Source organism: Planococcus sp. NCCP-2050 (genome assembly GCF_023708025.1).
Taxonomy (GTDB): Bacteria; Bacillota; Bacilli; order Bacillales_A; family Planococcaceae; genus Planococcus.
This window is the reverse complement of sequence record NZ_BRCX01000001.1, coordinates 284,941-341,447: the sequence shown is the minus strand read 5'-3', so window position 1 is coordinate 341,447 and position 56,507 is coordinate 284,941. Positions and strand designations below refer to the sequence as shown.

Genomic DNA, 56,507 nt, shown 5'->3' with positions numbered 1-56,507 from the left:
GATTTGGGCATTCCTTTTGTGCTCCGGCGGAAACGCTCGATTGAACGGATTCAGTCTGATGAACAAGCCGATGTATTGGTTGCTGCAAAAGAACGGCTCGAGTTTTACCCATTGGGTAAAGCGGAGCCGTTCTTTTTTCATCCAAATTCGGCAGCATTCCGGACAAAGCGGCCGCTTGAGCAGGATCCGTTAATTGAGGTTTCAGGATTGGCCGATGGAGATTGTTTGATCGATTGTACGCTTGGAATGGCATCTGACGCCATCGTCGCTTCACAAAAGGTGGGAGCGTACGGCCAAGTAATCGGCTGTGAAGCCCATCCGACTTTAGCGTATGTCGTAGCGAAAGGGCTGCAAGAATATGAGTCAATGCCACATTTAACCGAAGCGATGAAAAGGATTCAAGTCGTAGGAATGGATGCGGTTGAATTTCTGAAGACGCGTGAAGATAATTCAGTTGATGTCGTCTATATGGATCCCATGTTCACGGAAGAAATTTCAGAGTCCTCAAATTTCCTTCCGCTCAGAGGGACAGCAAAGGCGGGACAATTGACGGAAGAATGGGTGGTGCAAGCGGTACGGGTTGCGAGGAAGTCGGTTGTCTTAAAAGCTCATTTCCGTTCAACAGATTTCGAGCAGTACGGATTTATTAGACGCATTCGGCCGAATACGAAATTCCATTACGGGGTCATCGATTGCCGTTAGAAATTTTATCTTGCAAAAGCTTTAGACAGAAAAAAACTTCCTAAGCGATTAGGAAGTTTTTTTCTTAGTCTGTAAAGTTTAATGAAGTCAAATATCCAAGCATGAATAATAGTCCTAGACCGATAAGCAATGATGCATCCATGAAAAGTTCCTCCTTTTTCGAAAAAACAGAGCTATATGATTAATTTTATTGTACAATGAATTTCAAGAAGATGAAACCTTTACGCAAGAAATTCGTTTAAATAAACAATAGAGTTACTAAAATGTTCAAAATTGTGGGTGATATGGATGAAAAGCTGGTGGCAAAAGTCTTTAATGATTGCAGTTGCTGTGTTGACTTTAGGGGCAATTTCCCCAAACCATATGATTTGGGAAAACTTGCTCGAGGATAAAGCACCAAGCAATTCGCAAGCTGCAGAAGGCAACGAAAAACTATATACATATGATTTTCTGGATCCAAGCGAACTTTATTACAGCAGCCAGTCGGTTTTGGAAACTGTACATAAAGCCGCAGAAGAACAGGCTTATCTCAAATTCGGTTCACGCATCGGCCCGGTAATCCAAGACGAATTCCAGACATCGATCTTGCCGAATATCCAACAGGCGATCAATGACCATTTGTCTGGACTTGATCCCGATAAACAAAGGCTGTTGGCAATTTCTGAGCGGCCATCCGGAGACCATGCGGAAAAAATTTTCCACGTTTACAACAGCGAAACCAGTAAAGACCTGATTCGTTTTCATGTAAGAACAGAGAAAAAACCGTTGGAAGGCTATTTCTTCAATTTCCATTACCATGTAGCAGAAGATAATTTCCAACAGCATATTGCCCTCGGCGATATTTATTGGTCCAAAAATACGCCGCCTAAATGGCTTTCTTAAAACCGTTACATTTGTAACGGTTTTTTTTGTGGGATTTTGTTATGATAACTATAACAATGGAGGCGAAATAAAATGAAACAATATTTGGATTTATGCAAGCATATTTTAGACAAGGGCACGAAAAAAGAAGACCGGACAGGAACCGGCACTTTGAGTGTTTTCGGCTATCAAATGAGATACGACCTAAACGAAGGCTTCCCATTGATGACTACAAAAAAAACGGCGTTCCGCCTGATTGTCTCAGAGCTCTTATGGTTCATTAAAGGCGATACAAATGTAAAGACTTTACTTGCGGAAAACAATCATATTTGGGATGAATGGGCTTTTGCAAAATGGGTTAATAGCGATGAATATAAGGGGCCGGACATGGCTGACTTTGGCCGCCGCGCCCAGAAAGATCCGGAGTTTTCAGCTGAATACGAAGAGCAGATGGCAATTTTCCAGCAGAAGATTTTAGAAGATCCAGGCTTTGCTGAAAAATACGGCGATCTTGGACCGGTTTATGGCCAACAATGGCGTTCTTGGGCTAAAACAGACGGCGGTTCCATTGATCAGCTAAAAAATGTGATCAATGCGATAAAAAACAATCCTGATTCACGCCGCCATTTGGTGACGGCCTGGAACCCGGAATTCGTTGATGATATGGCGCTTCCGCCTTGCCACACGATGTTCCAGTTCTATGTCGCAGACGGGAAGCTATCCTGCCAGCTGTACCAGCGCAGTGCCGATGTTTTCTTAGGGGTTCCTTTTAACATTGCTTCTTATGCATTGCTTACGCACCTCATTGCGCGGGAATGCGGACTCGGAGTGGGGGATTTCGTTCATACTACTGGAGATACCCACCTTTATGTAAACCATCTGGAACAAGTGAAGGAGCAATTGTCACGCGATCCAAAAAAATTGCCGGTCTTGAAAATAAACGAAGAAGTCGGTTCGATATTCGATTTGAAAGTTGAGGACATTCAAGTTGAAGGTTACGATCCACATCCGCGCATTAAAGCACCTGTAGCGGTATAAACAGCTGCAGACGAATAATGGAGGGGTTTTATTGATCTCGTTAATGGTTGCACATGACCCGAATCGGGTAATCGGAATAAATAATGAATTGCCTTGGCATATTCCAGAAGATCTGGCGTATTTCAAGAAACATACAGTCGGCAAAAGCATAATTATGGGGCGCAATACGTTCGAATCGATTGGACGTCCTTTGCCGAAGCGAAAAAACATTGTCGTGACGCGAAACAAAGACTATCATGCAGACGGCATCGAAATCGTCCATGATCTGGATGAAGCGATGGAACGGGGCAAGGGGCTGCACGATGAAATCATGGTGATCGGCGGCGAGCAGATTTTCAGATCAATCTTGCCAAAAGCCGATCGTTTATACATCACATTGGTGCAAAAGGAATTTGAAGGCGACACGTTCTTCCCGGAATATGGCGATGAATGGGAATTGGTTTCCAAAGCCGATCATCTCTCTTCCACAGGAATACCATTTTCCTATCTTGTTTTTGAGAGAAAGGGCTGAGTAAGCTAAGATGTATAATTCAGTTAAGACGTTTTCTTTTTTATTCGGCTATTTGCCGATTGCAGCCATGAACCTCAAAAAGTTTAAAGCGCAAAAAGCGAGTATGGGAAAAGCGGAGTATGATGCTTTAATCCATTCTGAACCTCAAAAATGGGCAGCTGGCATTATGAAGCGAACAAAAAGCAAAATTGAAATTGACGGCTTGGAAAATCTTCCCGAAGGCCCTGTATTGCTTATCAGCAACCACGAAGGGAATTTTGATATCCCTGTGCTGCTGTCATCCATTCCGAAGCCTTTCGGGTTTATTTCTAAAAAAGAAGTGAAGAAGTTGCCGATCATTCCGCATTATATGGAAGAAATGAATTGTGTGTTTCTTGATCGAACGGACCGGAGAAGTTCTTTTAAGTCGATTGCGGATAGTGCGGAAAAGCTGAAAGCTGGCCATTCCATCTTGATTTTTCCGGAAGGGACAAGGAGCAAAGGCGGAGGAGTCGGCGACTTCAAATCGGGTTTTATGCGCATCGCCAAAGATTCAGGTGTACCGATTGTGCCGATTGCCATCCATGGAACATCCGCGGTCATGGAAAAAAACAATAATAAAATCCGTCCCACCGATATCAAGGTGAGGGTATTAAAGCCGATCGAAGCCGACTTTATAAAAGACACGGATGCGAAAATCCTGATTCCTTTGATTCGTTCAAAAGTGGAAGAAGCGGTGGCGTTGATAGGAAGTGGAAAAACAGGTCTGCTATAGATCTGTTTTTTTACACAAATTCACCGGAAGTTTTAGATGGACCAACTAAAGGAATATATTATGTAGGAGTGATTTTATGCCAAAGATACACATTGTTACGGATTCAACAGCAGATTTAAAACCCGATATGATTGAAAAATACAACCTCCATGTCGTGCCTTTGAATATTCAAATCGATGGCAAGAGCTATTTAGACCGAGTGGATTTGGAACCGAAATCGTTTTTGGAAATGATGGCCACTTCAAAAGAATTGCCGAAAAGTTCACAGCCTGCCCCTGGGATCTTCAAAGAACTCTATGATCGGCTCGGAGCAAACGGCGACCAAGTTCTTTCTATTCATATGACCGGCGGCATGAGCGGAACAGTTGAATCGGCCCAGACAGCCGCAGAACTCACTGATTCGGACGTCACTGTCATCGATTCCCGCTACATTTCCCACGCCCTCGCATTCCAGGTTTTCGAAGCTGCAGATATGGCGGCTGAAGGGAAAACGATGGAAGAAATTGTTCAACGAGTGGAGACCATCAGAGAAAATACAAAGCTATTTGTGGTAGTTGATACATTGGAAAACCTAGTGAAAGGCGGGCGTATCGGGAAAGGAAGAGCCATGATCGGCTCATTCTTGAAGATTAAACCGATTGCATCTCTTGATGGCGGTGAATACACGCCAGTGGCGAAAGCCCGCAGCTATAAGCAAGTCGTTCAATATTTGATGAATGATTTCAAAGAGCGGACTGCTGGGAAAACGGTAAAAGGCATCGGAATTGCCCACGCGGAAGGATTGGCAATGGGGGCCCCGTTAAAAGAACAGCTTGAGCAAGAAGGGCATACCAATATTAAATTCGACTACACAACCCCGGTAATCTCGACGCATACAGGAGTTGGAGCTATTGGTTTCATGTTCTATACAGACTGACCAGACTGTCAAATGGATACTGTTAAAGGGGCGACTAAATTGAAACGCATCCTGTTTATTTTAATTCTAGCAGCGGGAATCTTAGCGGGATGCAGCTCATCGTTCATATTCGGGAAAGACGAAGCTGAACCTAGGGTCCCCATCGCTTTTTCTGAATATCGGGTGCCGCCGAATTTCGTACCGCAAGCACTGATTATTACAGCTCTCGGCGACTCGCTTTCGCAAGGAGTCGGCGATACTGAAAATTTGGGCGGTTATACCGGCAGGCTAGCGGATGAAATCAGTGATTGGCCGGGGGTGCGGGGGACAATAGTCGAAAATACCGCCAAACGTGGGCGCAGAAGCGATCAGCTGCTGGCCATGTTCCCAAAGGGGGTATTGACCGGCCCCATCACTGAAGCGGATTACGTCACGATGACGATTGGCGGAAACGATATCATGAAAATTGTAAAAAGGGACCTCTTTTCTTTGAATATCGAAGCTTTTAAAGATGAACTGGTTTTATATGAAAATCGCTACCGCACTATTTTCAAATCCATCCGCGCAATCAACCCTTCTGTTCCCATCATTGCGATCGGCATATACAACCCTTTTTCTTTAATCACCGATGAAGTGGAGGAGTTTGAAGAAATCATCACCAACTACAACGGAGCCATGAAGGAAATTACAGAAGAAGATCCGCTGGCCTGTTTTGTTCCTGTTGAGGATTTGTTTGTCGGCAACGACAATCTTGTTTACCATACTGATTTTTTCCATCCGAACAGCAAAGGCTATGAGCTGATGACTGAACGGATTGTTGAAAGAATGGGCGAATGCGGACTTAGTTATCAAGAATAGGAGGGGTTTAATTGAAGATATGGCGCTCCGCTTTTTTAGTGCTGCTGACAGTGAATATTCTCGCCATCTTTGCATTGTTCCTATTGATCACTACACCAGCAGAAAAGCATTCATTAGCGGATTCAAATGCAGCAGAGAATAATTTAGCCGGAAACTCGGTCATTATAAATGTAACTAAAGACGATTTCGAAGGCATCGCTAATACTTACATCCAACAGGCAATGGCTGACCAGCCGATTCCGCTCGCTTTGTCTGTCGATGATGATGTGAGCTTATCGACAGAGTTGGAAGTTTTTTCAATTACTTTGCCGATCCTGTTAAGTTTTGAACCATTTGTCCAAGAAGACGGCAATTTGCTTCTTCAGCAAAAGTCGGTCGAGGTCGGTATGCTGGATATTCCGCCTGAATCTGCGTTAAAATTGCTAAGAGACTCAGTAGAGCTTCCGGATTTCATGGAAGTTGAGCCTTCCGAGGAATCAGTGTTGCTGAAATTGACAGACATTCCGCTGGATGGCGGAATAGCAGTTAGAGCAACCTCTTTCAATCTCGAAGAAGATGATATACGTTTGCGTGTAACGATTCAGAGATAAGGATGGTGGAATTGGATGAAGACAGAAAAAGCAACATTTGCAGGCGGCTGTTTTTGGTGTATGGTCAAGCCTTTTGATTCCTATGACGGAATCGAGTCGGTGGTAAGCGGTTATACAGGCGGCGATTTGCCTAATCCGACTTATGAACAAGTGTGTTCAGAAACGACCGGCCATTATGAAGCGGTCCAAATTACATTTCAGCCTGAAGTTTTTTCTTATGAAAGACTCTTAGAAATTTTTTGGAGCCAAATTGACCCGACAGATGCAGGCGGCCAGTTTTTCGACCGCGGCCAATCGTATCAAACGGCGATTTTCTATCATTCGGAAGAACAGCGAATGGCTGCTGAACAATCTAAAAAAGACCTGGAAAACTCAGGGAAGTTTTCAAAACCAATAGCTACTAAAATTCTCGAAGCCAAGCCTTTTTATTTGGCAGAAGATTACCATCAGGATTATTATAAGAAAAACCCTGCCCATTACAACCGTTATTCAGTTGGATCGGGAAGAGCAGGGTTCATTGAAAAAAATTGGGGTGGACAATCATGAAAGAAGATTTAAAAGCAAAATTGACGCCGATGCAATATCATGTCACGCAGGAAAACGGAACGGAACCGCCGTTCCAAGGCGAATATGATCAATTGTTTGAAGACGGCATTTATGTAGATATCGTTTCAGGAAAACCGCTTTTCAGCAGCAAAGATAAATACGATGCCCATTGCGGGTGGCCAAGCTTTGCAAAACCACTGGAAGGTTCAGAAATCAAAGAGAGCTTTGACACGAGCCATGGCATGAGAAGAACGGAAGTCAGAAGTGCTACAGCAGATTCACATCTCGGACATTTGTTCCCGGATGGACCCTCTTCGCTTGGCGGCTTGCGTTATTGCATCAATTCAGCGGCATTGCGGTTTGTGCCTAAAGACCAATTGGATGCAGAAGGCTTATCTGAATACAAACAATTATTTGAATGAATGGATGCCCGGACAAATGTCCGGGCTTTTCCTTGCAAAAATAGAGGAGGGGAATAGGTGAGACGTTCTTTTTATCAATTTGCGTTGAAATATCGCGGCAAGCTAAAGGCGGATGATTTCTCGGAATTTGCAGAGTCCATGTTCTTAGACCACAGCTTTCCGAAGGCATCGGAAGACTTCGAAGAATTGTCCAGGTATATTGAAGAACGAGCGCATCCTGTATTGAAAGCTTCGACTTTTGATGCGATTTGGGATGAATATATGAGGCTTTAAGGTAATCGATTGCACAAGCAACGAAAAAACAGTATGATAAGAACGACTAAAATAAAGTGAGGTTTTATAAATGAGTGTTCACATCAATGCAAAAAAAGGCGATATCGCCGATACAATCCTACTTCCGGGAGATCCGCTTCGCGCGAAATATATTGCTGAGACTTTCTTGGAAGACGCAGTATTATATAACGATGTCCGCAACATGTTCGGCTACACAGGTACATATAAAGGCAAACGCATTTCCGTTCAAGGAACTGGAATGGGCGTACCTTCAATCTCAATTTACATTACAGAATTGATGAACGAATACGACGTACAAAAGTTGATCCGTGTAGGTACTTGCGGTTCGATCCATGAAGATGTAAAAGTGCGCGACGTCATCTTGGCGCAAGGTGCATCTACAGATTCAAAAATGAACGAAATCATTTTCAATGGCATCGATTATGCTCCGCTTGCAGATTTTGATTTGCTTTTGAAAGCTTATAATGCTGGCCTTGAAAAAGGATTGAACTTGCGTGTAGGGAATGTCTTTACTGAAGATGTATTCTACAACGAATTCGCAGAACATGAAAAATGGGCGAAATACGGCGTTCTAGGTCTGGAAATGGAATCTGCTGCACTTTACACATTGGCTGCTAAATTTGGCCGCAAGGCATTGTCTATCCTGACTGTCAGCGACCACTTGATCACTGGAGAAGTGACAACTTCTGAAGAGCGCCAGACAACTTTCAATGATATGATCGTTGTAGCGCTTGATGCAGCAATCCAGGAATAGGAACAAAAAAAGAGACTGTCTTGACAGTCTTTTTCTTTTAATTTTTAGCCAAGCCTGATAAAATCTATAACAGTTTGATTGGCATATATGAAAGTGGTGAAAATGATGGATGAAAAGCGCCCAGGTGAGGAGCAACAACAGATCCCGCCGGCAGAAGAAGCTCCGTCCCATTTTATCCGGATGAAAACATTCTATTTTATCATGCTTGTTGTTCTTCTGATATTATGTACAGCGGGGTTAACCGTTTTTGCGTTGACGTTCGGAGATGAAAAAGCGGTGGAAGTGACTTCTCCGCAAAGAAGTGAGTTCCAGAAATTATATGCAGCTTATGATCAACTGCATGCTGAATATTATGAAGACCTTGATGACCAGGAATTGATCAACGGCGCAATCAACGGCATGATCGACTCGCTGGATGATCCATATAGCGATTATATGAATAAAGATGAGGCTTCCCAGTTCCTTGAAGGCATTTCTTCAAGCTTCCAAGGAATCGGTGCAGAAGTGCAGGAGCGGAACGGCTACATCAGTGTCGTATCTCCGATCAAAAATTCTCCTGCTGAAAAAGCGGGAATTATGCCTGGCGATATCATCACTCAAGTGGATGGCGAAAGCATTCAAGGAATGAGTGCTTCTGAAGCGGTAATTTTAATCCGCGGCGAAAAAGGTTCTGAAGTGACGTTGACCGTGAAGCGCGGGGAATCAGCAGAGCCGATGGAATTCAAAATCATCCGCGATGAAATTCCGATTGAAACGGTCTATGCTGAAATGATCGGCGATAATGTTGCCCATATTCAAATTACTAGTTTCTCTGAAAACACATATGATGAGTTGTTGGGTGCTATAACAGATATGGAAGAAGAAGGCATGGAAGCCATGGTCATGGATGTTCGCCAGAATCCAGGCGGTTTATTGACGACAGCTTTGGATATTTCGAATTTGTTCATTGATGAAGGCAAAGAGATGTTTGAAGTTCAGGCTAAAGGTGCTGAACCTGAAGTCTATATGTCTTCTCCAGGAACAAAAGTCAAAGTTCCAGTAACTTTGTTGATCGATGGCGGATCCGCTTCTGCTTCTGAAATTCTCGCAGGCGCAATGAGTGAATCGGCTGAAATCCAATTAATTGGAGAAAAGACTTTCGGTAAAGGGACCGTTCAAACAGCGAGTGACCTGGATGACGGTTCGAACTTGAAATTTACAACAGCCAAATGGTTAACGCCGGAAGGCAATTGGATTCATGAAAAAGGCATTAAGCCGGATAAAGAAGTGGCTTATCCGGAATATGCATCATTGCCGATTTTAGACCCTTCAGCTGAGCTGAAAGACGGCGCAATTTCTGAAAATGTACGGACTGCAGAAAAAATGCTGGAAGCGCTTGGATTTGAAGTTGGAGAAGTCGACGGCGTTTTTGAAGAGAAACTTCAAGAAGCAGTCGAAACTTTCCAGGAAGAAAATGAGTTGGAAGTAACAGGTGTCATAACGGGTGATACAAGTTTTGCCATTATGGATGCACTGCGCTTGAAAATTGAAAAAGACGACCCGCAACTTCTTGAAGCGAAGAAAATCGTGATGGAAGAAGCCGGAATTTCTGCTGGATCTGAGAAAGAAACAGAAGAAGCAGCGAAAGAAGATACAGAAGAGTAAACTCGAGGTCCGCAAATAGCGGGCCTTTTTTATCTAGATTCCATTTGAGGGGGAAAAACAATGAAAGACGTTTATTTATTCAGCGGATTTTTAGGCAGTGGAAAAACGACATTATTAAAAAATATCATTCAGCAAGCGAAAGAAGCGGGGCTAAAACCTGCAGTCTTCATGAATGAGCTTGGCCAGATGAACTTTGACTCAGATGAAGTGGAAGATGGCGTGCCCTTAAAAGAACTTTTGGACGGCTGCATCTGCTGTACCGGCTCTGAAAAGTCGGAAGCTCAAATTCAGACTTTATTGGCTGAAGAGGAATTTGATCTGCTATTGATTGAAACAACGGGAGCTGCTCATCCGGTCGAAGCATTGGATGCCATTTTCTCGCCATTATTTGCAGAGCGTTTGAATTTCAAAGGCATTATCACGGTTGCTGACAGCAAGCGCTGGCTTGACCGGGACCAACTGACTCCGCAGATCCGTTCGCTATTTATCGAACAGATTCGCCATGCGGATTTGATCTTGGCGAATAAGATGGATTTATTGAGCTACGAAGAGCAGGGGAAGGTGACTTTCGAACTTCAAGGCTTGAATTCGTCAGCTGCGATTCTTCAGACGACGCACTCGAAAGTTCCTTTTTCAATGCTTGAGAAATTGACCGCTTCGAAGAAAGGGGCAGTCGAATCCGCTCCAGTTTCCAAATTGAACTTAAATACACGCGTCTTTCCATTTACTAAACCGGTCAAACGGGAAGACTTTGAAGAGTGGCTTCGTGAATTGCCAGAAACGGTTTACCGCATTAAAGGGTATGTGCCGCTTGAAGGGGATAAATACCCTCATGCCTTCCAATACGCTTACGGAATGGCCCAATGGCTACCGGAATATATGAAGATGAACACACAGATTGTCGTAATCGGAGAAGGGATCGAAGGGGTGAAATTGCCTTGATCGAGGCTTACCGGAAACTATGGAAAAATCGGGCCGATGCTGAAGAAATTAAGACAGAAAAGCAGCTGGAACAAAAAATACGCATTGAATTGAAAGATGAACTGACCCATCCGCGCATTCGGAAGCCGGTCAAAGAAAAGCTCGCTTTCGCAGCCGAGCGAATCGAACAATCCGATTTGGCAGAATTACAAAAAGTCCAATTACTCGAGTTATATAAAAAGATTGCCGCTCAACTTGACTGAGCGGCAATCTTTTTTTGTTTGATCAATAAACGGATCGATAAAGTGATAGCGCCTGCAGAAAGGCCAGCAATCAACCCGATCCAATAGCCGAAAGCGTCGAAACCGGTATAAGTGGCAAGCAGATAGCCGACTGGCAGACCGATGATCCAGTAGGAAACGACAGCCATGACAAACGTGATATTCACGTCTTTATAGCCTCTGAGTGCCCCTTGCACCGGAGCTTGGATGGCATCCGACACTTGGAACAACGCAGCAAACACAAGGAATTGAATGGCGAGTTCGATAACTGCCGGGTCAGAAGAATACAAGGCAGCGATTTGTTCGCGCATGAAAAACAAGATGCAAGCGGAAGCAAAACTGAATACAACTGCACTTCCGACGCTGAGCCAGCTGTATTCTCGCGCATCGTTGAAACGTCTCGCTCCGACTTCAAATCCGACGAGTATGGTTGCCCCCATCGAAATGCTGAGCGGCAGCATGTACAGAAGCGACGTGAAATTGATGGCAATTTGATGCGCTGCAATGGTAATCGTTCCGTATGTACTCATCATCAGCGTGACGGCAGAGAAAATGCTCGTCTCCGCAAAAATCGAAATGCCGATGGGGACACCGATTCGGCTGATTTCTTTTATTCGAGCAAACGATAGTTTCGTCCAAGCTTTAAATATGGTGAATTCAGCAAACGGTTTTCTGCTGTGGATGATCCATACAGCAATAGCGAGTACGAGCCAGTACGTAATGGCGGATGCATAGCCGGCACCTGGACCGCCGAGTTCCGGAAATCCGAAACTGCCGAAAATCAATAAATAGTTGAAAAGTACATTGATCGGCGCGGACATCAGTGAGATGAACATGGAAACGCGAGTCGCACCGAGTGCGTCAATATAGGAGCGAAGGGCATTGTAAACGAATAGTGGAATGAGCCCTAAACTCATGGCGAAGATATATTCAGCTGCCACAGCTTCGACTGCGGGTTCTAAATCCATTAAGCCAAGGAGCGGATCGATTCCGAATAGGAAAAAAAGAAAAACGGCGATGGCCAATATAATCGCCAAATAAATCCCGTGCTGCACGGCATCTTTTACTTCTTCTCTTTTCTTAGCCCCCATTAATTGTGCTACAATTGGGGTGATGGACATAAGTATTCCAGCTAGTCCGATGTAGACTGGGACCCAAAAAGAAGAGCCGATGGAAACGCCGGCAAGATCTTCGGTTCCATAACGTGCAGTCATGTAAATATCAAAAAAAGTGACCAAATACATCGCTACTTGTGTAATGAGTATCGGAAAAACGATTTTGAAAAGCAATTTCAGTTTTTCAGATTTTGTTTTTGTTTCGACCATAATCCATCCTCCAGTAAGACCATCCGTCCGAATGTTAAACGGACGTCAAAAATTCAAATTAGCCTAAGTATAGCATAGAACCCTCGTGCATTTTGATGAGCGTAAGGGAGAAAAAAGAGATATTTTGAGAGAGTAGGATATTAGATGAAGAAAAGAACGATTTTATTGACAGGCGGCGGCACTGCAGGGCATGTTTCCCTGAACCAGGCCATTCTTCCGGAATTGCAAAAGCTCGATTTCAACGTCGAGTATATCGGATCAAAAGACGGCATTGAAAGTGAACTGATTCCGGAGGCATTTCCGGCGGTGCCTTATCATGCCATTTCCAGCGGCAAATTGAGACGCTATTTCTCCATGAAAAACTTTTCGGATCCTTTCCGGGTAGGTGCAGGTTTAGTTCAGGCGTTGCGAATTATCCAAAAGACAAAGCCGGAAGCGATTTTCTCAAAAGGCGGCTTTGTATCTGTACCGGTTGCCATGGCGGGGAAAATGCTCGGCATTCCTGTCATTATCCATGAGTCCGATGTTACACCGGGGCTTGCGAACAAAATTGCAATGCCGTTCGCTAACCATATCTTCACGGTATTTAAAGAAACGCTGAAACATGTGCCAGCGGAAAAATCAACTTGCACCGGCTCCGTTATCCGCAGTGAACTGATGGAAGGATCAGCCGAAATTGGGAAAGAATTATGCCATTTTACAGCTGACTTGCCTGTGCTGATGATTATGGGCGGCAGCCAAGGGTCGGCAGTGGTTAATGAAGCCATCCGCAGCAACTTGCCGGCTTTAATGGAAGCTTATAATGTCATCCATTTATGCGGAAAAGGCAATCTGGATGCTTCCTTGGAAAATTTGCCAAATTATTGCCAATTCGAATACGTTACTACTGAACTTCCGCATTTGCTTCATATGACTGATTTTGTTGTGTCACGAGCAGGGTCGAATTCGATTTTTGAATTTTTGGCATTGAAAAAACCGATGCTCCTCATTCCGCTGTCTCGGCAGAAAAGCCGTGGGGACCAAATTTTAAATGCGCAATTATTTAAGCAGCAAGGCTTTGCGCATGTGATTGAAGAAGAGGAATTGACGCCAGAAAATTTCCTTTCAGAGATGCAAAAGCTTCATATGGACGAAGATTTGCTTGTAGAAAACATGACCTTGGCCGAACCGCCGAAAACAGCCAGCGAAATGGCCAAACTAGTAATTGCTCATTCAAAAGTCCGTTATATCAAGAAATAAAAGCGTTTTTGGATGGGATATTCAAATCCACTAGAGAGTTCTTTTATAGAGAAAATTTCAGCCAGGAGTGAAGAAATGGAAATTACCTTATTGAAAGTCCATGGTTCTATGAATACATTTTATTTATTGGAAGGTACAGAAAATGAACATTACGATCAATTGACTCTTCAATTATCTCAGATGGATTCTTCTGTCGACGGGTTGCTGGTTGTTCTGCCTTCAGAAAAAGACCATGCGAAAATGCGGGTCTTTAATCGGGACGGATCGGAAGCATCGATGTGCGGCAACGGTTTGCGCTGTGTTGCACGCTATGTATGCGAACGGGATGGACTGGATGAAGCGGTGATTGAAACGATGAAAGCTTCATTAACCGTGAAAAAAGAGCAGCCGCTTGCAGATGGAAATGCCATGTATGCAGTGGAGATCTCACCGGTTTCATTTGAATTGGCTGATTTGCCGATGGCTTATCAAGGAAACAGCGAATGGCTGATGAAGCCGCTGAATTTTATTTCAGAGGAAATCGCTTTTTCAGCAGTGGCGGTGCCGAATCCGCATTTGATCGGTATTGTGCCAAAAGCTTATCAAGAGGACGATAGCCACCAAAGAAAATGGGCTGAAACGTTTAACGGCCCGAATGAATACTTTTCTGACGGCGTTAACGTCAGCTATGTGACGAAAGTGGAAACCGGAATTTTCGTCAAGACGTTTGAACGCGGCGTCGGCTTTACGAATGCATGCGGAACTGCCATGACCGCTTCAGCTTTAATTAGCTGTTTATCGGGTATTGTCCCTTACGGAGAAGTGACCGTCTACAATCCGGGAGGCATGGTGAAATGTACAGTGGAAAAAGATGGCGAAGACTTCAAGCTTGCTTTGTCCGGCAATGCCACATACCTTTCAAGCCATCGCTTCGAGTGGGCAGAAGAATTGAAGGGCAGCAAATTCCTTTCGGCAGAGACTTTTGATGAGCAGGAAGATTACGAGCGATTCATTGAGCAAGTTGCAGTGAAAGCTAAACAATTCGTTTAACAGAAAAGAGTGCTGCGTATGCGTAAACCTTTTACTATAGAACAATTGGACTTGTTGTATGGAAGCTCGGAAGAATTGGCTTTTTTCATGCGGCAAGAAGGGGATACTTTTATTTATGAGTATGTGAATCCGGCTTGCACGGCCGTTTTCAGGCAGGACCTTACAGGAGCTTCTGTTGACGACAGCATGCCAGCAGAATTAGCAGAGGAGATAAAGCGTTCTTATCAAACTGCCATTAAAATGAAGAAATCGTATACCTATCAGGATTATAATCTTTTCAGCGAGAACCATGCGGCTAATGAGACAAGAGTGACTCCGATTTTTGCTGCTGGTACTTGTTATATTCTGGCCATTACTAAAAATGTCACTCAGCAAAAAAAGGTGGAGGAGGGGTACTTGTTTTACCAATCTCTCATTCGCGACTCGTTAGACCCGATGATCACATTATCTTCGGACTTTACCATCTTCGGGATGAATGACATGTATGCTGAAACGTTCAATATCCAAAAAGAGCAATGGACCGGCAAACATTATAGCGAACTTCCATTTGTGGACGATTATACGTTTCAGAATATTACAGAAGAGCTGAAAAATTTTAAAGCGGGCGAAAGCCCACAGCATACCGTAATCAGCAGAAAGAAAAATAACGGCGAGACAGCTTTTTTTTCAGTTAATTACTCGCCGGTATACGAGGGCAAAGCCATCCGTGCATTCCACATCGTTTTGCGTGAATTGAATAATGCAGTGGAATTGATAGAAGAACTGAAGAAGACCGAAAATGTTTTGGAAAGTTACAAGGCCGCTTTGAATTATGCAGCTCTTGTTGGCATGTGGAAGCCGAACGGCAATATCGTCTATGTGAATGATAACTTCAAGAACCTGACAGGTTTTGAACGGTCAGAATTGATCGACTCAAACATAAAGGGAATCGGAAAGGCGTTCATGACAGACCTTGAATTCGATGAAATCACTAAAACGGTGCTATCCGGCGAGATTTGGCGCGGCGAGCTGAAAAGCTTAACGAAAAACGGCGGCCATTTCTGGGTGGACACGACCATCGTGCCATTAACCAGATACAACGGGAACGTATATCAACTGTTATCCATAATGTTTGATATCACCGAACGTAAAGCGTTAGAGCAGAAACTGCATTTCATGGCTTATCATGATGGGCTGACGAAATTGCCGAACCGGCTTTTGATAGTCCAAGAGTTTATGGAAATGAAAAAACGTGCAGATGAAACCGGGGATTGGATAGCCATACTTTATATGGACGGCGATGGATTCAAAGGCGTGAATGATAAATATGGCCACGATGTAGGCGATGAATTCATTTACCGCTTTGGCCAGTCTATCCAAAATAGTTTGCGCAAACAAGATATGGTGGCGCGGATAGGCGGCGATGAATTTTTAGTTGCGTTGGCAGGACTTGCTCCGGAAGATGCCGCCAACCAAATCGACCGGATCATCGATCGGATTAAGAAGGAATTGCAAATTGGCTGGGAAATCGAAGGCATCCATTTTTCGCCGACAGCGACAATAGGTGTTTCAATCTACCCTGAAAATGCAGTCGAGCTGGAAACATTAGTGAATCAGGCGGACCACGCCTTATACGAAGCGAAAAGAAATGGCAGAAATCTTGTTTTTTATTATCAAGGAACAGAAGAAAAATCCTAGGAAATCCCATTAAAATCGAGTGTTGAAGGCATGAAAGCGCTTTAAAAAGCTTTATGTGAATATTTTCACTAAAAACCATTGTTTTTTTTACTGGAAGTAGTAAGATTGATATGGAAATTTGTTCTTCAAGCCATGAGCGCCTTCGCTTTATGTATCTACGTTGGCGTGATAAAATATTGAAGGTACACATATAATAATAGCGACTGCCATAAGGCAAAATAGTTGGAGGTTTTTTAATGTCTAGCAATTATTCAGATGCAAAATCCCCATGGAGTTCCATTACAGGCCCGAACCTTGGCTATGTCATGGAGATGTATGACATTTACCAAGAATCGCCGGAATTGCTCGACCCGGAATTTGCAGAGATGTTCAAACAATATGGACCACCCGTTGAAAACAGCCAACCATCAGCAACTCAGGAAATTTCTGAGGCAGCAGGGACTGTTGAACCGAACAAATTCGGAAAAGTATTGGCTGCTGTGCAATTAGCAGAAGCGATTCGTGCACACGGCCATTTGGCGTCTGATATTTATCCGTTAAATGACCAGCCAAAAGATACTTCCCGTTTAGAACCGTCAGCGTATGGCTTAACAGAACAAGATTTAAGAGAAGTGCCGGTTTCATTGCTTCTTTCAGAAGCGCCTGGCAATGTATCAAATGGTTTAGAAGCCATTGCTTATTTGAAATCGCTTTATACGGACAAAGTCGCTTTCGAGTTTTCCCATATTGTTCAACCGCAGGAACGCAGTTGGATTCAAGCGAAAATCGAAGCTGGTGAATTTAAACCATCATTAGACCAAGAGAAGAAAAAAGAAGTTTTGGATCTCTTGACTCGTGTTGAAGGTTTCGAGAAATTCGTCCACCGTACTTTTGTCGGCCAGAAACGTTTCTCGATTGAAGGCGTAGACACATTAGTCTTGCTGATCGATGAACTGGTTCGTTTGTCAGAAGAAAAAGGAACAGAAAAAATCATGATCGGGATGGCGCATCGCGGTCGTTTAAATGTGCTTACACACATTTTGCATAAGCCATACGAAATGATGTTTGCCGGCTTTGCTCATGTCGGAGACGAAGCTTTCCTGCCTGAAGACGGATCTGTCCAAATTACAAAAGGCTGGTTCGGCGATGTGAAATACCATATGGGTGCGGCTTATACTTCACCTAAAGGAACGAACATCAAACTTGCTTATAACCCGTCGCATTTGGAAATCGTCAGCCCGGTAGTAGCAGGGCAAACACGTGCTGCACAGGAAACGACAAATCAGCAGGGCATTGCTGCAATCGACTCTAAAAAAGCTTATGCAATTTTGGTTCACGGGGATGCTGCATTCCCAGGACAAGGCGTTGTAACGGAAACGTTAAACTACAGCCGCATCCGCGGATTCCAGACCGGTGGTTCAATCCACGTAATCGCCAACAATCTAATCGGCTTTACGACGGAGCAATACGATTCCAGATCGACTCATTATTCTTCAGATCCTGCAAAAGGCTTTGAAGTTCCTGTAATCCATGTGAATGCAGACGATCCGGAAGCAGTTATCGCAGTTGCACGTTTTGCGTTTGAATACCGCGAAAAATTCGGCAAAGACATTTTGGTTGATCTGATCGGCTACCGCCGTTATGGTCATAACGAAATGGATGAGCCGTTAGTGACGAATCCGATGATGTACCATGAAGTCCATAAGCATGACACTGTCCGCGCATTATATGGACAGCAGTTGGCTGCAGAAAAAGTTCTTTCAGAAGACGATGTGAAAGCATTAGATGCTGATACACAGAAAGAAATGCAGGAAGCTTATGACCGTGTGAAGGAAAACAAAACAGACGACGCACCGAAATTGACGATGCCGGAAGCAGTCTTAAACGGCTATCCGGAAGTTCCGACTGGCGTCGATAAAGATGTACTTGTAAAAATGAACGAAGAATTGCTGACTTGGCCAAGTGATTTCTCCGTATTCAGCAAATTAGCCCGAATTCTGAAACGCCGTGAAGATCCGTTTAATGGAAAAGGCAAAATCGATTGGGCACATGCGGAAACATTGGCATTTGGTGCAATTCTGCAAGATGGCCATCCAATCCGTTTAACAGGGCAAGATGCGCAGCGCGGAACTTTCGCTCATCGCCACCTTGTGCTACATGACGATAAAACAGGGAAAGAACTTGTTCCGCTTCACCATATCTCTGGAGCAAATGCTTCTTTTGTCGTTTACAACAGTCCATTAACGGAATCGGCTGTTCTAGGGTTCGAATATGGCTATAATGTTGAAAATGAAAATGCATTGGTCATTTGGGAAGCTCAGTATGGAGATTTCGCCAATATGGCGCAAATGATGTTCGACCAGTTCATCTCTGCTGGACGTTCTAAATGGGGGCAAAAGTCTGGGCTTGTTATGCTTCTTCCACACGGCTACGAAGGCCAAGGGCCGGAGCACTCAAGCGCTCGACTTGAACGCCATCTTCAAATGGCAGCTGAAAACAACTGGACGGTAGCCAACTTGTCCAGTGCAGCGAACTATTTCCACATTCTTCGCCGCCAAGCAAAAATGCTGAGCGAAGAGGCAATCCGCCCGTTGATTATTGTTTCGCCTAAATCCCTGCTGCGCCACCCATTAGTAGGGGCGGAAGTGGATGATTTGACTGAGGGCCATTTCCAGACGGTTATTGAACAGCCAGGAATGGGAACAAAAGACAAGAAAGTGGAGCGCATTCTTTTCGCCAGCGGCAAAATGGCAATCGACTTGGCTGAACGTGTGAAAGATGGTAAAGGCTACGACTGGGCACATATTGTCCGTGTTGAACAGCTTTATCCATTCCCAGCAGAGAAAATCCAGGCAATTGTTGACCGCTACCCGAATGTCAAAGAGCTTGGCTGGGTACAGGAAGAACCGCAAAACATGGGTTCATGGACTTTTGCAGAGCCATATCTTCGTGAAATCGCTGCAGGCAAAGACGTATCGTATTACGGACGCATCAAACGCCAAAGCCCAGCTGAAGGCGACGGAGAAGCTCATAAAGCGGAACAAACTCGGATCATCGATGCGGCATTGGCAAAAGCGTAATCCTTTCACTAAGGGGAAGCTTTTCCTGTGCAGTGTCTGATACAATGAGATGAACGGTTAAGAACGGGATATTCTAAGGAGGAATTTTTTGTGGCAGAGATCAAAGTACCAGAATTAGCAGAATCGATTACAGAAGGAACGATTGCGCAGTGGCTTAAACAACCAGGCGAAACAGTTGAAAAAGGAGAATTCATCGTTGAACTTGAAACAGACAAAGTAAACGTTGAAGTGATTTCCGAAGAAGCCGGAGTTGTCCAAGAGCATTTGGCGCAAGAAGGCGATACTGTGGAAGTTGGACAAGTTATCGCGATCGTTGGCGAAGGTTCAGGGGAAAGCGCAGCAGCTGCACCGAAAGCCGAAGCTCCTGCAAAATCAGAAGAACCAGCTAAATCAGAAGCTCCTGCAACAATGGAAGCGAACGAAAAAGCACCGGCAATCGAAGAGCAATCTTCAACGGACCGTACAATTGCAAGCCCGGCTGCACGCAAATTAGCTCGTGAAAAAGGCATCGATCTTGCTGCCATTTCACCAGTTGACCCAATGGGCCGTGTTCGCGTTCAAGACGTGGAAGCTCACGGTTCTAAACCGGCTGCAGCGAGTGCGCCAGCAGCAAAAGCGGAAGCGCCAAAAGCTTCCGCTCCTTCTTCAGATGAAGAAAGCGGCCGCATTGTTCGCGAGAAAATGTCTCGCCGCCGTCAAACAATTGCAAAACGCTTGCTTGAAGTACGCCAGTCTACAGCGATGTTGACAACATTCAACGAAATCGATATGACAAACGTTATGGCACTTAGAAGCCGCAAAAAAGACAAGTTCCAGCAAGACCATGACGGAACTCGCTTAGGCTTCATGTCATTCTTTACAAAAGCGGTAACTGCAGCGCTTAAAAAGTATCCATACGTAAATGCTGAATTAGATGGCACTGATCTTCTATTGAAGCAATTCTATGATGTGGGTATCGCAGTTTCTACTGAAGAAGGCCTAGTAGTGCCAATCGTCCGCGATACTGACAAGAAAAACTTTGCTGAAATTGAAGAAAGCATTGCAGATCTTGCTAAAAAAGCACGCGATAAAAAACTTTCAATTGCCGATATGACAGGTGGATCATTCACAATCACTAACGGTGGTGTATTTGGTTCATTAATGTCAACGCCAATCTTGAACGGTACGCAAGTAGGGATTCTTGGAATGCACACAATCCAGAAACGTCCGGTAGCAATCGGCGATTCAATCGAAATCCGTCCGATGATGTACGTGGCTCTTTCTTATGACCACCGTGTAATCGATGGAAGCGATTCTGTTGGATTCCTGAAAATGGTAAAAGAATTAATCGAAAACCCGGAAGATCTTCTACTAGAATCTTAAGAAGTATTTCCTTTACAAAGGGAGCTCTGCATTTGCAGGGCTCCCTTTTCTTATGCGATGATAGATGAGAGAGCGGTTGAAGGCGGTGGGAACCATGGATATTAGTTTTTTTGTGGAATTAGTGAAGGAATATGGCTATGTCAGCATGTTCATTTTTAATTGGCTCTTGCTGTTCGGCTTGCCGATTCCAAATGAAGTGGCTGCCGCTTTTTCAGGGGTTTTGACGGAAGTCAGCTATTTTAAGCCGGTTTATGCGTTTATTTCCGCGTATCTGGGTCTGATCACGAGCAATAGCTTCGCTTATTTCATTGGGCGGCTGCTTGGCAACCGTTTAATACACCGGTTAAATCGCACGCGGCTAGCAGGCGTAATTTCCCGTTTTTCAGAGTTCCTTGAAAAGCATGGACCATTAGCGATTTCGTTTAGTTTCTTTTTGCCAGGAATCCGGTGGGCTATGCCGTATGTTGTAGGCGCGAACCGTTATCCTTTTGCATCCTACATGCTTTATGCCTATACCGCTGGCTTTGTCTGGATGCATGTTTATTTCAATATCGGACGGACGTTTCCATACGCTTACCAATCCATCCTTGAAAATCTTCAAATGTTTTTGATTGCGCTGTCAGTAATCATCGTTTTGCTGGTGTCGGTCCGTTTGCTTTGGAGCAAGAAAACCGGCAGCAATAAGCGCAATTGAATTTTTATCGTTTTTTCCTTATACTGAAGGTAGACATATAGAAAAGGATGAGGCATGTGATTCATAACGAATGGCTGACAAAAGAGACAATCCGTACAGTAACCTGTACCCATACAAATGCAGCGAAATTTTTGGTTTCCAATGTTTTGACTGAAGGCAAAACATACGAAGTGAAAAATGAAACGGAAGAATTCATCTTTGTCGTGGACAATACGGGCAAAGTTGGCGGATTTTACAAAACTTATTTTGAATAATGAATGAAAGCCGGTGCCAGCTCATCGGTTTTTTTCTTTGAAAAGAGGGAGAATACATGGCTTTAATGGATCAGGAAATTGATAAAAGAAATCGCACGGGCAAAGATTATGGCGATGACACAAAATTGATTGCGGCTGGAGGGTATATCGCTCCAGACGAAAATCTTTGGCAGGATATATTGGCAGCTGTCGTTTTGCAGAAGCCGGTGTTGCTAAAAGGGCCGACGGGCGCAGGAAAAACAAAGCTTGCTGAAAGCATATCAGCCCAATTTGGCCAGCCGATGCAAAGCATTAACTGTTCGGTTGATTTGGATGCAGAAGCGCTCTTAGGCTTTAAAACTTTAACTCAGCGAAATGGGGAAAGCCAGATTGAATTCGTAGAAGGCCCGGTCGTAAAAGCGATGAAAAATGGCCATTTTCTTTATATTGACGAAATCAATATGGCAAAACCGGAAACCTTGCCGATCCTCCACAGCGTATTGGATTATCGCCGCATGATGACCAATCCTTTTACAGGAGAAGTGATAGAAGCACATCCTGATTTTGGGGTGATTGCCGCTATAAACGAGGGCTATATCGGAACAGCTCCGATGAATGAAGCATTAAAAAACCGCTTTATCGCGTATCCGATCCCGTATTTGACAGGGGATCAATTGCAGCAATTATGGGACCGTGAATTTCCGGATGCGGATTCCGGCTTGAAAACTTTTATGCTCGATTTGGCATCGGACTTGATGAAACAAGTTCAAAATGGGCTATTGTCAGAAGAAGCAGCTTCTATTAGAAGCTTGCTCGACGCCACAGCGCTGGCAGAGCATATGGATACGCTGCGGGCGGTCCGTTATGCGATAGCCGAGAAGCTCGAAGATGAAAGCGAACGCGACTTGTTTATGGATCTCGCAAATACGTGGAAAAAGTAGGTGTGAAGTATGGCATCTGTCAATCGATTTATTCAGTTTAACAATGAAACCATCGATACGAAATTGCTGCATCAGATGGAAATGCTGGCAGGGGCGCTTGCAGATGCCCCTTTCCTGAAAGTGACTACACGCAAACTGCTGGAGTTCCGACCGTCCGAATCAGCGCTTTCCATTAGCGTGTTTTGGCGGCACCGGCCAAGGCAAATTGAGCGAAACGGCTATTTATCCGATATTTACTTGCTCGCGGCAGGTTATTGGCGCCATTTCAATTTGGGCAGTTGGCGGCGATTTCTGCAGGAAGAAAGCGATTTGCCCCATTTGCGGCAGCAATTGCTCCTCTGTGCTGAGGAGTTCCGGTTGATTGAACAGGTTATCGGAGAACGTCCGGGAACCCGTGAAGCTTTTGCGATTCGGGAAAACGTCTATGTCGAATACCATAAAGACCAGTACCGCCAAAATATGCAAAAAGGCTTTAAAGCCGAGGCATTTTTAAATGCTGCTTTTTTGGCGCTTCGCGGCCAATCTGTGGAAATGCACGAATCTTATAGTGAACTGTTCTTCTTCTGGTCAAGAATGTTCGATGCGAAGTCGACTGCCGACTCAGGGGCAGTTGTAGATAGCCTCATGGGACGCCTTGAATATTTACTTAATGAAGACATGGTGCTCAGCTATTATACATTTGGCGACTCGATCGATGAAGTTCCGCCGTTCCGCTATTACGACGGGATGGAAACAGAAGCATCAAAAGAAGAGGAAAGCATTGATACCATTGAAGAGTGGTTCCAGATGTGGCACCGGGAAACCGAAATCGATGCCTCTCCTGCCATGGAATTTGAACTGGATAAAGGTGACTCGCAGCTAGCGGATGGCGGCAGGGAAGACGACGGCAGCGGGGAACCGGAGCAAACTGCCCAAGGAAACTCTGCAGGAGAACATGTTGCAGATAACGATGAAAACGACCGGAAGATGGAAGATAAACCGAAAAAAGCCGCAGGGAAATTCGGTTCCGCCAACGCGGCGGTCGAATATACGGAAAAACGGATTGAATTGTCTGGTGATCACCGGCATGACATTGAAGGATGGAGAAGAAAGCAAGCGCCATATGTACGGGCTCTTTTAAAAGAGTTAAAAAAGAGAATGACGCAGCGCAGGCAAGAGCCGAGAGGGAATTTGAATGCAGGAAGGCTGTCGAGAAATTTACTGCCTTTGCTTATTGAAGAACGGCCCAAACCTTTTTACCGCAAAACGGCGCCTTCGAAAGAATTAGATGCGGTGTTCTGCTTGTTGATCGACGGTTCTGCTTCGATGGTGGACAAATTAGAGGAAACAAAGCAAGCGGTCTTGTTATTCCATGATGTTTTGCGGAATCTCAATGTTCCGCATGAAATTGTGTTGTTTTATGAAGACGCCTACGAAGCAAGTGAAGCTAGCCAGCCCAATTATTTCGAATGGATGCATAAATTTGAAGATGGCAGCCGCGACCATGCGCAGGAAATTTTTTCGCTGGAAGCCCATGAAGACAACCGGGATGGCTTTGCGATCCGATGGATGACGGAACGCCTTCAGCAGCGAACCGAAAAACACCGCTTTTTACTGGTCTTTTCAGATGGTGAGCCTTCTGCCTATGATTATGCTGAGAACGGTGTAGTGGATACGGCAAACGCTGTTTTGGAGGCGAAAAAAAGCGCCATTGAAGTGCTTCATCTGTTTTTGAGCAGCGAGGCAATTTCTGAAGAGCAAGCTTCGTTTTATCAGATGATGTACGGCAATAAATCAGTCAGTGCAGATTCTTTGGAGCAATTTGTAGAGCAGACTTTGCGCTTGCTGAAACGGACATTGCATTTAGTGATCCAGTCCGGCTGATCTGTGGCAGAGATAAAAAATCCTCGGAAGCGATGTGCTTCCGGGGATTTTTTAAAGTTTATGGGCGGTTGCCTTCACGATCGTCTTGGATGGACAATAACCGTTGCTTTAGGTCTTCTTCCATGCGGCCAATTTCAATTTCTGCCGCTTTGCGGTTTTTGCGTCCTTCCGCTTGGATGCGCAATGTTTCTTCAATCGTCGTTAATAGATTTTCCTGCGTCTGTTTCAGCGTTTCGATTTCTACCAAACCGCGTTCATTTTCTTTTGCAGTTTCAATCGAATTGAGTTTCAGCATCTCTGAGTTCTTCAATAGCAATTCGTTGGTCGTGGAAGTCACTTGCTTTTGTGCTTCGACCGCTTTCATCTGGCGGTTCAGCGTCAAAGCGATGGCGATCTGATTTTTCCATAACGGGATCGAAGTCATGATGGAAGACTGGATTTTCTCAGCCAAGGTTTGGTTTGTTTGCTGGATCATCCGGATTTGCGGTGCACTTTGGATGGTGATCTGGCGGGATAACTGCAGATCATACAACCGTTTTTCCAAGCGATCCAAGAATTGCGCCATATCGTTTACTTCCTGGTAAGCCATTTGGTCATTCGACTGTTCCGCTTTTTTTCGCAGGGCAGGGATGGTCTCGTTGAGAATTTCATCGCGTTTTAGTTCAGCTGCTGCGATGTAGACATTCAATGCCTGGAAATAGGTTTTGTTTTGGTCGTATAATTGCTCAAGCATTTGAACGTCTTCCAATAGCCCGCGTTTCGAGTGGTCCAATTGGACGCTGATGCGGTCTACTTGTGTGCTGAGCTTTTGGTATTTTGTCATCATTTCCTGTACGGAATATTTTGCCTTAGCGAATAATTTGCGGAGGCCAGAGCGTTTTTCCTGGGAAAGTTCTTCCGGATTCAATTCCTGCAATTTTTTCATCAGGTCATGGAGAACATCGCCAACTGGCCCGATGTCTTTTTGCTGCACATGGTCGAGCATCTTATGCGAAAACTGCCCCAATTGATTTTGGGCATTGGCCCCATAAGTTAAAATGGCCTCGTAATTGCCTGCAGGAATCTGCTTGGCCAGTTCACGCGCTTTTTCCTGTTCGTCTTTAGTCAGACGTTCCATTAAAGCGACGGGGCGGCCGTCTTCGCGTTTTGTCAAATTCACTTCTTCTTTCATAGGTTCCATGCCGAATGGGTTGCCTAGCAAATCATCCAATTCACTTTGATTCGATCGATTTTGTGTCATGTTCCACGTCTCCTTCATTGTCTGATGGCGCTTCTTGCACGAGCAATTTCTGATTATTGTGCTGGTCTACCGTCAACCGGGCAAAATCAAGTTCCATCCGAAGTTTCTCCACATCCGTAGACAGCACTTTCTGCAAATCCCGTTCCATTACACTGGTCATCGACCGAAGTGTTTCGCGCGTATCCTGCAGTGCAATTTTCAAGTCCCGATCTTTTACCGGCTGGCCGACAAGAAGCGTATACTTCTCGGTCAATTCCAATGCCGTATCCAAATGGGAATAAAAGAATGATTCCACTAGATAAAATTTCCGGGGATTCAATTGGACTTGCTGCACGATTTTATTCGAGAACCGGGTCAATTCCATCAATTGCTTGAATGATGCAATGGAGCGCACACGGTAATAATTTCCTTGGAGCTGTTTGATTTTGTTTTTTGCTTCTTTTACTTGATGGCGGATATGCTTATATTCGCTCCGGGTCATTCCGAGTTTCTTGGAATCGGAGGAGAATTGTATTTGTTTGACCGTCGTATTGCTGGCGATATAGGTTCCGGCTGCTACTGCCCCTGAAGCGATCAGGCCGATTTCAGCACCCATATACAGCACCGGGAACATCACTGTCATAAGCGGCAGGCTGATAGTTTGCCGTTTTATGAAGTTTTCAAAAGCCTTCATCGGAATTCCTCCTTTACTGCTACTCAATAATACGTTTCAATATGCAAAAAGTTTCACTTATTTGCTTGTCTACCTTATATTTTACAGCGAAGGGAAAGGCAATACAAACTTTGCGGGCTGAGCGCCAAAAGATTCGAAATACTGGACAAGCGCCTAAAAATTTGGCAAAATGCATAGTAGAGAAATGGAGTTGCCTGTCCATGCATGAAGTGATTTATATGAAAGCGGAGTTTGAACCTTGGTGGATGTTTGAAGAATGGGAAGAAAAAGTTGTTTCCAGAAAAACCTTCGTCCGAAAAACGGAAGCCGAAGCATATCGTCATCAATTAATGGAACAGTTAAAAAGGAAGTATCCGCAAAGTGAAATCCGTGAAGAAGCGTTCGCTGCATTTTGGCGCGAAGGCGAAATTGAGTATTGTGAATCATGTGATGATGACATGCAGATGTATCATGGCATACTTTGGCTCAAAAATGGCAGTCCAATAAAAAGTTTTTAGATTTATTTGACTTTTCTAATTTGCTTGCTATAATGAATATATAGAACTAAGGTTTCAACGAAGTTAAAATTTAGATTTCACCAGCAACAGCTATTCACCTATTCAAAAAAGTGATCAGCACGTTATGGTACTTTTTTGAATATGTGAATTTTTTTTATGGAAATTCCATATTGCAAATTTTTTATCTACAGGAGGTAGTACACATGCAACAAGGTACAGTAAAATGGTTCAACTCAGAAAAAGGTTTCGGTTTTATCGAAGTTGAAGGCGGAGATGACGTATTCGTTCACTTCTCAGCGATCCAAGGCGAAGGCTTTAAAACGCTTGACGAAGGACAAAAAGTTGAGTTTGAAGTAGAGGAAGGCAACCGCGGACCTCAAGCTACAAATGTTACTAAACTATAATCTCCAAGAACCGCTCATCTGATGGGCGGTTCTTTTTTGTCTATATATAATTTCTTTTTATTCATAATTATAAGTTTTATTAAAATGGATTAGAAAATCAGCCGTTGTTTAAATAATGAGGGGTTATGGGTATAAATGAGATAGGGATAGATGAACTTAAATAGGAGGGAATAGAATGGCAGGATCAAACGATATGCAGAGAACCGAAGACTTAAGAGGCGTTGTCGTCTCTTTTGACACAGCAAAAGGCTTTGGCTATATAAAAGGCGATAATGGGGAGATGTTCTTCACCCATGCCAAGCATACGGATACAGACGACGTTTCGAATTTCAAAGAAGGCATGATCGTCAATTTCATCGCGGTGGATGGCGCACCGGGAAAAGAAAGAATCGCAACAAATATCACGATGGATTTCTAAATACACTCGTGTCAAAAATTCAGTTACAAAAAGGAGATTAGTCTATGACGGATGCATATTTAAAGAAACCACTGCCATCAGCTGATGAGCAGAAGGACTTTTATCAAAATTTGCGCAGCAAAATCGAGCATTGGCTAGAAAATAAGTCTGGGCCGCTGAGCCGCTTCAGCAAATATATCCTATTTGCGCCGGATCTTTTCCATTTGCTGACGAAATTGATGCTCGACAGGCGGATCGATTCCAAAAACAAGGGCATGGTAGGTGCCGGTATTCTTTACTTTATCGCACCGATTGACTTCTTGCCGGAGTTCATCGTTGGACCAGGCGGTTTCCTAGATGATGTGGTTGTAGCTGTTTTCGTCATCAATACACTGCTCAACAAATTCCCGATCGAAGTCATTGAAGAGCATTGGGCTGGCGATGACGAGCTCTTGTCCGTTGTCCGCGGCATATCCAACTCAGGCAATAAATTCGTTTCCAAATTGCCGGCAGGCCGTTTGGTGAAACGTTTCATGAAATAAAATAGGCTAGTAAGTTTAAACTGCAGGCAAATCCATGAATCCGGATTTGTCTGCAGTTTTTATTTTGGCGCAGCGGAGGGTGAAGGGAAGAGGCGTAATATACTGGAGCGCGCATATTCTTTTGAGCGAGCGCATTTCGCTTCGAACGCACGCAAACTCGCACGAACGCACGTATTTCTTTTTAACCGCGCGCAAATTCGTCTGAACGCGCACAACTCATTCATTTGAGTATCGCAGCATAAGAAAACCGCCTCTCCGTGAAGAGAGGCGGTTAAATCATGGATTAATTTGTGATGCCTTGAGCTTCTTTCCACTCAAGGAATTCATCGTAGCCTAATTGCTTATCAAGGATGGTTCCGTCTTCACGGATTTCGATGACGCGGTTCGCAACGGTTTGGATAAACTGATGGTCATGGGATGTGAAGACCATCGCGCCTTTAAAGGCGATCATCCCGTTATTGAGCGCTTGGATGGATTCTAGGTCCAAGTGGTTCGTCGGCTCATCAAGCAGTAAGACGTTCGCATGAGAAAGCATCATTTTTGAAAGCATGCAGCGCACTTTTTCGCCACCGGAAAGGACAGAAGGTTTCTTTTTCACTTCTTCGCCGGAGAACAGCATTCTGCCGAGGAAGCCGCGAAGGAAGGTTTCGCTTTCGTCTTCTGGTGAATATTGGCGTAGCCAATCCACTAGGGATTGTTCACTGCCTTCGAAATAAGCCGTATTGTCGATTGGCAGATACGCACGGGAAGTGGTTACACCCCATGAAATCGAACCGGTTGCCGGCTCGTCTTCTTCAGCTAAAATGCGAAGAAGCGCTGATTTTGCAAGCGGATCGCCGATCAAAACGATTTTATCTTCTTTGTTCATATTGAAACTGATGTTATTGAGCAATTGATTGCCGTCCACTTTTTGGCTAACATCTCGAACCGTCAAGACATCGTTTCCGATTTCGCGGCCGATTGTAAAGTTGACGAACGGATATTTGCGGGAAGAAGGGCGGATATCATCAAGTTCGATTTTATCGAGCATTTTCTTACGCGATGTTGCCTGCTTCGATTTAGAAGCATTCGCAGAGAAACGCGCGATAAACGCTTGAAGCTCTTTGATTTTCTCTTCTTTTTTCGCATTTTGGTCACTCGCAAGGCGTGTTGCCAATTGGCTGGATTCATACCAGAAGTCGTAGTTTCCTACGTACAATTGAATTTTGCCGAAATCAAGGTCAGCGATATGCGTGCAGACTTTGTTCAAGAAGTGGCGGTCATGCGAAACGACAATAACGGTGTTTTCAAAGTTGATCAAAAACTCTTCCAGCCATTTGATGGCATCCAAGTCCAAATGGTTCGTCGGCTCATCCAGAAGAAGGACGTCCGGCTTGCCGAATAAAGCTTGGGCAAGCAATACTTTTACTTTGTCCGAACCGGAAAGTTCAGCCATTTTTTTATCGTGAAGGTCCTCGGAAATGCCAAGGCCTTGAAGCAAAATCGCCGCTTCAGATTCCGCTTCCCACCCGTTCAATTCAGCGAATTCGCCTTCAAGTTCGGCAGCGCGCATTCCATCTTCATCGGAGAAATCTTCTTTCATATAAATCGCATTTTTTTCAGCCATGATTTCATAGAGTTTTTTATGGCCCATGATGACCGTTTCAAGAACTGCGTGTTCTTCGTATTCGAAGTGATCCTGCTTGAGTACAGCAAGGCGTTCGCCTGAACCCATGGACACATTTCCGCTTTGCGCTTCCAAATCACCCGAAAGGATTTTGATGAACGTGGATTTGCCCGCACCGTTTGCACCGATTAATCCGTAGCAGTTGCCAGGGTTGAATTGAATATTTACATCTTCGAAAAGTTTACGGTCGCCAAAGCGAAGACTTACATCATTTACAGCTATCATTTAAACGTACCTCCTAAATTTCACAATAAGAAGAGTATACCATGAATCGCATTAAAATCGATAGCAATCACTTGCGGTCTGGGATAAACTTAAAGCAGTCTGCATGATTTATTTGTATTTGCGTAATTTATAGGCATCAAGCAATCCGAGATCTTTGTTCAGCAAATACTCCATCTTCACATAATCTTTGCGTTCTGGAATATGTTCTTTTGTCAGGCCTTTCATCGAAAAGATGAAATAATAGCCGCCAATTTGCCGGAATAGCACAACTACGTGTGGAAATTCATCGAATATCGCTTTGATATTATATCTTTTTGCGTAACTCCAGTTTACGAGTTTCATTGGTTGACCCGCCTTTCAACCTTCATTTTAATAAATTCTTGCGGGGAACACAAGTTTGTATATACCCTAAAAGAAAGGGGAATAATATTATGACCGCTATACAGAAGAAATCGGCGCTTGGCTTGATGGTGATGGCCATCTTTTTTGTGTCATTGAATTTGAGGCCGGCCATTTCATCTGTCGGACCGCTGCTTGAAATCATCCGTGTGGACTTAGGGCTTAACAATACCCAAGTCAGTTTACTGACATCCATTCCGGTATTTTGCATGGGCTTGTTCGCACCCCTCGCAGTTGTCTTTAACCGGAAATTCGGCATGAAGCGCTCAGTGGCATTTTTGATCGTGGTCATCGGCGCTTTGACGTTTGTGCGCGGACTTGCTCCGACATTTGCAGTGCTTTTAATGAGTTCCTTTTTCATCGGATTGTCGATCGCGATCATCAGCCCGCTGATTTCAGCAATGATCAAGCGGAATTTCCCGACGAAAACAACGGCTCTGATCGGCGTCTACTCTTTCGGATTAGGGCTTGGTGCTACATTATCGACCGGTTTTACGGGCGTATTCTACACGTGGGTCAATTGGCCATTTGCGCTTGCAAGCTGGGGAGCTCTGGCAGTAATCGCTTTAATACTTTGGTTCCGGGTCAATGAACCGAAAAATGAAGGATTGGAAGACGATTTAACGGTGGGGCCAGGAAATTCTCCGTGGAAAAATCGGCGGGCCTGGTATATGCTGGTCTTTTTCGGGCTTCAATCGGCTTTGTTTTTCTCGATGATCACCTGGCTTGCACCGATACTCATTGAAAAAGGGATGACGGTATTGGCCGCGAGTGCCGTTCTCACTGTCATGACTTCAGTTCAATTGGTTGGGAATTTATCGATTCCGGCTCTTTTGGCAAAATTTCCGAGCCGTTTATTTTGGACCATTGTCAGCTTGCTTTTTGGGGCGGCAGGCATTGGCTTGTTGATGATGGATAATCTGGCGCTTGTTTGGCTTGCGGCCATCTGCCTCGGTTTCACTTTGGGCGGCTTGTTCCCAATCGCTTTGCTGATGCCCCTTGATGAAAACGAGCGGGCTGATGATGTAAACAGCTGGACCTCGATGATCCAAGGGGGAGGGTATGTTATTTCCAGCATCATGCCGTTCTCTGTAGGCTTCTTTTATGACCGGTTCGGCAGCCATGACCTTACATTGATCCTCTTTATGAGCTATATTGTGCTGCTCGCTGTATTGGCCATTCTTTTAAGCAACAGAAAAAAAGAACAAACAATTTGAAACCGCATAAAGGAGATATAGATAATGAAATATGAATTAGTTTTATTTGATATTGATGATACATTGCTCGATTTTCCGGCCACTGAAAAAGCAGCTTTACATAATACTTTTATGGATTACAAAATGCCGACAGGCTTCGCAGATTACCATTCCAGCTACAGGGAAATTAGCAATGTCTTATGGAACGATCTCGAAGAAGGAACGCTTACGTTGCCGGAACTTGGAGTCGAGCGGTTTCAGCGTCTATTTGCACACCACGAATTAACTGTCGATCCGAAGCTTTTCAGCCAATCGTATTTAACGCATCTTGGCAACGAAACGCATCTCATTGAAGGCGCGGTAGAGTTATGCCAATCACTTGAAGGCTGCCGACTCGCCATCATCACCAACGGATTTGGCCAAGTACAGAAGACGAGGCTTCAAAACTCACCGCTTGCCGATCTTTTTGAACAAATTATCGTGTCGGAAGAAACCGGATTCCAGAAACCGCATCCTGGAATTTTTGATTATGCGTTTGGAAAACTGGAAGGGGCGGAGAAGGAAAAAGCATTGATTGTCGGAGATTCCCTTTCTTCAGACATCCGCGGCGGCAATAATTACGGAATTGCGACCTGCTGGTTTAACCCATACCATAAGAAAAATGAAACCGGGATAAAACCGACCTACGAAGTCCATTCCTTATTGGAAGTGGAAGAAATCGTCAAAGGGCTTAACAACTAATACGATAGAAGAAACATGAAAACGAGCTGTTCCGATGAGGAACAGCTCGTTTATATTTTCGGTAAAAGATTTGGACTAGTTTTGTCCGCATCGCTAGCTCTATCGTTAAGTTGGTGAAAAGCAACCAACTTTCCTGTGGACTCTTCAACATCCACTAATCCTGGTCTGTATGTTAGCCAAACGGGTTATGGGTGTTGCTTGACTAATAAAGAAAATGTATTCGTTAATCCTTTTGCTTCATGAATAAAGGGGAGCTTCACTAGACTTTCACTTCATTCCAAGTTCCGCAGCGGAAACCGGCTAAAGGCAAAAAGGTGCTCCTGCAGCACTATGTGCTTCGTCGCAAAGACTTGACCTCACTACGATTGGCCAATGTCTTTCCAGCGGGAATAGCGAAGTGCCGAAATCCACTTGAGCGTTAGCTCAAGTTAGTTCGGCTCGAGTCCGCGGAAAGCGTCCGGTTGAAGCGGAGGAACTTAATTAAGAAAATAACTTTTTTTCTATCATATAAGGAGATACATTTTTAGTCTCCACCATAAAACGAGCCGTTCCAATAAGGAACAGCTCGTTTCTTTTTACTGATTCACTTTGTCTTGCTCCCAGACAGTATCCAGGAATTCGTCGCGCCCGGATTGTTTGCGGTCTTCCGTATAATGGTCGGGATTTTTTTTGTAGAAATCTTGGTGGTAATCTTCAGCTGCATAAAACGGAACCGCATCGAGGATTTCTGTGACGACGGGTTTCTTGAATCGGCCGCTTTCATCAAGCTCACGTTTTGTCTTTTCAGCCAATTCGCGCTGTTTTTCATTGTGGACGAAAATAGCCGGACGGTAGGACGAACCGCGGTCCTGGAATTGCCCTTCATTGTCAGTTGGATCAATTTGCTGCCAGAAAATATCAAGAAGCTGTTCATAGGAAAAGATCTCGGGTTGGAAAGTGATTTCTACAACCTCTAAATGTCCGGTAGTTCCAGACTTCACTTGTTCATATGTAGGGTTTTCAACATGCCCTCCACTATATCCGGAAATGACGCTATCGATGCCGTCGAACTGGTCGAATGGTTTGACCATGCACCAGAAGCATCCGCCTGCAAATGTCGCTTTTTCTGTCATACTGTTTTCTCCTCTCGTTGCACCGGGATGAATTTCTTCAAATCCAAGCAGTGAATATGAAAAAATCTTAACACTCCCACTGTTTCCGCACAATAAATATGTTTATACTAATGAAACAGAAACCTATTTAACAAGTTAGGCGTCTCATGTAAGGTACGATTTAGAAAGGAACGTGTAGATTATGGAAGAAGAACGTCAACAAGCCAGGAGAGGCCGGCGCAAGAAAAAACGATTCCGCCTCCGTGGACTCCTCCTATTAGTATTCATTGCAATTCTAGCAATAGGGGCTTATGTGTTTATCCAATTTCAAAACGGCAGCAAGCTAGCTGAAAATACAGAGCAAATTCCAGTAACGTTCAATGGCGATCCGGAAAATGATGAGTTTGAGAATATTTTAGTGCTGGGCATCGACACACGCGGAGAAGAAAAATCGCGTACCGATACCATGATGCTCATGACGCATGATAAAAAGACCGATGAGGTGAAATTAACTTCGTTTATGCGGGATATTTACGCAGACATTCCGGGCTATCAGTCGTATAAGCTGAATACCGCTTATTATTTAGGCGGGGTGGATTTGCTGGCAGATACACTGCGAGGCATGTTCGGTATTGAAATTCAGCATTATGCATTGATCGATTTTAAAAACTTTGAACAATTAGTGGATATTGCAGCGCCGGATGGTGTAGAAATTGAAGTGGAAAAAGACATGTCAGAAAAAATCGGCGTTACATTGACGAAAGGCACACATAATTTAAACGGCAAGGAACTTCTCGGCTATGCCCGTTTCCGTGCGGATAATGAAGGTGACTTTGGCCGGGTGCGCCGCCAGCAGCAAGTGCTGTCAGCAATGAAAGATGAATTGATCAGCGTATCAGGAATTCCGAAATACCCGAAACTTGCAGGAGCGGTCCAAGGATATATCCAGACGGACATTCCGTCAACGGACCAAGTGAAATTAGCGATGCAGCTTGCGTTGAACGGCGGCAGCGATTTGGATCGCCTGACCATTCCCGTAAAAGATGGCTATAGCTACGGTTCCTATTCACATGCTGGTTCTGTATTGGAACTGGATATGGAACGAAACAGACAAGCTTTGTCCGAATTTTTATCCCAAACTCTGAAATGAATAGTCTGACAATATGTTAAACTGATAGATAGAGAAATATTTCAGAAAGTAGGAGTGGCAATGGAACCGGAAAAACAATCTTTTTTTTCGACGAATTTTATTCGCTTTCTAGGTGGAACGAATACGCTTTTCACTTTGATTGCCCTTGTACTTCTCGGATTGGTGATTTTTATCTTCCGGGAAGTCTCTTTCATTTTCAATCCCTTAAGCGTCTTCATGAAAACGGTCGTGCTGCCCGTCGTGCTGGCACTGATCCTGTATTATCTGCTGCGTCCGATTCTGCGGCTGCTGGAAGGGTTTAAAATCCCGCGCATTTGGGGGATATTAATCATTTTCCTTGGGCTCATCGGGCTCATTACCTTATTGGTTGTATTGGTATTTCCTTTTTTGAAGACTCAATTCCAAAACTTGATCATGGAATTTCCGAATTACTTCATGCAGCTTTTAACGGATCTCGATGCCTTTTTACGCGCATCTTACATAGGTGACTATTACACAGGTTCGAGCTTTGATATTGAAGAATTGGTAGCGACGCTGCCGGGGAATATTACAGATACGCTGCAGAATACAGTAACGAGCATTATTTCCGGAGTAACAGGATTGATCTCGACAATCACTTCCGTCATTTTATCCGTCGTGATTGTTCCGTTTATTCTTTTTTACCTTCTGAAAGATGGAGAAAAGCTCCCGGAGTATTTTGTGAAGCTATTGCCTCCTCGTTTGCGCCAAGACACACGTGAAGTGCTGTCGGAAGCGGACAAACAGCTGGGCGCATACATCCAAGGCCAAATCATTGTAGCCTTCTGCATCGGAGTCATGATCTATATCGGATTCCTTATCATCGGCATGGATTATGCGTTGCTGCTCGGGGTCCTCGCAATGGTCACGAGTGTGGTTCCGTATCTTGGGCCGGCAATCGCCATTACGCCTGCAGCGATAATCGCATTAGTCACTTCACCGTTCATGCTTGTGAAGCTTGCGATCGTCTGGACAGTGGTCCAGCTGGTGGAAGGCAATTTGATATCACCGCAAGTCATGGGCAAAACGATGTTTATCCACCCGGTGACGATTATTTTTGTTTTGCTGACAGCAGGTTCTTTGTTTGGCATCGCCGGCGTTATTTTAGGGATACCGATGTATGCCTTGGTGCGTGTATTAGTATCGCATCTTTATAAATTGTTCAAACGGCGGTACAATCGCCATGAACCGGCTCTTGAAAATAAATACGATTACACCGAGTTGCACTAACAGTTTGAGAAATTAACGGCAGTGGTATAGAAAGATTATTAAGAGTTGGGGGTTTCCATGTATGAATTTCAAACAATTTTTATCTTCTATCGGCATTGGGTCGATGCAAATCGAAACCGTAGTTGAAAGGCCGCATCTAGACGAAGGCGAAACATTGAATGGCACTGTCTATTTCACTGGCGGCGAAAGTGATCAGGATATTGACTTTATCGAGTTGAATGTATTGAAACAGATTGAAGATTACCGGGAAGACAGCGATTTTGATGTGATCGAAAAAACAGTCGCCAAGCAGACCTTAGAGTTTGCAGGCTCTGTAAAATCGAAAGAAACCGTCATGCAGCAATTTGAAATTGTTCCGGACGAACGCTGGATTCTGGATATGCCAAAGGCGAAATTGATCTTGCGGACAGTTGTCCATATCAAGAATGGCGTCAACGCCCAAGACGAAGATGAAATAACTTATGGAATCCAAGAATAGCAAACTAAAACGAGCACTTGAATTGTTTCAACAATTCAAGTGCCTTTTTGATTGGAGAGATTGTGTATGGCAGCCGTTAATGATTTACAACTGGCAAAAGCAATAGAAGAATTGAAAATTGGCGGAACAAAACAGTATATGGAGATCCAAAGGCAGAATGCCTCCTTCTATAATGGGAATTATCTGTCTGCCGAAGGAAAAGGGGTTGTTTTTTACACACCGGATTATTGCTACGGCCTCGGGTTCGGTTTAGGTGAACCTGGTCAACAACCGGATCTTGAATCCTTGGAAGCGGAACTTGTCGCTCGAAACGCAGCGGCACATCTACACTTGGAAATTACCCCTTTTAGCGATGAAGCATTTATTCACATGCTGCAAAATAAGGGCTATACGTTCGATCATTTTCTGTCCGTTTGGATATTGGACATGGCAAATTGGAAAGAAACCAAGCTGCTTGAGCAAAGTTCAACTTCAGAAATCCTAAAAGTGGACGATTACCATTCTTACGATTGGGCATGGACGGTAGCTCTTGGCATTTCACAGGATCATACGGTGACAGAAGAAGCAATGGAGTCGGTCCGCGCATTTTGGGAAGTGCCAGGCAATACAGCTTTTCTATTAAAAGAAGGGCCTGAGAACGTAGCGGGGGCCACTGTCGCCATCAAGGGAAACCTGGCAGAGCTGTTTTTAACCGCCACCATTAAACCATACAGGGGAAAAGGGTACCAAAATCGCTTAATCGAAGAACGCATCCGGTTCGCAAAAGCGGCGGGCTGTCAATTTATCACGGTGACGACCAAACCTGGAAATTCATCAGCACGCAATATGAAAAAGAACGGCTTTTCATTGATGTACCAGCGAGCCGTACTCAAAAGCCCGCCATTAAGATAATGAGCGAGTTTTTTGAAAGCAATTGTAGAAAATTACATAAGGAATTCAACTAAATAAACAACAAACAGCAAAGAGTCATCAAAGTTTTCCAATTCTATTCGAAAAATGGCTTTCCAAAATCACTTGTAATAAACTACATAAGGATTTTATTTAAAAACAAAACCCGCAACAAGAAAAAGAGAGCTTCAATAAAGAAGCCCTCAAAAGAATTAAAACCAAAACCCGGCAGAGCAACTGACAATTAATAGAAAAGCAAAAACAGCCGTCATAGCTGCATCCACTTTTTGGAGTTTAATCACCTGGAAATATTCAGATCTTGCTTCGCCCGTAAAACCACGTGCTTCCATCGCAAAAGCGGAACGCTCTGCATTGCGGACAGCTCCGGCAAGCATCGGAATCAAGACTTTCCGCATGCCAAGCAAACGACGCAAGCCATTTTTTTCGACTTCAGCACCGCGGAGTCGATGAGCTTGCTGGATTTGGGTGAATTCATCTTTCATTACCGGAAGGAATTGATAGCCAACTAGAACGCCATACGCAAGTTTGGGCGACAGCTTCATCTGCTGCATCAAACTCATGATGAATTTCACAGGATCGGTGGTAAAAGCAAACATCAGCGATAAAGTAGAGAAGGCCATCACACGAAAAGCGAGCGACAGCGCAGTTTCCAATTGATCAGCAGTCACTTGAAATCCTAAGTATGACCAGATGACTTCGCCACTTGTATCAGCAGCAAAAACGATGGTCGTCCATAAATAGCCGAATGCACCTAAAGCAAAAGGGAGCATAAACAAAGACCAGGTTTTCCAGTTCACTTTGCTCATGAAAACTTGCATAAGCAGTACGCCGACCCAGAAAAAGAACGGAGTCCAAGGGTTGAAGAAAAAAGCGATGGCGAACATCGAAAGGGTCACCAGAACAAATTTCAGCGAAGGGTTCATGTCATGCAAAAGATTTTGCAAACTGTACAACTCCTTTCGGCGGAAGCAAATGGTGTTCAGCGAGCAAATCCGTATTTTTCCAAACTTCATGGGCAGGGTATTTTCCAGTCATTTTCCCGTCTTTTAACAGCAGGAGGGAATCGGCGAGACTTGCTGCAAGTTCCATATCGTGCGTGACGATTAAGAACGTGATGCCTTCGTCTGCCCGTTCAGCAATCAGTCGATGCAACTCTTGAAGCGCAGCTGCGTCCTGGCCTGAAGTCGGTTCATCCATCAAAACGACCGTGCGCCGGTCTGCAAGCATCGCACCAGTTGCGACGCGGCGTTTCTGGCCATGGCTCACTGAAAACGGATGGTCGTATTGGATTTCCTTCAAGCGCAGCCGGTCCATCAAATCGTCCAATTCGTCTGGAGTTGCTATGCCTGAAAACGCCAGTTCTTTCGCTACGGTTTTTTCTAAGAATAAATACTCGGGAGACTGCGGCACAAATCCGACTCCAGGTGATTGGATGCTCCCGGCATCAAGCGGGTATATTCCGCATAATGCCTTTAATAACGAAGATTTCCCACTGCCGTTTGGACCGGCAACGACCATTATTTCACCTTTATGGGCAGTAAACGAAAGACCGGTCATGAGTTCTTTTCCATTAGCCTTTACTGCAATTTCTTCAGCCTTCAGAACGATTTCTGAACCCATTGACGAAGCCCGTTCAGGCAATGAAACAGGAGAACGGACACTGGCTATTTTGTCGCTGATAAAATAGCCGGAGCGATCTAATTGGATTTCCCGGCTGAAAAAAGAATCCCATAAGTCGAGCCGGTGCTCTACGGCAACAATTGTCAAATTCAAGTCTTCCTGGAGCCGGTCTAGCCAATGGATAAACTCTTTCGCAGTCACGGGATCCAAATGTGAGATCGGTTCGTCCAATAACAGCACTTCAGGTTCCATAACTAACGCGCAAGCAGCTGCAACTCGTTGCTTCGTACCGCCAGATAAGGATTGGATCACTTCATGCCGCAGAGCTGACAAACCGGTCAGCTTTAAAACTTCGGTAATTCTTGTCTGCATTTTCTCGCGGGGAACGTGAAGATTCTCCAAGGTGAAAGCCAATTCTTCTTCAACCGTTGGCATGCAAAACTGGGAATCGGGATCTTGAAAGACGGTTGCGACCCGGCGGTTGATTTCACCTGGCGCATACGACTCAGCGTCTTTCCCGAAAAGCCGGATGCTGCCTGTGAGCTCTCCATCGCAATTAAGCGGGTATAAGCGATTCAATAAGTAAAGCAGCGTGCTTTTCCCGCAGCCGCTTGGCCCTGAAATGACAACGCGTTCTCCGTTATGGATATCAAAGGAAATAGCAGACAAGGTCGGCTGCTCGTCGTCTGGAAAACGGAAGCCAAGCTGTCTAAGTGAAAAAACGGCTTCATGCACGGGCATCACTTTTCTTCGAACGAGAAATGGCGTAGCCGCGAAGCGAACCCGTCGCAAGCAGGCCATCCGAAATGAATTTTCCGCCGATCCCAGCAATAATCATGCCGCTGAGCACACGCAAGGTAAACATCAAAGCGACAAAAGAAGGGTCGAGTGCTGCATAGCCTGAAATGAAGAAGCCGTATACAAAACTGAAGACGGCTGAACCGGCACCGGCAAGCATCAACACAGCGAGATTGAAATGCTTGTAGCCAGTTATGGCAAAAGCCGCTTCTGCGCCTAGGCCTTGTACAATGCCAGACAATAGGAGGCGGGGGCCGACCGCGTTCCCAAGCAGCACTTCAATCGCTGCAGCCATCGATTCCGATAACACCGCTGCTCCTGGTTTTCGAATGATGTTCATGCAAATGATCGAAACGATAAACCAGATTCCGAACATCCATTCATATGCGAGCGGGCCGATTACAGCCGCCCAAATGTTCGAAACGTGGACAAATACCAAATAAACGATGCCGAACACGACAGCAAATAAAGACATTAATACCACTTCTTTTAATTTCCACGATGTCAGCATTTTATTTGCCTCCGTGTGATGGGCTATTGATGCTCATCGATACCGTCATGACGAGATGGCGATGCTCTTCTGAACGGGCATTTGTAAATGCTTCTTCATAAAAGGCAAAGACCTCATGAATATCGCCATGAATGCCGCTTGCGTAATGCATCGAATCATTAAAGACTCCTTGTTCTTTTGCACGGTCCACTTCGCGGTAAATAACCGCCATATAATCCGGGTTGTTCATTGGATACAGCGCAAATTGAGAAGAGACATATTGCTTGGTGGTATCTGTGTTCAACAATTCATCCGATTTTTCCAAGTACACATCTCCCGCCGAGTCGCCGGGGCAGCCGATGGAAAAAGTGCCCGAAAGCGCGACATGTTCACCGGTTTTTGCCGCATGCAAAGCTAGTGCTTTTGCGACGTTGAAGACATGATTCTGTTTTCCGCGAATCACCGTAGAGACGTCATCTGTATGCATCCAGACATTCGAAGTGTCTGTTTCATTAAGTGCCCCTTTAATCACTTTGACAAAATCGCCAGTCATCGGGTGAAGCGAAAAGCGAAATCCGACAATCGGGCTAGTGCCGCATTGCAATGGTTCCATATTGAATTCCTCCTAAAAATATGCACAAAAAAAGCCGCATCCGTGAAGATGCAGCCATAATCTACAAATAATTTCAAAAGGAATCATTTCAGAAATGCGCCGCACTTCCTCACGCAGGTCCTAACCTGATCGAGTTATAAGGGATCGAAGCTTGCGCTTGCATCTCAGCCATAATGGGCACCCCTAGTGCAGTAAACGGTATGCGGTTTTTGTGGGCCGGGTTTGCCCGGTTGAGTTCAGTGTAGCGGATATGGATAAGGAAGTAAAGAGGTTAAAAAGGATAAAGGAGGATATAGATACTCTGAATTCAAGTATTTCTTTCCAAAAGAATGTGCTATTATATGTAAGTTATTCCATATTGAAGGGAAGAAGATCATTGGACAAATCTGCAATTCAATCGAACAGAGAAACCATCTATTTTATCATCAGCTTGATTTTCAGTATCATCGTTTATGTATTTGCCATCATTTCTGTCGTCGGCATTGCCATTGCACTTATCATTTTTGCTTTTATGCTTTTTGCTAACGCCATGATGTTAGGATCTATTCGCGGAAACGGCGTGCGGATCCACGAACGCCAATTTCCGGATGTCTATGAACGAGTGCAAATTCTTTCAAAAGAAATGGAACTCAAAAAAGTTCCAGAAGTTTTTGTCATTCAGTCGGAAGGTGCATTGAACGCCTTTGCGACCCGTTTTTTCGGGCGCGATATGGTCGTCTTATATTCGGAAGTTTTTGAACTGGCACGTGAGCAGGGGCAAGAAGAACTCGACTTCATCATTGCCCACGAACTGGCACATGTGAAACGACGCCATGTCTGGAAGAATCTTTTGATTGTGCCTGCTGGGTTTATACCATTCCTGAGCCAGGCGTATAGCCGTTCATGCGAATACACGTGCGACCGCCATGCAGCTTTTGCCATTCAGAACGCTTCAGCAGCGAAACGGGCGTTGACGCTTCTCGGCATCGGCAAGAAAATGTATAGCGAAGTCAATGAAGAAGCCTACCGGGAACAGATTACGACAGAATCGAACGGTGTGGTCTGGTTGAGTGAAGTGCTTTCCTCCCATCCAATCCTGCCGAAACGCATTCAAGCCATCCAGCAGTTTGAAGGAAGCGATGCGCGCGTCTATATGCCGAATACGGGCAGAATCGCCATTGGCGCAGCGATGATCTTTGCAGGAATAACGGCTGTATATTTTATTAGTATAGCTCTTTTTGCCGGTGGAACATTGGTCTACTCCCAATTTCTAAATGGGTTTGACGATGCACTTTATGCTGAAGAGGATTATACGATCGCTGGGCAAACGGAGCTCATTACAGCTGCAGACGAAGGAGATCTTACTAGCGCCAAAGCCGCTCTAGTGGACGGCGACGATGTTAATGCCGTCGATTCGACTGGAACTCCTGCATTACTGTATGCAGTCTTTAACGGGGACGAGGAGATGGTATCCTTCCTTATTGATTCTGGGGCAGACGTAAACGTCCAGGATGAATACGATACAGCAATAGGAGCGGCCGTCTACTACGATGAATTCGAAACGGCTTTGCTATTGATGGATTCTGGAGCTGATCCAACCGTCAAAGGGAAAGACGGCTTGTCGGCTATGGATTATACGGAAACTTCAACGGAAGCGGAGTTTGTTGACTATTTAAAAGCGAGCAACTGATGCTGCCAATTTTTGAAACACATATTAAAAGGATGGAACCTGCCAAGGGATTGGCGGGTTCTTTTTAAAAATGCTTGAAACCTTGCTTGTCTTTAATATAGTGGTATACTATTTAAATGAAAAATGCTAATAAAGTTTTAAAGTGATTTAAATATAGATTATATTTTTTTGAAAGAAGGTCGGGGGTATTTCACTTTCTACACAGCAGCGTGAACAGAAGTTTGCAAATTTAGTCCGTGCTTACCGGAAAAAACATGTTGGCAAAGGCCCTGAAAAAATTAAAGTTAAGTTTCAAGATAATTGGGCCATCGCTCATATGAGTGGCAGCCTAAGTCCAGTGGAACATTTTATGATACAGAACGAAAATGGCAGGGATATGATTCGGCAGGCTCGAACGCAAATGATCAAGGAGCTGTACAATCAAATTCGCCCAACCGAAATGGAAGAATTAGTAGGGGCAAGATTCGAGAAGTTGTTTACGGACATCCATGTAGATGACGATGAAGTGATTTCGATATTCGTCTTTGACCAGCCGATCGACCAGCAGTTAAAAGTGAATCATATATAAGTCTTGGCGGATTGGGATAAGGTACACATGTGCTATTAACTAACCACCATTCAGCAGGTTAACCATACCTGTTGAATGGTGGTTTTTATTTTTTAAAAAGTTCGCAATAGACTGTCAGGAGTTTTGTATTAACAGGAGAGAAAGAGTTAAAAAAATGGAGGAATTAATTGTGTCTTGGACTATTTTACTCGTTATTGGAATAACGGCATATGCCGCTAGCGGAGCATTGGTTGCGATAGAAGCGGAATATTCTTTTGTTGGTGTGTTTGTATTGGGCTTAACAACTGCTTTTGGAGGCGGGACAATCCGGAATTTATTGATCGGGGCTCCGGTTTCTGCTCTATGGGATTCTCAGACGATCGCAATTGTATTTGCGACCCTCGCCTTAATCGTCCTTTTGCCTTTAAAGTGGACGCAGCATTGGAAAAGATGGGGACTCTTTTTTGACTCGATTGGACTCGCCACTTTTGCATTGCAAGGAGCACTGACGGTACAACTCATAAATGGGCATCTCGGACTCATGCTGTTGGCCGCTATGTTTACAGGGCTTGGAGGCGGCATGATCCGCGATCTTCTTGCCGGAAAGAAACCGCTCGCGCTAAAAGAAGAAATACATGCTGTATTGACGATGTTTTGCGGGATTTATGTCTGGTTAGGCTGGACATCGCCACTGCGGCTCACCTTAGCTGTTTTCATCGTGGTGACTATTCGGATGCTAGCCGTCAACTATCGATTAAGTTTCACATTTCCGCGCATCAGAAGAAATGAGCAAATTGAGAACTAGCGAAAACAGGCCTGCGATTTTTAAGCTGGCACGATATGTTAAACTTTAGATAAAGAAGCCGCAAAGAATGTGCTCGGAAAAGGTGGGATTATATGGAAAAGTCACTCGTCTGCATCACCGCTTTTTCAAACAAGTTCTGGAAAATCAAAGTGCAGGGAAATATGTTTATCGTCTCTTACGGAAAAATCGGAATGCAAGGCTCCATTAATACGAAAGAGTTTTCTTCGGAAGAACATTGCCTAAGAGAAGCGAACAAACTGATTCAGTCAAAGCTGAAAAAAGGCTACAGGGAACAAGAAGAGAATATTGTCCAAGCCAGGCAGATGACTGAAGCGGAGTTTTGGCAGTTAATCGATGCCGCTCATCAAAAAGGCGATTTCATGGAAGAACAGATCGAGTGGCTCATTGAACAGCTAGCGAGAAAATCCATCAATGAAATTGTCCATTTTGATAGTCAATTTAACCGTGTTTATCAAAAATCATATACATCGGATTTGTGGGCTGCGGCTTATATTGTCATGGGCGGATGTTCAGACGATTCCTTCGATTATTTTCGTGCGTGGCTCGTATTCGCTGGGAAAGAAGTTTATGAACAAGCAATAGCGGATCCAGAAAGCATCATGCCTTATTTAGATGAAGAAGAGGTGCCCCAATTCGAAGATTTACTGTCGTGTGCGACGATCGCCTTTGAAGAAAAGACCGGGCTTGAGCAAGAGGATTTCCTCAATATTTATAATTCCTTAGCGGGAGATGAAGGTCCGACTCCAGAAATCGAGTTTGACTGGGATGAAGATGACGAAGCAACCCTGAGCCGCAAGTTTCCGAAGCTATGGGCGAAGTACGGAGAAGATCCTTTAGGTTAATAAATAAGAATACTGCATTTCAGTCCAAAAATTACAATCAATCAAAGCCAAGCCTATGATGAAAACGTAATAAATTCATCCTAGGCATTTTTTATTCAGTAAAATTAGTACCTATTACTAATAGTTGATGATAGAATTAGGCGTAAGCAACTTGAAGGGATGAGATTATTGATTATTTCTAAAGCCAGAATTACAGCCATCGGTTCCTATGTGCCTGAAAAAATATTGACTAACCATGACTTGGAAGAAATGATTGATACGAATGATGAATGGATCATCCAGCGGACGGGCATTAAAGAACGCCGAATCGCAGATGACCGTGAATTCACAAGTGATATCTGCATAAAAGCTGCTGAAAATTTAAGGGAGCGTTTTGATAAAACGCTGGATGACGTAGACATGATCATCGTTTGTACGATGACGCCGGACTTTAAGACGCCGAGCGTATCTGCCTTAGTGCAGGCGAATCTTGGCATCCCGAATACGGGTGCCATTGATTTGAATGCAGCATGCTCGGGGTTCACCTATGGACTGCAGGTCGCGAACGGTTTAATAACAGCCGGCATGAACAAAAAGATTTTGGTCATTGGCGCAGAAACCTTCTCTAAAATTCTGGATTATAGCGACCGTTCCACTTGTATTTTGTTTGGAGACGGCGGGGGAGCAGTTCTTGTTGAATACGACGAAAGTTTGCCAAGCTTCATCGCTTCACATGCCGGTACGGATGGCCAATTAGCCCATAACCTCTACTGCACAGACCTTTCAACCCAAATGTTCGGCAACGAATTAGCGGTCAATGGATTTGTCACGCAAAATGGACGCGAAGTCTATAAATGGGCAGTCAACACCGTACCGAAAGGAATGAAGGCCTTGATGGATAAAGCCGATTTTGAAAAAGAGAAGGTGGATTGGTTTGTCCCGCACAGTGCCAACCTCCGGATCATTGAGTCCATCTGCAGCAGAAATGACTTGCCGCTTGAACGCACCATTTACAGTTTGGAGTATTTTGGAAACACGTCCGCGGCATCCATTCCGCTGTCACTGGACAAAGGGGTGCAGGAAGGAAAGATCAAGGCGGGTGATAACTTGCTGTTATACGGTTTCGGCGGGGGATTGACACATGCGGGGATGTTAATCAATTGGTCGATCTAAGGGAAATAAAAAGGAGTTGTCCCCATTTACTTTTGGGACAACTCCTTTTGTGTTAAATCTATCAAACAGCATTTTCAGAGATTAAGGATTCCGGAAGCATTTATGAAGAACACCTTTATAGCGGAAGCCAATAATCATCAATTCGCCTTCTTTATGAAGTTGTTTGCTTAAACACCTGGCCGTTAACGGATAAAGCTTCAGGTTTCTCACAACTGCTCTCCATTTGGTAATAAACGCCTTCACGCGAAGAAATCAGGAAACCATGCATCGCTTCAAGCACGTGATGCGCAAGCTGTCCGCTAGCACGGTGTTTTTCTCCATTTAAGATGGCGTGCGCCATGTCCGCTACACCAAGTCCGCGTTCATTTTCCTGCAAATCTGAAACCAGCGGAATGTCTGTAAAAGTTTCATCCCCTTTTCTCCGTATCCGTACCGGTCCGCCAAATGTATTTGGATCCGGTACGAGCAAGGTTCCTTCGCTGCCGTAGATTTCAATGGGCGGCAGGGAAGAGCATCCAAAAGCATCAAAGCTCGATGTGAGCGTAGCAATCGCACCGGATGCAAAATTGATTGTTCCGGCAATATGCGTTTCTGTAGAAACGGTGATTTTCTGCCCGGCATTCGGTTCACTTGACACGGTTCGTTCGGGATAACTGATGCGGGCGGATCCGGCAATTCGCTCCATCGGCCCAAGCAATGCAATCAAAGCGGTCAGGTAATAAGGGCCCATATCAAATAAGGGACCGCCGCCTTTTTCATAATAGAAGGCGGGATTCGGATGCCAATGTTCATGGCCTCGTCCGATGACAAATGCCGACGCGCCAATTGGTACGCCAATTTCTCCTTTTTCAATCAGCTGAAGAGCGGTTTGAATACCAGCTCCTAAAAAAGTATCAGGAGCGCTTCCGACAACCAATCCTTTTTCATCGGCTTTTTCTAATACGCGTTTTGCATCCTCGAGCTGGATCGCCAATGGCTTTTCGACATACACATGTTTGCCGGCTTCCAAAATTTGAAGCGATACTTCTGCGTGGACTTTTGGCAATGTTAAATTGATGACCAGGTCAATTTCGGGATCATCCAGCAATTCCTGCACGCTGCACGCTTTAGGAATGCCATATTGGGCAGCTTGGGATTGAGCTCGCTCTAAATCCAAGTCTGCACAAGCAGTTAATGCTAAATGGTTGTATTGCGGGATATTTTCCATGTAAATGGAGCTTATGTACCCGCAGCCAATAATGCCGATCGTAAATGGTTTCATCCCTTTTCCTCCTGAGGTCATTGGCTATCGCCCATACCGGTATAAACTTGAGCGTTTTCAAAAACAGCTCGGTTTTGATTGTTTGGATTGCCGTAAAGTTCTTTTCCTTCTGCAGCCCATAAAAATCCTCTTTTCATAATTAACGAAACTTCGGGCATCGCGACAATATTTGCTGCATGTCCAAGCGAACTGTAGAATACGCGCCCGAGTCCCCAGCGCTTTGTCCAAACGACCGGCATATCTACGGCTTTGTTTAATGCATGCGGCCCATCGGCTACTGGAAAGCGGGTTGTGGCGAGCACTTCAACAGCCGGGTCGACATGAAGGTAGTATTGTTCGCTAATGACTTTGAAATCGTCGAGACCTTCTAGGATGGGGCTGGAGGATTGCTTTATATTGACCATATACTCAATGCCGTCGTTTCCGGGATGGGCAACCCAATTGCCGCCGGTCATAAATTGCCAATCTACGTTTTTCCGGAAAGAGTCGCACATGCCGCCGTGGCTTCCTGCAAGCCCAACTCCGTTAATGACCGCTTCTGAAACATTGCGCACATATTGGGGATCGATTTCTCCCATTGTCCAATGCGGCACTATCAAGTTAAGCGCTTTCAATTTTTCGGCATCTGCATAGGCATCAAGGGAATCGGAAATCTCGACTTCAAAACCTTCCGAAACGAGCAGCTCTTTATAGATATTCGCCACTTGCTCCGGTTCATGGCCATCCCAGCCGCCTTGCACGATCAATGCTTTTTTCTTCATGGATGCTTCACTCCTAACCGATTGTATTCCTATTTTAAAGACTTGCTACGTCAATCCATCTTCTTTCTTTTATCGATTGTTCAACAGCTTCGAGCACTTGCTGGCATTTGACCCCGTCATTGAAATTCGGGGAAGGCTGCCGATCTTCTAGAATGGCATCCAGGAATTCAACGAAAGCATGTGTAAAGGTGTGCTCATATCCGATTGGGTGCCCAGTCGGCCACCACACACCTGAATAGGCATGGGCTGAATCTGTTGCGAGCACACGGCGGAATCCTTGGACATCTTCTTGGTCGTCAGTGAAATAGACCTGCAGCTCATTCATGCGTTCAAAGTCGAAAATAACGCTGCCTTTAGAGCCATTGATTTCAAATGAATTGGTGCTGCGATGCCCGGAAGCAAATCGAGTCGCTTCAAAACTGCCAAGAGCACCGTTCTCAAAACGAGACATAAATAGCGTTGCATCATCAACCGTTACCGGTCCTGTTTCTGTCGTAGCTCCGCTTGTCGCAGATAAACCGCCTGATTCACCAGGAAGTGGCCGTTCTTTGATGAAGGTTTCGCTCATTCCGATAACTTCTTTCATGCTGCCGATTAGATAATGCGCCATATCAATTAGATGTGCACCTAAATCGCCATGCGCGCCTGAACCGGCTATTTCCTGCTGAAGACGCCAGGCAAGGGGGAAGTCCGGGTCGACCAGCCAGTCTTGCAAAAACCATCCCCGGAAATGATAGATATCGCCTAAACGGCCTTCGTCGATCAATTTTTTAGCCAGAATCACTGCAGGGGCAAAGCGGTAGTTGAAGCCGACCATATGCTTCACTCCAGCACTTTCCGCCGCTTCCAGCATGTCGCGTGAATCTGACAAAGAAAGGGCAAGCGGTTTCTCGCAATATAGATGTTTGCCGGCGTTAGCTGCTGCAACCGCTATTTCTTTATGCACATTGCTCGGTGCATTGATATCGATGATGTCAATATCATCCCGGGAAACAAGCGTTGTCCAGTCTGAACTATATTCCGCCCAACCGAATTGGGCCGCCGCTGCTGCCACTGCATCCTTATTTCGTCCGCTAATTACCTGCATCGAAATGGGGAGGCGGTCAGGAAAGAACATCGGCAATGCACGATAGGCATTGCTATGAGCTTTCCCCATAAATTTATAGCCGACCATTCCGATATTCAACTTATCCATATAATCATCTCCAATCTTTGTTCAATTAATAAACAAACACAATTTCATTTTCCTGAATAGTTAATATTCTGTCAAATTTAAACCCTATTTAAAGTGAAATTATCAAGTAAGTTTTGGAAAAGGAAATAAAAAAAACGCCCATGGGCGTTTTTTTCATCGACTCCGGATTTTTGATAATAACCGAAGAATTTCTAGATAGAGCCAGATCAGCGTCACGAGCAAGCCAAAAGCGCCGTACCATTCGAAGTATTTCGGCACGCGTTTTGCAGCTGCGTTTTCGATGTAGTCAAAATCCAGCACAAGGTTCAAAGCTGCGATGATGACAATCACTACACTGATGGCAATGCCGATCGGACTTGCTTCATGCAGATATGGAATTTGAAAGCCGAAAAAGCTGCCGATGAAGGAAATCAGATAAACGACAAAGACTGCGCCGGTGGCCGCAAAGACCCCGAGCCTGAAATTCTGTGTAACTTTGATCAAACCCGATTTATAGACAAGCAATAAACTCAGTAAAACACCGATGGTCAATAAAACGGCTTGGAACACGATGCCGCCAAATTGCACTTCGTACTGAGCGGAAATAGCTCCGATAAACAAGCCTTCCAGCAGGGCATAGATCGGTGCTGTAATCGGAGAAATTTTGGGAACGAAAATCGTGATCAAGGCAACGATAAATCCGCCAATTGCGCCAATAAGGATTAACGGGGTTACACTGCCTGGGTCATTGAGAAATTGATTCCACGAATAGATGCATGTAGCCAATACTAAAAGCAGGAGGATGAATGTTTTATTGACCGTCCCTTGGATGGTCATCAAACGGCCATTTCCACTTTCACTCGATCTGATAAATTTGTCGTCTTTTAAACTTGGATTGCCGCTTCTCATGTTCATCACCCCATCTATTATTTCGATCAGACTTTATTATATCTTTTTATAGCTGAAGTCTGTTAATGAAAACTCGTTTTATCATTACCCGTTGGGACCGCTCTTTTAAGAGAGAAAAAGCCCCATCACAGTACCGGAGCAGGTGATAGGGGCAAGTTATGCGGTCAGCATCGCACATATTTTCGTTTGAATCCGGTTTGTCCACGGTCCAACGCTTTTTGGATGGTTTCTGAAGCGAGCAAAGTGCTGCTTTTTTTCTCGCCTTTTCGAATTTCAACAGGGCCGACTGCTGCAGCCGTTACCACTGCTTTTTCATGAAGCGGTTCAAAAGAAATAGCGCTAGTTGAGATAAAATTGTTCATGGAGACTTTTGTCCGGTCAGGTGCTTCGTGGATCTGTTCTTCCACTTGGTCCAGCATCGCCGAAAGTTTGTTTTTGTCGAACTCACTGTCAGGCCATCTGCCGAGCATCCAGCAATAGCAGCTCCATCCAGCGGACATCTTCAATTCCTCGCCGCTCGCAATCCATTTATCCGCGAGTTCCTGTGCAAATGGTGCTTCCGCCAACGAAATAGCGACGACATAATCGGAAAGCATATAGAAATAGGCACCTTCAATCCAGCGTTCAAATTCTTCTGGTGTTTTCATATTTGAGATAATGCCGGCAAAATACATGGCATCATAGTTGCCGGTAGCATAAAGTTCATCGGCTAAAGCTTGGTCTTTCTTGATTTTCTTTGCCAGCGGCTTCATCGCGCCAGTTGCGACGCCGAATAGCGGTTCGCGTGCACCATTTCTCAAATAGGTGTTCTTCGTGCGTTCCGTGCCAAGTGCTTCAAGCTCTTGCAATACTGCATCTCGCTCCATCTCTGTCGCATCCTTTCTTTTATGGAAATGAAAATCGGTTTCACTAAGAAGTGATCAGTTTGATAAGGCAACAATTCTCAAATAGTGGAACGTATATTCGTTAGCTTATCATAGAATTCAATCGTTTAATATATATGGTGGCAGTATGAAGGTAGCAATCGAAAGCAACTGAAGTCGGGCCTGCTTATCTCGAATTCGAGGCATATAAATTGTATGAAGCCTTATTGAGGAGTAAAATTAAAATCAGCAACCACGATATTTTAGGTTAGAATCCAAGAAGTGGTTTGCAACGGAAACATTAGGGAAACAAGGACAGTAAGCCAGAGATTCACACATAGAGATTAAAATAAGATAAAGTAGGTGCATAAATATGGAAACGAACAAGATGATTCTAAAGACGAGTGATTGGGTTAAAGGGAAATCCCGCCACGGAGAATTGATTATCGGCTATATCGATTCCATGAATGTCCTGAAAGAAGCTGTGAATGTTACAGTCGTAGAGAGCGATAACGAAGCAATTATTGGCATGACAATTGCCATGCCGATCCAAATAGTCGAAAGCATTCCAGCAGCAGAAACAAAAGAAGTGGCGGAATTGGAATTCTTGATCGACCTCGCACTAGCTACTGATGATAAAGAATGGTTCCAAGATCTTTCCAGCCAGTTGAATGAGAAAAAACAAGCGGTCAATTAATCCGTTAATTTCAATAGAATGTAGGAAAGGGGCAGTGCAGTAAGTCTTTACTCGACTTACTGCACTGCCCCTTTATTTGTTGAAAGTGTTGAGGTATACGGTTTTATGCAAAAAGAAAAGCGGCCAATGTGGCCGCGGGTTCTGATGTTCCATGCTTAATTTTCAAATTCATAAACCGGGTCTGCATGTTCTTCCAATCTATGTTTAGGAAGCTGTTTTTCCTGTGCCATCGCAAGCATTGTCACAGCTGTGTTGCTCCAGTTCTCGACTTGCTTTTGTTGATAGCGGTCGTTATCCACATAGTGAGCGACATCGGTCGTTATGGCGCGTACAGATGAGTTCAGATCAGCTACAGAATTCTTCGTGCCTTTTGCTGCGTCAATGAACAACGTTATTTTTTCAGACTTCACTTGTACGTCCTCTTTGATTTCATTGGCATGGTGCTGCAAGCTCGTCGTTTCAAGTTTTAAATTGTCCATGCGCTCTTTTAAGTTATTCGCTGAACCTTTGATTTCTTTCATCGGTTCTTTAATTCCTTTGATCATCAAGAACACCCCGACACCTGCAATGATAATGCCAAGTACGACGATTCCTAGTGCTACATAAAGCCAAATTGTAGAATCCATTCTTTTTCCTCCTCAAATCGATAAATGTCTTTGATGTGCTATACCCGATACCAGCACATCACTAACCTCAGCTCTTCAGCTTCTGGATCGGTATAGGCGGAATTAAAAAGTGAATTTTAGAGTTGTGTGATTTATGTAGTGGAAAAATCGTCCCGAAAAGAATCTTCTAAGTAAAATTTGATTTCTTTTGCCAATTTCCGTGCCTGTAAATTATAACGGGCATCCGGGTGGACGTAATGGACGTGTGTTGTTATCGATAAATTATTTTTTACAGTGCGGATCAGTATCAGCTGTTCTTTGCTTGATGTGGAGATATTGCCATTCCAACCGGTGATTCCCACTTGATAGAAGGGGAAGCCGTTTTCAGTCATTCCATGGTCAATATTTTCGGTCCATTCCATGTGTTCCCAGTTATACATCCGAAAACTCCTTTCATCTTGTTGGATATAAATTTTTTAGAGAGAATCTTAATTGAAAAATTCCTCCAACTCTTGTTGATTAGCTTCTAAATCCAATACGAGCACTTCTCCGATATTTTTGCGTTCTTCTGAAAACGTATCGGGAGCCGGGATGCGCAGTGTTTCCATTTCGTTCGTCCCGTTTTGGAACAGTGATTTTCCGAGGCTGAGCAACAACTTTTTATCAATATCCGTATCAATATAGGTATCGGCAGCTTCAATGATTTTACGCAAATTGAGTAAAGTCTTGAATTCCATGCCTTGGTCTTTCACAGCAGACATCACTTCCTGCTGCCGTTCAACGCGTCCATAATCACTATTTTTGTCATGCCTGAAGCGGACGTACCCTAGTAATTGATCGCCATTTAAAATCTGCTCTCCAGGTTCTAGCGTCATGCCAATGCCGTGGGACATCTCATATGGAATATCAATTTCAATTCCACTTGGGATAATGAGGTCCAATAATTTCGGGAAACCATTAAAATCAACCGCTGCATAAAAGTCGGTTTTGATGCCGAAGTTTTCTTCAACTGTTTCACTGACCAATTCAGGCCCGCCAAATGAATGGGCAGCGTTGATTTTTTGCATCCCATATTCAGGGATGTGAACATAAGCATCACGCATAATCGAAGCCAGTCGGACTTTTTTGGATTCAGGCTGATAATTTAAAATCATTAATGCATCTGATAACCCGTATTCCTCTTCTCTTCGATCACTCCCGATCAAGAGGATGTTGATGCTCTTCATATCGATGTCCGCAATTTCTTCGCCCATATTTTCAGATCCGTTATTTATGTATGGCGCTGTAACAGCAGTTTCTGTTTTCTTATGATTAAACTCGCTGTAAGCTGTGACAGATGCTATTGCTAAACTAGCGGTTAAAATGCCAAACAGCGTAAGGGTCACTCTTTTTCTTCGGCTTTTTCGTGCTATTGCTCGTTTCATTACATCACCTCATCGTTTCTTAGAAAACGCGCAGTCTCCAAAGAGTTTAAAGTGATGTTGACAAATTGTCAACGAATAACTTGTTTGACATTACATCAACGATTGCCTAAAGTAGGGATAATAAGGCTACTAGCGCAATAAAGAAGACGAGGAGGTTTCATATGGCGGAAATAAAAAATGGAATCGGTGGATTCTTGCAGCAAAAATGGATGGAGCGAGATTATACATTGCGGCATTTTGCTGATTTGACTGGTGTTGACAAAGCGACAATTTCCCGGATTCTAAATGGCAAAAGAAAGCCGACACTCGACCATTTAAAAGTTTTTGCCAAAGTATTAGAGACGCCGCTTACTGATTTACTCGCTGCTGAGGAAATGACTGTTAATTTGCCGAAAGCTGCTAAGCGCAGCATGCAGAAAAAAGTGGAGCAAAAACCGGAGATGGATGAAATGAAACATATGTTGGAACTGGTCAAAATGCAGGATGGCAGCATCACGATTGACCGGATCTCTGCCGAATTGAACAATTGCGCTGTATTTGCTGAAACGGAAGAAGGCCATGAAATGATAAAAGCCTCGTTCAGCTCGAAAGTGAAGCATTTCGGGAATGCTGGACGCCATCTTTTGCTATTAAAAAAATGGCATAAAAGCTATGAACAAGCGAGCGGCAGCAAAAAAGAGCTTGCCATCATGGGGGGCGCCTTGCTGTACTTCATCATGCCGCTCGATCTCCTTCACGATTACCTCTTTGCCATTGGCTATTTGGATGACTGCCTAGCTATACAATTGGCCAACAGCCGCCTGGAATCAAAAATTGGATAAAGATCCATTTAAAAAAAGCCATCAGAAAATGATGGCTTTTTTATACTTTTGAGAGGGTAGGAGAGAGCATCGTCCGAAGAAAAGTGGATCACGGTTTGGCATTGTGCTTTAACAATTACGTAACTAAAGCAATTATGGAATTGTTCACGCCTATTTTATTTATCTTATTAGTTCTCTGCTTTTAATAATAGGTGTCGCTTACTGACTATCTCTATAAAGACTAAGAATACTTATAAACGGTTAAAGACAAAAATTACGGGAATGTTATGTTTAGGTAAATTCTATATATATTGTTTTCTGATAATTGAAAATTTTTAGTTTATATTATAACATGAAGTCGTTTTAATTCTAGTTATTAAAAATAGGTTAAAGGAGGAAGTTAAATGAAAAAGAATATGCCGATGAGAAGGGAAGAAAGGTTTGGAAGTCTGTTTGATAAGAGACTAGGCTCTGATTTCTTTGATAAATTTTTAGGAGAATTTCATTATCCTCAAGTTGATATTAAGGACAAAGGAGATCACTATCAAATTGAGATGGATGCACCTGGATTCGATAAAGAAAATCTAACTGTTGAATACAAGGATCATTATATTCAAATTCGCGGAGAAAAAAACCAGAGTAATGAGAGCACAGAAGAAGAAGGTCACTACATTCGAAAAGAACGGACGCATAATTCTTTTAAACGTGAATTTTATGTCGGTGAGCTAGAAAGTGATCAAATTACTGGAACTTTTAAAAATGGCATTTTAACTCTGGAAGTACCAAAAACCGATAAAGATATGGAGAAGAATGAAAGTGGCAATACCATTAAGATTGATTAAGTTATTGAATCTTAAAATAAGGCTCAAGGATTTTGAATTTCTGGCTTCTCGAAGGGGTATTATAAACAGACAAAAAGCCATCAGAATGTTGATGGCTTTTTGTATTGACTATCTATCAATTAATCTTAAATCGATCTTACTTTTCGTTGTTTCAAAATGAACCAAATGATGAGAATAGCGATAGGGATTAACAAGTAATTCGCATACTGGCCGAATAGTTCTCCAGCCATAGCCCACTGAGGTCCAAGGCGATAGCCTAAGTACACATAGATGGTTGTCACCGGAAGCATTGCGATATAAGTAAAGAAAATGAATTTCCATACATTCATTTTGGCCATGCCGCATGGAATAGAAACGGCAGTACGGACTCCAGGGATGAATCTTCCTAAAAAGGCGACACCGGCACCGTATTTCTCGAAAAAGCGGTCGGATTTATCAATATGCTCTTCCTTAACCAGAAAATACTTCCCGTATTTGATGACCATCGGGCGCCCACCGTAGCGTCCAAGTGCATATAAAGTCAATGGCCCAAGAACTCCACCGATCGAACCCGCTAAAATAGCACCATATAAAACAAGATCTCCTTCATATACCCAATAGCCTGCCAGGGGAAGCACAAGCTCTGCAGGAACAAATTCAAACGTTAGCGCCAGCATGATCCCGAAATAGGACAAACTTTTAAGCGCCTCCATCATTTGTAAAATCAAAACTTCCATCATACAACCTCCAATAATGTTCACGGTCCACGAAATAAAAAGTATACCATACTGTAAAGAAACGGAAAATAGGGATTTCTTCTTTAATATCGTTTAATTCATTCATCTTCGTTTATATTAGAATGAGCCTCTATAGGGATAGAATTAGACTTTCTTCTATTACTTTAGGACGCCAGAAACGAATAAAAGTTCGATGAATTTTTAAAAAGAAAAATTTGAAACTATTTTTTAAAAACTTACGTCTATTGGGTGTTTTAAAAAGGGGGGTGATGGTGTGGCAAGTGAATACATAGAATGGACAGCAAAAGAGCAGCTGAAAGGAGTCATGGACGAGCACGGGGAATACTTGATCCGGCTCGCGTATTTATACGTAAAGGATTGGGCGGCTGCAGAAGATATCGTACAGGAAGTTTTTATCACGTATTACCAGAAGGCGGCACAGTTTCAACAGCGTGCGTCCTTAAAAACCTATCTTTCCAAAATCACAATCAACAAATGCCATGATCATCTCCGGAGCTGGAAAAATCGGCGTTCCATTTTTACAGAATC

Annotated in this window: 62 protein-coding genes and 1 riboswitch (2 of these 63 only partly in view); of the genes, 43 read left to right on the top strand and 19 right to left on the bottom strand. The window is 44.1% G+C overall.

Annotation, left to right across the window (positions count from 1 at the left end):
• The 15 genes from NFU07_RS01765 to NFU07_RS01695 all read left to right on the top strand — a co-directional run.
• Window positions 1–702: the 3' portion of a class I SAM-dependent methyltransferase gene (locus NFU07_RS01765; protein WP_251473839.1), read on the top strand. It extends 72 nt beyond the left edge of the window; the window shows 702 of its 774 coding nt (coding positions 73–774); its start codon lies off the left edge, out of view; its stop codon occupies window positions 700–702.
• Window positions 703–990: 288 nt separating this feature from the next.
• The gene (locus tag NFU07_RS01760; protein WP_235196371.1) at window positions 991–1,584 is read left to right on the top strand and encodes a YpjP family protein; all 594 of its coding nucleotides are present in this window, start codon (window positions 991–993) and stop codon (window positions 1,582–1,584) included.
• 72 nt (window positions 1,585–1,656) lie between these two features.
• Window positions 1,657–2,601 (top strand): thymidylate synthase, encoded by a 945-nt coding sequence (locus NFU07_RS01755; RefSeq protein WP_251473837.1) that lies wholly within the window; start codon window positions 1,657–1,659, stop codon window positions 2,599–2,601.
• A gap of 31 nt (window positions 2,602–2,632) precedes the next feature.
• Complete coding sequence (locus NFU07_RS01750) at window positions 2,633–3,112, top strand: dihydrofolate reductase (RefSeq protein ID WP_251473835.1); 480 nt, start codon at window positions 2,633–2,635, stop codon at window positions 3,110–3,112.
• A 10-nt stretch (window positions 3,113–3,122) separates the two neighbouring features.
• Window positions 3,123–3,866 (top strand): lysophospholipid acyltransferase family protein, encoded by a 744-nt coding sequence (locus NFU07_RS01745; RefSeq protein WP_251473832.1) that lies wholly within the window; start codon window positions 3,123–3,125, stop codon window positions 3,864–3,866.
• A gap of 76 nt (window positions 3,867–3,942) precedes the next feature.
• A complete protein-coding gene (locus tag NFU07_RS01740; RefSeq protein ID WP_251473830.1) occupies window positions 3,943–4,782 on the top strand; it encodes a DegV family protein in 840 nt (279 codons plus the stop codon).
• Between the two features lie 39 nt (window positions 4,783–4,821).
• Window positions 4,822–5,619: a GDSL-type esterase/lipase family protein gene (locus tag NFU07_RS01735; protein WP_251473827.1), complete on the top strand. Its 798-nt coding sequence runs from the start codon at window positions 4,822–4,824 to the stop codon at window positions 5,617–5,619.
• 11 nt (window positions 5,620–5,630) lie between these two features.
• Window positions 5,631–6,209 carry a YpmS family protein gene (locus NFU07_RS01730; protein WP_251473824.1) on the top strand — a complete coding sequence of 193 codons (579 nt, stop codon included), beginning with the start codon at window positions 5,631–5,633 and terminating at the stop codon, window positions 6,207–6,209.
• A gap of 15 nt (window positions 6,210–6,224) precedes the next feature.
• Complete coding sequence (gene msrA / locus NFU07_RS01725) at window positions 6,225–6,755, top strand: peptide-methionine (S)-S-oxide reductase MsrA (RefSeq protein WP_251473823.1); 531 nt, start codon at window positions 6,225–6,227, stop codon at window positions 6,753–6,755.
• On the top strand, window positions 6,752–7,177 hold the full coding sequence (gene msrB, locus NFU07_RS01720) for a peptide-methionine (R)-S-oxide reductase MsrB (protein ID WP_251473821.1): 426 nt from the start codon (window positions 6,752–6,754) through the stop codon (window positions 7,175–7,177). The genes msrA (NFU07_RS01725) and msrB overlap by 4 nt, the downstream gene beginning before the upstream one ends.
• A 57-nt stretch (window positions 7,178–7,234) precedes the next feature.
• On the top strand, window positions 7,235–7,450 hold the full coding sequence (locus NFU07_RS01715; RefSeq protein ID WP_251473820.1) for a YozE family protein: 216 nt from the start codon (window positions 7,235–7,237) through the stop codon (window positions 7,448–7,450).
• A gap of 70 nt (window positions 7,451–7,520) precedes the next feature.
• Window positions 7,521–8,225, top strand: a complete 705-nt coding sequence (gene deoD, locus NFU07_RS01710) for a purine-nucleoside phosphorylase (RefSeq protein ID WP_235196362.1) — start codon at window positions 7,521–7,523, stop codon at window positions 8,223–8,225.
• A 105-nt stretch (window positions 8,226–8,330) separates the two neighbouring features.
• Window positions 8,331–9,869 (top strand): lmo1851 family serine protease, encoded by a 1,539-nt coding sequence (locus NFU07_RS01705; protein WP_251473818.1) that lies wholly within the window; start codon window positions 8,331–8,333, stop codon window positions 9,867–9,869.
• 60 nt (window positions 9,870–9,929) lie between these two features.
• Window positions 9,930–10,811 (top strand): CobW family GTP-binding protein, encoded by an 882-nt coding sequence (locus NFU07_RS01700; RefSeq protein ID WP_251473811.1) that lies wholly within the window; start codon window positions 9,930–9,932, stop codon window positions 10,809–10,811.
• Window positions 10,808–11,053, top strand: a complete 246-nt coding sequence (locus NFU07_RS01695) for a hypothetical protein (protein ID WP_251473809.1) — start codon at window positions 10,808–10,810, stop codon at window positions 11,051–11,053. The genes NFU07_RS01700 and NFU07_RS01695 overlap by 4 nt, the downstream gene beginning before the upstream one ends.
• Here NFU07_RS01695 and NFU07_RS01690 read toward each other — a convergent pair.
• Complete coding sequence (locus NFU07_RS01690; protein WP_251473799.1) at window positions 11,041–12,396, bottom strand: MATE family efflux transporter; 1,356 nt, start codon at window positions 12,394–12,396, stop codon at window positions 11,041–11,043. The two genes, NFU07_RS01695 and NFU07_RS01690, sit on opposite strands and share 13 nt — an antisense overlap.
• A 144-nt stretch (window positions 12,397–12,540) precedes the next feature.
• Here NFU07_RS01690 and NFU07_RS01685 point away from each other — a divergent pair, with 144 nt between their 5' ends.
• From NFU07_RS01685 to NFU07_RS01645, 9 genes are all read left to right on the top strand, one after another.
• Window positions 12,541–13,635 carry an undecaprenyldiphospho-muramoylpentapeptide beta-N-acetylglucosaminyltransferase gene (locus tag NFU07_RS01685; protein WP_251473797.1) on the top strand — a complete coding sequence of 365 codons (1,095 nt, stop codon included), beginning with the start codon at window positions 12,541–12,543 and terminating at the stop codon, window positions 13,633–13,635.
• Between the two features lie 75 nt (window positions 13,636–13,710).
• Window positions 13,711–14,664 carry a diaminopimelate epimerase gene (gene dapF / locus NFU07_RS01680; protein ID WP_251473795.1) on the top strand — a complete coding sequence of 318 codons (954 nt, stop codon included), beginning with the start codon at window positions 13,711–13,713 and terminating at the stop codon, window positions 14,662–14,664.
• An 18-nt stretch (window positions 14,665–14,682) separates the two neighbouring features.
• On the top strand, window positions 14,683–16,341 hold the full coding sequence (locus NFU07_RS01675; RefSeq protein ID WP_251473793.1) for a sensor domain-containing diguanylate cyclase: 1,659 nt from the start codon (window positions 14,683–14,685) through the stop codon (window positions 16,339–16,341).
• 236 nt (window positions 16,342–16,577) lie between these two features.
• On the top strand, window positions 16,578–19,400 hold the full coding sequence (locus NFU07_RS01670; protein ID WP_251473783.1) for a 2-oxoglutarate dehydrogenase E1 component: 2,823 nt from the start codon (window positions 16,578–16,580) through the stop codon (window positions 19,398–19,400).
• A gap of 90 nt (window positions 19,401–19,490) precedes the next feature.
• Entirely contained in the window at window positions 19,491–20,762 is a 1,272-nt protein-coding gene (gene odhB / locus NFU07_RS01665; RefSeq protein ID WP_251473780.1) for a 2-oxoglutarate dehydrogenase complex dihydrolipoyllysine-residue succinyltransferase, read from the top strand.
• A 94-nt stretch (window positions 20,763–20,856) separates the two neighbouring features.
• Window positions 20,857–21,456: a DedA family protein gene (locus NFU07_RS01660; protein ID WP_251473778.1), complete on the top strand. Its 600-nt coding sequence runs from the start codon at window positions 20,857–20,859 to the stop codon at window positions 21,454–21,456.
• A 56-nt stretch (window positions 21,457–21,512) separates the two neighbouring features.
• Window positions 21,513–21,710 carry a DUF6501 family protein gene (locus NFU07_RS01655; RefSeq protein WP_052651494.1) on the top strand — a complete coding sequence of 66 codons (198 nt, stop codon included), beginning with the start codon at window positions 21,513–21,515 and terminating at the stop codon, window positions 21,708–21,710.
• A gap of 65 nt (window positions 21,711–21,775) precedes the next feature.
• Window positions 21,776–22,630, top strand: a complete 855-nt coding sequence (locus NFU07_RS01650; RefSeq protein ID WP_397443714.1) for an ATP-binding protein — start codon at window positions 21,776–21,778, stop codon at window positions 22,628–22,630.
• Between the two features lie 9 nt (window positions 22,631–22,639).
• Window positions 22,640–24,493 carry a vWA domain-containing protein gene (locus tag NFU07_RS01645; protein ID WP_251473752.1) on the top strand — a complete coding sequence of 618 codons (1,854 nt, stop codon included), beginning with the start codon at window positions 22,640–22,642 and terminating at the stop codon, window positions 24,491–24,493.
• A 58-nt stretch (window positions 24,494–24,551) separates the two neighbouring features.
• Here NFU07_RS01645 and NFU07_RS01640 read toward each other — a convergent pair whose 3' ends face one another.
• Together NFU07_RS01640 and NFU07_RS01635 are read right to left on the bottom strand one after the other, a co-directional pair.
• A complete protein-coding gene (locus NFU07_RS01640) occupies window positions 24,552–25,733 on the bottom strand; it encodes a toxic anion resistance protein (RefSeq protein WP_235196349.1) in 1,182 nt (393 codons plus the stop codon).
• The gene (locus NFU07_RS01635; RefSeq protein WP_251473734.1) at window positions 25,705–26,406 is read right to left on the bottom strand and encodes a 5-bromo-4-chloroindolyl phosphate hydrolysis family protein; all 702 of its coding nucleotides are present in this window, start codon (window positions 26,404–26,406) and stop codon (window positions 25,705–25,707) included. The genes NFU07_RS01640 and NFU07_RS01635 overlap by 29 nt, the downstream gene beginning before the upstream one ends.
• 41 nt (window positions 26,407–26,447) lie before the next feature.
• On the opposite strand from NFU07_RS01635, the gene NFU07_RS01630 reads away from it, so the two are divergent.
• From NFU07_RS01630 to NFU07_RS01615, 4 genes are all read left to right on the top strand, one after another.
• Window positions 26,448–26,903: a DUF1033 family protein gene (locus NFU07_RS01630; protein ID WP_251473732.1), complete on the top strand. Its 456-nt coding sequence runs from the start codon at window positions 26,448–26,450 to the stop codon at window positions 26,901–26,903.
• A gap of 203 nt (window positions 26,904–27,106) precedes the next feature.
• Complete coding sequence (locus NFU07_RS01625; RefSeq protein WP_052651506.1) at window positions 27,107–27,307, top strand: cold-shock protein; 201 nt, start codon at window positions 27,107–27,109, stop codon at window positions 27,305–27,307.
• A 175-nt stretch (window positions 27,308–27,482) separates the two neighbouring features.
• Window positions 27,483–27,725 carry a cold-shock protein gene (locus tag NFU07_RS01620; protein ID WP_235196346.1) on the top strand — a complete coding sequence of 81 codons (243 nt, stop codon included), beginning with the start codon at window positions 27,483–27,485 and terminating at the stop codon, window positions 27,723–27,725.
• A 44-nt stretch (window positions 27,726–27,769) separates the two neighbouring features.
• Window positions 27,770–28,246: a YkvA family protein gene (locus NFU07_RS01615; protein ID WP_251473730.1), complete on the top strand. Its 477-nt coding sequence runs from the start codon at window positions 27,770–27,772 to the stop codon at window positions 28,244–28,246.
• 283 nt (window positions 28,247–28,529) lie between these two features.
• Here NFU07_RS01615 and NFU07_RS01610 read toward each other — a convergent pair whose 3' ends face one another.
• Complete coding sequence (locus NFU07_RS01610) at window positions 28,530–30,137, bottom strand: ABC-F family ATP-binding cassette domain-containing protein (protein ID WP_251473728.1); 1,608 nt, start codon at window positions 30,135–30,137, stop codon at window positions 28,530–28,532.
• Window positions 30,138–30,245: 108 nt separating this feature from the next.
• On the bottom strand, window positions 30,246–30,479 hold the full coding sequence (locus NFU07_RS01605) for a hypothetical protein (RefSeq protein WP_052651512.1): 234 nt from the start codon (window positions 30,477–30,479) through the stop codon (window positions 30,246–30,248).
• A gap of 89 nt (window positions 30,480–30,568) precedes the next feature.
• On the opposite strand from NFU07_RS01605, the gene NFU07_RS01600 reads away from it, so the two are divergent.
• Complete coding sequence (locus NFU07_RS01600) at window positions 30,569–31,753, top strand: MFS transporter (RefSeq protein WP_251473718.1); 1,185 nt, start codon at window positions 30,569–30,571, stop codon at window positions 31,751–31,753.
• Between the two features lie 24 nt (window positions 31,754–31,777).
• Complete coding sequence (locus tag NFU07_RS01595; RefSeq protein ID WP_251473710.1) at window positions 31,778–32,473, top strand: YjjG family noncanonical pyrimidine nucleotidase; 696 nt, start codon at window positions 31,778–31,780, stop codon at window positions 32,471–32,473.
• A gap of 575 nt (window positions 32,474–33,048) precedes the next feature.
• On the opposite strand, the gene msrA (NFU07_RS01590) is transcribed toward NFU07_RS01595, so the two are convergent.
• Window positions 33,049–33,585: a peptide-methionine (S)-S-oxide reductase MsrA gene (gene msrA, locus NFU07_RS01590; RefSeq protein ID WP_251473708.1), complete on the bottom strand. Its 537-nt coding sequence runs from the start codon at window positions 33,583–33,585 to the stop codon at window positions 33,049–33,051.
• Window positions 33,586–33,766: 181 nt separating this feature from the next.
• Here msrA (NFU07_RS01590) and NFU07_RS01585 point away from each other — a divergent pair, with 181 nt between their 5' ends.
• From NFU07_RS01585 to NFU07_RS01570, 4 genes are all read left to right on the top strand, one after another.
• The gene (locus NFU07_RS01585; RefSeq protein ID WP_251473695.1) at window positions 33,767–34,714 is read left to right on the top strand and encodes an LCP family protein; all 948 of its coding nucleotides are present in this window, start codon (window positions 33,767–33,769) and stop codon (window positions 34,712–34,714) included.
• Between the two features lie 60 nt (window positions 34,715–34,774).
• Entirely contained in the window at window positions 34,775–35,962 is a 1,188-nt protein-coding gene (locus tag NFU07_RS01580) for an AI-2E family transporter (protein WP_251473693.1), read from the top strand.
• A gap of 61 nt (window positions 35,963–36,023) precedes the next feature.
• The gene (locus NFU07_RS01575; RefSeq protein ID WP_251473690.1) at window positions 36,024–36,440 is read left to right on the top strand and encodes a sporulation protein; all 417 of its coding nucleotides are present in this window, start codon (window positions 36,024–36,026) and stop codon (window positions 36,438–36,440) included.
• A gap of 66 nt (window positions 36,441–36,506) precedes the next feature.
• Window positions 36,507–37,331, top strand: a complete 825-nt coding sequence (locus NFU07_RS01570; protein ID WP_251473687.1) for a GNAT family N-acetyltransferase — start codon at window positions 36,507–36,509, stop codon at window positions 37,329–37,331.
• Between the two features lie 209 nt (window positions 37,332–37,540).
• Here NFU07_RS01570 and NFU07_RS01565 read toward each other — a convergent pair whose 3' ends face one another.
• From NFU07_RS01565 to NFU07_RS01550, 4 genes are read right to left on the bottom strand one after another with little or no spacing between them, the layout of a single operon-like run.
• Window positions 37,541–38,293 (bottom strand): energy-coupling factor transporter transmembrane component T family protein, encoded by a 753-nt coding sequence (locus NFU07_RS01565; protein WP_251473685.1) that lies wholly within the window; start codon window positions 38,291–38,293, stop codon window positions 37,541–37,543.
• A complete protein-coding gene (locus NFU07_RS01560; protein ID WP_251473681.1) occupies window positions 38,274–39,710 on the bottom strand; it encodes an ABC transporter ATP-binding protein in 1,437 nt (478 codons plus the stop codon). Before NFU07_RS01560 ends, NFU07_RS01565 begins: the two co-directional genes overlap by 20 nt.
• Window positions 39,697–40,278 carry an ECF transporter S component gene (locus NFU07_RS01555; RefSeq protein ID WP_251473680.1) on the bottom strand — a complete coding sequence of 194 codons (582 nt, stop codon included), beginning with the start codon at window positions 40,276–40,278 and terminating at the stop codon, window positions 39,697–39,699. Before NFU07_RS01555 ends, NFU07_RS01560 begins: the two co-directional genes overlap by 14 nt.
• A 1-nt stretch (window position 40,279) precedes the next feature.
• Window positions 40,280–40,870 carry a Ykof family thiamine-binding protein gene (locus tag NFU07_RS01550; protein WP_251473678.1) on the bottom strand — a complete coding sequence of 197 codons (591 nt, stop codon included), beginning with the start codon at window positions 40,868–40,870 and terminating at the stop codon, window positions 40,280–40,282.
• A gap of 89 nt (window positions 40,871–40,959) precedes the next feature.
• Window positions 40,960–41,065, bottom strand: a riboswitch (TPP riboswitch).
• 181 nt (window positions 41,066–41,246) lie between these two features.
• Between NFU07_RS01550 and NFU07_RS01545 the strand changes: the two genes are divergently transcribed.
• From NFU07_RS01545 to NFU07_RS01525, 5 genes are all read left to right on the top strand, one after another.
• Window positions 41,247–42,539: a M48 family metallopeptidase gene (locus NFU07_RS01545; RefSeq protein WP_251473676.1), complete on the top strand. Its 1,293-nt coding sequence runs from the start codon at window positions 41,247–41,249 to the stop codon at window positions 42,537–42,539.
• Window positions 42,540–42,726: 187 nt separating this feature from the next.
• Complete coding sequence (locus tag NFU07_RS01540; protein WP_251477022.1) at window positions 42,727–43,107, top strand: Na-translocating system protein MpsC family protein; 381 nt, start codon at window positions 42,727–42,729, stop codon at window positions 43,105–43,107.
• Window positions 43,108–43,261: 154 nt separating this feature from the next.
• Complete coding sequence (locus NFU07_RS01535; RefSeq protein ID WP_251473673.1) at window positions 43,262–43,891, top strand: trimeric intracellular cation channel family protein; 630 nt, start codon at window positions 43,262–43,264, stop codon at window positions 43,889–43,891.
• Between the two features lie 92 nt (window positions 43,892–43,983).
• Window positions 43,984–44,754 carry a DUF4240 domain-containing protein gene (locus tag NFU07_RS01530; protein ID WP_251473670.1) on the top strand — a complete coding sequence of 257 codons (771 nt, stop codon included), beginning with the start codon at window positions 43,984–43,986 and terminating at the stop codon, window positions 44,752–44,754.
• A 168-nt stretch (window positions 44,755–44,922) separates the two neighbouring features.
• The gene (locus NFU07_RS01525; RefSeq protein WP_285835917.1) at window positions 44,923–45,906 is read left to right on the top strand and encodes a ketoacyl-ACP synthase III; all 984 of its coding nucleotides are present in this window, start codon (window positions 44,923–44,925) and stop codon (window positions 45,904–45,906) included.
• A 151-nt stretch (window positions 45,907–46,057) separates the two neighbouring features.
• Here NFU07_RS01525 and NFU07_RS01520 read toward each other — a convergent pair whose 3' ends face one another.
• The 5 genes from NFU07_RS01520 to NFU07_RS01500 form a co-directional block, all read right to left on the bottom strand.
• Window positions 46,058–47,167, bottom strand: a complete 1,110-nt coding sequence (locus NFU07_RS01520; RefSeq protein ID WP_251473667.1) for a Gfo/Idh/MocA family protein — start codon at window positions 47,165–47,167, stop codon at window positions 46,058–46,060.
• A gap of 17 nt (window positions 47,168–47,184) precedes the next feature.
• Complete coding sequence (locus tag NFU07_RS01515; protein ID WP_251473664.1) at window positions 47,185–47,928, bottom strand: ThuA domain-containing protein; 744 nt, start codon at window positions 47,926–47,928, stop codon at window positions 47,185–47,187.
• A 34-nt stretch (window positions 47,929–47,962) separates the two neighbouring features.
• Window positions 47,963–49,123 carry a Gfo/Idh/MocA family protein gene (locus NFU07_RS01510; RefSeq protein WP_251473660.1) on the bottom strand — a complete coding sequence of 387 codons (1,161 nt, stop codon included), beginning with the start codon at window positions 49,121–49,123 and terminating at the stop codon, window positions 47,963–47,965.
• Window positions 49,124–49,276: 153 nt separating this feature from the next.
• Window positions 49,277–50,011 carry a Bax inhibitor-1/YccA family protein gene (locus tag NFU07_RS01505; protein ID WP_397443688.1) on the bottom strand — a complete coding sequence of 245 codons (735 nt, stop codon included), beginning with the start codon at window positions 50,009–50,011 and terminating at the stop codon, window positions 49,277–49,279.
• A gap of 164 nt (window positions 50,012–50,175) precedes the next feature.
• On the bottom strand, window positions 50,176–50,877 hold the full coding sequence (locus NFU07_RS01500; RefSeq protein WP_251473639.1) for a DNA alkylation repair protein: 702 nt from the start codon (window positions 50,875–50,877) through the stop codon (window positions 50,176–50,178).
• 370 nt (window positions 50,878–51,247) lie between these two features.
• Between NFU07_RS01500 and NFU07_RS01495 the strand changes: the two genes are divergently transcribed.
• Window positions 51,248–51,571, top strand: coding sequence for an IDEAL domain-containing protein (locus NFU07_RS01495; RefSeq protein WP_251473637.1), 324 nt, complete (start codon window positions 51,248–51,250; stop codon window positions 51,569–51,571).
• 155 nt (window positions 51,572–51,726) lie between these two features.
• Here the strand turns inward: NFU07_RS01495 and NFU07_RS01490 are convergent, their stop codons facing one another.
• The 3 genes from NFU07_RS01490 to NFU07_RS01480 form a co-directional block, all read right to left on the bottom strand.
• Window positions 51,727–52,197 carry a DUF948 domain-containing protein gene (locus NFU07_RS01490; protein WP_251473635.1) on the bottom strand — a complete coding sequence of 157 codons (471 nt, stop codon included), beginning with the start codon at window positions 52,195–52,197 and terminating at the stop codon, window positions 51,727–51,729.
• Window positions 52,198–52,328: 131 nt separating this feature from the next.
• Window positions 52,329–52,616: a hypothetical protein gene (locus tag NFU07_RS01485; RefSeq protein WP_251473632.1), complete on the bottom strand. Its 288-nt coding sequence runs from the start codon at window positions 52,614–52,616 to the stop codon at window positions 52,329–52,331.
• A 48-nt stretch (window positions 52,617–52,664) separates the two neighbouring features.
• A complete protein-coding gene (locus NFU07_RS01480; RefSeq protein ID WP_251473629.1) occupies window positions 52,665–53,600 on the bottom strand; it encodes an LCP family protein in 936 nt (311 codons plus the stop codon).
• 161 nt (window positions 53,601–53,761) lie between these two features.
• Here NFU07_RS01480 and NFU07_RS01475 point away from each other — a divergent pair, with 161 nt between their 5' ends.
• Both NFU07_RS01475 and NFU07_RS01470 read left to right on the top strand, forming a co-directional pair.
• A complete protein-coding gene (locus tag NFU07_RS01475) occupies window positions 53,762–54,421 on the top strand; it encodes a helix-turn-helix domain-containing protein (RefSeq protein WP_251473626.1) in 660 nt (219 codons plus the stop codon).
• Window positions 54,422–54,804: 383 nt separating this feature from the next.
• Window positions 54,805–55,242, top strand: coding sequence for an Hsp20/alpha crystallin family protein (locus tag NFU07_RS01470; protein ID WP_251473624.1), 438 nt, complete (start codon window positions 54,805–54,807; stop codon window positions 55,240–55,242).
• Between the two features lie 125 nt (window positions 55,243–55,367).
• On the opposite strand, the gene NFU07_RS01465 is transcribed toward NFU07_RS01470, so the two are convergent.
• Window positions 55,368–55,958 carry a DedA family protein gene (locus NFU07_RS01465; RefSeq protein ID WP_251473622.1) on the bottom strand — a complete coding sequence of 197 codons (591 nt, stop codon included), beginning with the start codon at window positions 55,956–55,958 and terminating at the stop codon, window positions 55,368–55,370.
• Window positions 55,959–56,232: 274 nt separating this feature from the next.
• Here NFU07_RS01465 and NFU07_RS01460 point away from each other — a divergent pair, with 274 nt between their 5' ends.
• On the top strand, window positions 56,233–56,507 hold the 5' portion of the coding sequence (locus tag NFU07_RS01460) for a sigma-70 family RNA polymerase sigma factor (protein ID WP_251473620.1). 271 nt of this gene lie beyond the right edge of the window; only the first 275 of its 546 coding nucleotides appear in the window; its start codon is at window positions 56,233–56,235; its stop codon lies beyond the right edge, outside the window.

Excerpts from the sequence above, each read along its gene's own strand:
- dapF (WP_251473795.1), top strand. The coding sequence starts at position 13,711 with ATGGAAATTACCTTATTGAAAGTCCATGGTTCTATGAATACATTTTAT.
- NFU07_RS01490 (WP_251473635.1), bottom strand. The coding sequence starts at position 52,197 with ATGGATTCTACAATTTGGCTTTATGTAGCACTAGGAATCGTCGTACTT.
- NFU07_RS01555 (WP_251473680.1), bottom strand. The coding sequence starts at position 40,278 with ATGCTGACATCGTGGAAATTAAAAGAAGTGGTATTAATGTCTTTATTT.
- NFU07_RS01745 (WP_251473832.1), top strand. The coding sequence starts at position 3,123 with ATGTATAATTCAGTTAAGACGTTTTCTTTTTTATTCGGCTATTTGCCG.
- NFU07_RS01760 (WP_235196371.1), top strand. The coding sequence starts at position 991 with ATGAAAAGCTGGTGGCAAAAGTCTTTAATGATTGCAGTTGCTGTGTTG.
- msrB (WP_251473821.1), top strand. The coding sequence starts at position 6,752 with ATGAAAGAAGATTTAAAAGCAAAATTGACGCCGATGCAATATCATGTC.
- NFU07_RS01485 (WP_251473632.1), bottom strand. The coding sequence starts at position 52,616 with ATGTATAACTGGGAACACATGGAATGGACCGAAAATATTGACCATGGA.
- NFU07_RS01690 (WP_251473799.1), bottom strand. The coding sequence starts at position 12,396 with ATGGTCGAAACAAAAACAAAATCTGAAAAACTGAAATTGCTTTTCAAA.
- deoD (WP_235196362.1), top strand. The coding sequence starts at position 7,521 with ATGAGTGTTCACATCAATGCAAAAAAAGGCGATATCGCCGATACAATC.
- NFU07_RS01595 (WP_251473710.1), top strand. The coding sequence starts at position 31,778 with ATGAAATATGAATTAGTTTTATTTGATATTGATGATACATTGCTCGAT.
- NFU07_RS01465 (WP_251473622.1), bottom strand. The coding sequence starts at position 55,958 with ATGGAAGTTTTGATTTTACAAATGATGGAGGCGCTTAAAAGTTTGTCC.
- NFU07_RS01600 (WP_251473718.1), top strand. The coding sequence starts at position 30,569 with ATGACCGCTATACAGAAGAAATCGGCGCTTGGCTTGATGGTGATGGCC.
- NFU07_RS01650 (WP_397443714.1), top strand. The coding sequence starts at position 21,776 with ATGGATCAGGAAATTGATAAAAGAAATCGCACGGGCAAAGATTATGGC.
- NFU07_RS01630 (WP_251473732.1), top strand. The coding sequence starts at position 26,448 with ATGCAAAAAGTTTCACTTATTTGCTTGTCTACCTTATATTTTACAGCG.
- NFU07_RS01470 (WP_251473624.1), top strand. The coding sequence starts at position 54,805 with ATGAAAAAGAATATGCCGATGAGAAGGGAAGAAAGGTTTGGAAGTCTG.
- NFU07_RS01570 (WP_251473687.1), top strand. The coding sequence starts at position 36,507 with ATGGCAGCCGTTAATGATTTACAACTGGCAAAAGCAATAGAAGAATTG.
- NFU07_RS01700 (WP_251473811.1), top strand. The coding sequence starts at position 9,930 with ATGAAAGACGTTTATTTATTCAGCGGATTTTTAGGCAGTGGAAAAACG.
- NFU07_RS01500 (WP_251473639.1), bottom strand. The coding sequence starts at position 50,877 with ATGGAGCGAGATGCAGTATTGCAAGAGCTTGAAGCACTTGGCACGGAA.
- NFU07_RS01530 (WP_251473670.1), top strand. The coding sequence starts at position 43,984 with ATGGAAAAGTCACTCGTCTGCATCACCGCTTTTTCAAACAAGTTCTGG.
- NFU07_RS01620 (WP_235196346.1), top strand. The coding sequence starts at position 27,483 with ATGGCAGGATCAAACGATATGCAGAGAACCGAAGACTTAAGAGGCGTT.
- NFU07_RS01575 (WP_251473690.1), top strand. The coding sequence starts at position 36,024 with ATGAATTTCAAACAATTTTTATCTTCTATCGGCATTGGGTCGATGCAA.
- NFU07_RS01535 (WP_251473673.1), top strand. The coding sequence starts at position 43,262 with ATGGAGGAATTAATTGTGTCTTGGACTATTTTACTCGTTATTGGAATA.
- NFU07_RS01660 (WP_251473778.1), top strand. The coding sequence starts at position 20,857 with ATGGATATTAGTTTTTTTGTGGAATTAGTGAAGGAATATGGCTATGTC.
- msrA (WP_251473708.1), bottom strand. The coding sequence starts at position 33,585 with ATGACAGAAAAAGCGACATTTGCAGGCGGATGCTTCTGGTGCATGGTC.
- NFU07_RS01515 (WP_251473664.1), bottom strand. The coding sequence starts at position 47,928 with ATGAAGAAAAAAGCATTGATCGTGCAAGGCGGCTGGGATGGCCATGAA.
- NFU07_RS01480 (WP_251473629.1), bottom strand. The coding sequence starts at position 53,600 with ATGAAACGAGCAATAGCACGAAAAAGCCGAAGAAAAAGAGTGACCCTT.
- NFU07_RS01495 (WP_251473637.1), top strand. The coding sequence starts at position 51,248 with ATGGAAACGAACAAGATGATTCTAAAGACGAGTGATTGGGTTAAAGGG.
- NFU07_RS01510 (WP_251473660.1), bottom strand. The coding sequence starts at position 49,123 with ATGGATAAGTTGAATATCGGAATGGTCGGCTATAAATTTATGGGGAAA.
- NFU07_RS01670 (WP_251473783.1), top strand. The coding sequence starts at position 16,578 with ATGTCTAGCAATTATTCAGATGCAAAATCCCCATGGAGTTCCATTACA.
- NFU07_RS01615 (WP_251473730.1), top strand. The coding sequence starts at position 27,770 with ATGACGGATGCATATTTAAAGAAACCACTGCCATCAGCTGATGAGCAG.
- msrA (WP_251473823.1), top strand. The coding sequence starts at position 6,225 with ATGAAGACAGAAAAAGCAACATTTGCAGGCGGCTGTTTTTGGTGTATG.
- NFU07_RS01605 (WP_052651512.1), bottom strand. The coding sequence starts at position 30,479 with ATGAAACTCGTAAACTGGAGTTACGCAAAAAGATATAATATCAAAGCG.
- NFU07_RS01550 (WP_251473678.1), bottom strand. The coding sequence starts at position 40,870 with ATGGAACCATTGCAATGCGGCACTAGCCCGATTGTCGGATTTCGCTTT.
- NFU07_RS01625 (WP_052651506.1), top strand. The coding sequence starts at position 27,107 with ATGCAACAAGGTACAGTAAAATGGTTCAACTCAGAAAAAGGTTTCGGT.
- NFU07_RS01520 (WP_251473667.1), bottom strand. The coding sequence starts at position 47,167 with ATGAAACCATTTACGATCGGCATTATTGGCTGCGGGTACATAAGCTCC.
- NFU07_RS01645 (WP_251473752.1), top strand. The coding sequence starts at position 22,640 with ATGGCATCTGTCAATCGATTTATTCAGTTTAACAATGAAACCATCGAT.
- NFU07_RS01505 (WP_397443688.1), bottom strand. The coding sequence starts at position 50,011 with ATGAGAAGCGGCAATCCAAGTTTAAAAGACGACAAATTTATCAGATCG.
- NFU07_RS01635 (WP_251473734.1), bottom strand. The coding sequence starts at position 26,406 with ATGAAGGCTTTTGAAAACTTCATAAAACGGCAAACTATCAGCCTGCCG.
- NFU07_RS01475 (WP_251473626.1), top strand. The coding sequence starts at position 53,762 with ATGGCGGAAATAAAAAATGGAATCGGTGGATTCTTGCAGCAAAAATGG.
- NFU07_RS01560 (WP_251473681.1), bottom strand. The coding sequence starts at position 39,710 with ATGCCCGTGCATGAAGCCGTTTTTTCACTTAGACAGCTTGGCTTCCGT.
- NFU07_RS01755 (WP_251473837.1), top strand. The coding sequence starts at position 1,657 with ATGAAACAATATTTGGATTTATGCAAGCATATTTTAGACAAGGGCACG.
- NFU07_RS01740 (WP_251473830.1), top strand. The coding sequence starts at position 3,943 with ATGCCAAAGATACACATTGTTACGGATTCAACAGCAGATTTAAAACCC.
- NFU07_RS01685 (WP_251473797.1), top strand. The coding sequence starts at position 12,541 with ATGAAGAAAAGAACGATTTTATTGACAGGCGGCGGCACTGCAGGGCAT.
- NFU07_RS01610 (WP_251473728.1), bottom strand. The coding sequence starts at position 30,137 with ATGATAGCTGTAAATGATGTAAGTCTTCGCTTTGGCGACCGTAAACTT.
- NFU07_RS01675 (WP_251473793.1), top strand. The coding sequence starts at position 14,683 with ATGCGTAAACCTTTTACTATAGAACAATTGGACTTGTTGTATGGAAGC.
- NFU07_RS01705 (WP_251473818.1), top strand. The coding sequence starts at position 8,331 with ATGGATGAAAAGCGCCCAGGTGAGGAGCAACAACAGATCCCGCCGGCA.
- NFU07_RS01640 (WP_235196349.1), bottom strand. The coding sequence starts at position 25,733 with ATGACACAAAATCGATCGAATCAAAGTGAATTGGATGATTTGCTAGGC.
- NFU07_RS01585 (WP_251473695.1), top strand. The coding sequence starts at position 33,767 with ATGGAAGAAGAACGTCAACAAGCCAGGAGAGGCCGGCGCAAGAAAAAA.
- NFU07_RS01580 (WP_251473693.1), top strand. The coding sequence starts at position 34,775 with ATGGAACCGGAAAAACAATCTTTTTTTTCGACGAATTTTATTCGCTTT.